This is a genomic window from Paenibacillus sp. GYB004 (assembly GCF_036577605.1).
GTDB classification, from domain to species: Bacteria; Bacillota; Bacilli; order Paenibacillales; family NBRC-103111; genus Paenibacillus_AB; species Paenibacillus_AB oceani.
Genome location: NZ_JARBDB010000004.1, coordinates 346,030 through 403,700 on the forward strand (window position 1 = coordinate 346,030; position 57,671 = coordinate 403,700).

Sequence of the window (57,671 nt, forward strand, 5' to 3'; positions counted from 1 at the left end):
CTGCTTGGTCGTATACGAGTAGGCGACCAGGGTAGCGTTAACCGCAAGCAGCCCTGCAAGAGCCCAGCCGCAAACCCGTGTCAGCTGCTCCCGCTTGGACAGCGGGTTTATTTGCGTATGTCCGCGAATCGGGCGGAGCTGCAAGGTGCCCGGGTTCGGACGGGCCCGGACTACGAAGGCGAGCCAGGCGCAAGCGACGGGCACGACCCATACTTGCGGAACGTACCGGGCCCACCAGGCGGCCGGGTTGATGAAGGCCGAAGCGAGCAAAATGGCAATCACCCCGGAAACGGCGATGGTAGCGCCGGCGCTTAGGCCATATGCGAGCATGAGCGCAACCGCGGCGATCAGCAGAATGCCGCCGAACAAAGGGCCGAAGCCGCCTACCGCCACGTCCGGCTCGCTAAAGACGGCTAGTTCTTTGGGCGAGACCGTAAACGGCACCTTGGTCGAGGTCGGCATTTTGTCGGTGCCGTTCTCGCGGGATACGGCAAAATACGACACGGCGGCCTGCTCGAACCGGTTCAGCCTCTCCAGATTGCGCGGCGTGAAGTTTTCCATAATATCGACGGAATCCTTGCCTGCCAGCGGGTAGAACGGATGCCCTTTGCTCAACGTGTTCGTGACGTAAGGATTGTAGCCAACAGCAAGGACGGCGATCAATCCGGCGGCGGCCATCGTGACGAACATCCGTTTCATCGTCGTGAATCTTTCGGTCATGTACAGCGCGATCAGCAGTCCGATGCATAGGACGCCTGCATAACCGAGCGCGGTAAACTTTAAATTGACAGCAAACAGCAGAGACGCGGCAAATACCGTTGGAACGATCCATCCCGGACGTTCCTTTGTTATATCGCTGATCCCCTCTTCGCCGCTGTCCCGATTGCTGCGGGTTTTGCCGCTGAATAGAAGCGCGCCCAAGGCGAGCATAATCATCAGCGAGGACGACAGCATACCGTCCACGTAATAGCTGAACGCCTGAGTGACGCTGATCGGATTGAACGCTACCACGGCTGCGAGTACGACCGCTGCCGCGGGGCGGAGGCGGCCGGCGCCGAGGGAGAGCAGGGCAGGGACCGCCAGCAGGAACGATGCGAAGATCAGCAGCAGGTTAATCAGCTTGCCGTGTTCGATGAGTCCGGTCGCTTTATAAAAAGCGGCGGCGGCGATCTCGGCAGCCTTGGCGTAGTGATTGATCCATTTCTCGTGCGCCGTAGGCAGATCCAGCGGAGCGTCGTAGACCGGATTCCAGCCGTTGGCCAGATGGATGATCGCCTCCTGGTGGTAGGCTTGTCCATCGTAAGACAGATCGAAAAAGGCACCCGCCACCGCAAAAGACACGGCGAACGGAATGACAGCCGCCGCAAGGGAAGACAAAAACAGCGGGATCGGGCGATCGGGATCGTAGTGTCTGGCGGCGAACCACCCGAAGGCGATCGTTCCTGCCGCACTGATCCACAATAGAAGCGGCGATACGGGCAGCTTCACGAGAAAGCCCGCCGCCGGCAGTACGAACAAGAGGGAAGTGAACAACACAAGCATCATTCCGGAAATTAAGCTAAGGGTCAAGAGTCGGGTCTTCATCGTCATCTCCTTCTCCGCATGTTGTTAATTTGCAGTTTCGGTCTCACGGTCTCACCGCTGCAGGCGGGAGGCGGCAAGAGCGGAAAGCCGTCGCCGTCGCCGTTGCCGTAGGTGTAGGCGGACAGCTCTACATCCATAGCGATATGCACCAGGCTATCAGCGTACCTACCGCCAAGCCGCCCAGTACTTCGGTGCGCGTATGGCCCTGTTTCTCTCGGAGCGGCCGGTTGGGCCGCTCGCCGCCAAGGCTATGGCCCGGGCCGTTGCCGGTGCCGGTTTCATCGGCGGCAACGGAGTGCGGCCGGTGCCGGCCCGCCGCGGATAAAGCGTTGATCCGGACGGCGGCTTCTCCGACGGCGCGCCGGACTCCGGTAGCGTCGATGACGACGATCATCGTCACGGCTACCGCGAGCCCGAACATGGGCGAGCCGAACCCCGCTTCGAAGCCGGCGAGTACAGCCGCCGAGGAGATCACCGCCGTATGCGTGCTCGGAAAGCCGCCGTTGCCGATATGGCTCCGGGCTTCGGCTCCGTATCGTAGCCGGTTGACCGCGTATTTGATGCAGCCGGATGCCACCCAGGCGGCGACCGGCGTTATAGCGAATAACCATTCGTTGCCGTAAGCGTTCAGGGGCAACGCCTCCTTTTTTCCGTGATGTCTGTCTGGAGTGGGCTTGTCCGGTTACGAGCGGGCGATAAAGATGACGCCGCACGAGATGAGTCCGACGCCGACCCATTTTTGAACCGATACCGTCTCCTGAAAAAATATCGCTCCCGCCGCCATCACGACGATATAGCCGAGGCTGACCATCGGATAAGCGGTGCTGAGCGGAAACTTTTTCAAGGCGAAGAGCCACAGCAGCAAACTGAATCCGTAAGCGGCAAGCCCGGCCCACAGCGGCCATGACGACAGAGCCCGCAGTAATCCCGCCACTGCCCCGGTCCCGCCTGCAGGTTCGTCCGCCGGGGAGACGCCCCATTTCAGAAACACCTGCCCGAGCGCACCCAGCAAAACGGACGTGATCAGTACGGCTACGTTCATCTTTCTTCCCCCCTTATAGCGAGCCGTTTGGTTTATTCCATATACACCAGGATAAACGCGACCGAGAACGCGTACAGCACGACGGTCAGCAGGATCGGTTTGTCCTCGAGCAGCACCTTCTCCGGACGTCCCCCTTTACCTTCCATATGGATCAAATACAAATAACGGAATATGCCGTACAGGACGAATATGATCGTCCACATCAGATGGATCGTATGCCCGGACGTAAACGTAAATAAGGCATAGCTGATCAAAGTGGCCGTCGTAACGATGCCGACGAGCTGGTTCAGCAGCTCTTGAGAGTAATAAGCGAGCACTTTGCGATGGGCGGCTCCGTTCGTCTTCAATAGGTTGAGCTCGTGCTTTCGTTTGCCGATCGCCAAAAATAAAGCGAGCAGCAGCGTACAGACGAGAAACCACGGGGTAAGCGGCACGCCGATCGCCAGGCCGCCGCCGATCGCCCGCAGCACGAAGCCGGAAGCGATGAGCAGCAGGTCGAAGATGACGACGTGTTTCAGCTTAACCGAGTACAGCACATTGACCGCAAAGTATACGATAACCGTAAAGCCGAAGCTGACTCCCAATGCGAAAGCCGTTCCGATGCAGGCAATAAGCAGCACGCAGCCGAAAAACAGCGCGGCATGTGGGTTGATCGCCCCGGAAGCCATCGGGCGGTGACGTTTCTCCGGATGCAGCCGGTCGGACTCGCGGTCGGTGTAATCGTTCATGATGTAGACGCAGCTCGAGACGAGACAGAAGAGGACGAACGCAACGACGGCTTGTCCGAGCATGGCGACGGAGGCGCTTTTCACGGAAAAGATGAGCGCCGCGAAGACGAGCAGATTTTTCGTCCACTGGCGCGGACGCAGCTGGCGAATATAAGCAATAACCGGGTTAAAGGCCGGTGTCGGCTTTTCTTCCTCCCATTTGGCGTTAGCGTTGAAAGGGGCCATGTTCTTCGTTCTCCTTTGCTGGTGATGACGTATCGTGCAGGTTCTCCGGCGCTGCCGGGCGCGTTGCGTTACGGTGCGGCAAGACGCAAGCTCCCGGGATGCAGCGGCCGTGCAGCTTAGTTAGCGGTGAAGCGCCGCGCTTGACGCTGGTTAGCCGCATGGCCCGGAGCCTAGGGAGCGCTTGGCGATCAACTGGCACGGGGACCGGGCAGAAGGAGCGGGGGGCGCCGCCGGGCCGGCAGCTCGGCAGCTTGCAGCGCGTCGGCTTGGCTTGCGGTGCAGCACAGCAGGCAGAGCGTAGGTACGGGTACGGCGTGGAGCGCCCGCTGAGCGATACGAGCAGCAATGAATAAAGTAACCTATGTCTCGGCATGAGCCGCCCAATTCGCACACTCCGCGCGCGATAAGAGAATGAGAGCAGCTCTTATTTAGCTGAAAAGCGTCGATTTTGTCGAAATAAGAGTTACTAGCAGCTCTAATATCAGCATGACCCGCCCATTTTACGCTTTCCCGGCAACAATAAGACGTCCAAAACCGCTCTTATTTAGTTGAAAAGCGTTGATTTCGCAGAAATAAGAGTTGCTAGAAGCTCTTATCCAGCTCGGGGACGCCGAATGTACTCGGAAACGCCGGATGCTTCTGGAAACGTCGAGTTGTTTCGGAGCACCGAATGTACCCGGGAACGCCGAAGTTACTCGGAAGCACCGGCTGTGCTCCGGAACACCGGGTTGTCCAGAAACGTCGTAGCCGGCGGCACGAGCAATTCCCACTCATCCGCCTCCCCGGCCCGGTCCCCAAATGCCCAGCAGCTCTCCAACAACGAAAGAGAGTCGGATCACGCTGCTCTTCCAGGGGCTTCCTTTCTTTCGTCATTCATTATAACGAACATGTAATTCATTATAAAGAACGAAAAACGTTAGAATAACGAAGGAAACGATGAGATACTAGCGAAAATGTTCACTATATGAAACAATAACGCGATTTTCGAATTTTTTATCGAACGATAATTTAGGTATACTAGTATCGTCGTTCTCAATAAAGAACGAATAACCCTACAAACAAATAAACCTTAAGCCGACGGAAGGTGATGGAGAAGGAGTGTTGCTGGGATGCCACTAAATGCTGTATCAGCAGTTTTACCGTTCGTGTACGCACTGTGCGGACTGACCGCAGTCGGATTCGCCGCCCTTTACGGCTTACGGTTGCGAAACCGGCGGCGCGGGAAGTTAAGCACCGCTTATAGGGAGAAACACCGCGAATATTTCAATTACGTAGGCGCAAATCTGGACGGCGAGGAGGCGCTTCGCCCGCCTGCCGGTTCCCTCGAGCCGCTCGAGCTTAGGGTGATCGGCCGGAAGTTAGAGGAATGGATGGAAGGGATCGAAGGGCGGCACCGCGACCGGCTCGCCGAGCTGTGCCTTACGCTCGGCCTGGTCGGCCTCGAGCGTGGCCGGCTCCGCAGCCGGCTGCCGTGGGTGCGCATCGACGCCGCCCACCGGCTCGGCGCCATGCGGGCCCGCGAAGCGGCGCCGGAGCTGCTGACGCTGCTCGCGCTAGAGCCGCCCGGCCCTGCCGGCTTCGTCATCGCCCGCGCCGCCGCCAAATGCACGCGCTCTGCCGACGACTTGCGGCAGCTCGCGGAGCTGCTGGCGGCGCGGGCTCCCGGCTCCCGCGAGCTCGCCGCAGACATTCTCGCCTCGTCGCCGCTTGATCCGCAGCCGCTGTACGCGGAGCTGCTGGAGTCGGACGACGAGCCGCTCATCCTGTTGGCGCTCGCCGGTCTCGCCGGCGGCGGCCGGCTCGCCGCTCCCGCGGCGCTGGCACGGCTCGCAGATGACGCGCGCAAGGAAGTGCGCGTCAAAGCGGCCAAGCTGCTGCTCGCGTATCCCCATCTGTTGCCGAACGGGAGGCTTGACGCCTTCCTGCGGCACGACGATTGGGAGATTCGCGCGGCAGCGGCCAAGGCGGCCGGCGAGCTCGGCAATCCGGCGAACGCCGTAAGGCTCCGCCGTTCGCTGCGCGACGGGCAATGGTGGGTGCGCCACCATGGGGCGGTCGCGCTGACGCAGCTCGGGGACACAGGTTTCCGGGTGCTGTGCGAGACGGCCGGCGCCCCCGACGAAAGCCCCGAGACACGCAAGGCGGCGTACGACGCGATCCATGAAGCGCTGAACCGGGCCTCGTCCCCTTGGACGGACAGCGAGTCGCTGCAGCTGGCGGTCCGGTGGAAGCGGATGGCCGCTGCGATGACCGCCGGAGGGTACCCTTCCGGGGCACAGCAACAGCAGCCGGCATTCGCCTCAGGCGCGTCCGTCTCGCTAGCCGCCGCTTCTTCCGGCGGACCGGCTCCGGTGCCGGCAGCAACGGCTACAGGCAGCCGGCCGGCAGAAAGGAGAATTCGATGAGATCGCTTTTGCTCGGATACGGATTATTCGCTTCCGCTCTGATTATAGGCTCATGTCTGCTTTACTTCATAATCATGCTGCTTTCCCGGAGGACCGTGCTCGCTACGATCCAGAGCGCGGCGTACTCCCGGTTCCGGGAGCTAGGACATTCGGCTTACACGCCGCCCGTGTCCGTGCTCGTTCCCGCTTATAATGAAGAATTAACCGTACTGGAGAGCGTCAGATCACTGCTGTCGCTCGATTACCCCGGCTATGAGGTCATCGTCGTCAACGACGGCTCGAAGGACGGGACGCTCCAGGTGCTGATCGAAGCGTTCGGCTTGCAGCCCAGCTCGGTGAGCGGCTACCGGCGTACGCTGCGCTCCCGGACGATCCGGCAGGCGTATCGCAGCCCGCTGCATCCGCGGCTCCTCGTCATCGACAAAGACAACGGGGGCAAGGCGGACGCGCTTAATGCGGGAATTAACGTATCCCGCTATCCGCTCATTGCGACCGTAGATGCAGATTCGATGCTGGAGAAAGACGCGCTGCTCCGGCTCGTCCGCACCTATATGGAAAATCCCGAGGAGCATATCGCGGTCGGCGGCAACGTACGAATCGCCAACGGCAGCACGATCGAGCACGGAATGGTCCGCAAGTCGAGGATGCCGAGACGATGGTTGCCGGCGATCCAATCGGTCGAATACGCGAGATCGTTTTTGGGAGGCCGGATCGGCTGGAGCGCGTTGAACGGGCTGACGATCATTTCCGGGGCGTTCGGCCTGTTCCGCAAAGACCGGCTGATCGAGGTCGGCGGATACGAGCCGGGTTGCCCCGGCGAGGATATGAACGTCGTTCTTAAGCTTCACAAACGGATGCTCGATTTGGGATTGCCTTATTCGATCGTTTTTTGCCCCGACGCGGTATGCTGGACGCAAGCTCCCGATACGCTCGAGGTGCTGGCCAGCCAGCGTAGGCGGTGGATGCGCGGAAGCTTGTGGAATTTGGCCGCGTTCCGTTCCATGCTGTTTATCCCGAAATACAAAACGATCGGGTTCTTGTCGCTGCCCTACACGATCATCTATGAAACGCTCGGCCCTTACTTGCGGCTGACCGGTTTTCTGGCCTTGGTCGGCTACTGCTTGTTCGATATGACGAACTGGCCGATACTGGCTATGTTTATTGCGGTAAACGCGCTGGTCGGTCTCGTCTTTACATGCGGCGCGCTGCTGATCGACGAGATGGCGTTCCGGCGTTCGCCGGCCGGCAAAGATTTGGCCAAGACGATCGTTTGCTCGCTGCTCATGGCGGTCGGCTACGATCAGCTGCAAGCGCTCTGGAAGCTCACCGGACAATGGGAGTACGTACGCAAATCCGATGCATGGGGGAATATGGTGCGGACAAGCTGGCAGGAGGGAGCAGACAGCTCGGCAACCTCTCCGGCGGCGGCCGCGAAATCGGGCAAGCAATCGCAGACGGCGAAAGCACCTGCCGTATAACGAATGATACGATAAATAAGGAGGACATATACGATGAATACACCACCTGCGGCATTACGAACATGGACGGAGAAAGGGCAGGGGCTGCCGGCCCCCGCCGGGCAAGTTGTAGGACTGGCCTTTCCCGGACAATGGCTGGAGCGGCTGCACGAGCTGCAAAGATCCGAAAGCGAAGCCTGCGGGCTGATCGCGGCGAGAATCGGCCGGCTCTCCGGCGAGAGAGCGGAGGCGCTGGCGGCATCGATGGACCCTCTGACCGAAGGGGCGGCGCCGATCGTCGACTACTCTGCGGCTGACGGCTTGCTTGCGGTCTGGCTGCCCGGGGCGCTGCTGGCTTCCGCTCATTATTCGGCGATGGCGATCAAGCCGGTACTGGAGCAGCTGTCGCCGGAAGTCGCCGCGCTTGTCGTCACCAGCTTTCCGGAAAGCGCCGATCCAGCGGCCGAAGCGTTGTCGGAGATTGCAGCCATGCTGGACATCAGGCCGGCCCGGACGAAGGGCGAGGAGGCCGACATCGAGCTGTATGTCAAACCGACCGAACCGGATGCGGACAGCTCGATTGTCGTAGTCGATCATAACGAAGAACTGGCCGATCTGGTCCGGCTGCGCCTCGAGCTGCAAGGCTACGACGTTCATGTCGCGGCCGACGGCGTGAATGGGCTCCGGCTCGTCGAGGACAAGCAGCCGGATCTGGTGCTCACCGAGCTTTCCTTGCCCGGGATGGACGGCTACGAACTGATCCGGCGCATCCGGCGGACGGGAGACGGAACCCGCCGGTCGAAAGTAATGGTGCTGACAGGCAAAGGGTTCGATATGGACGTGCAGGCCTGCTTCGATATGGGGGTAGCCGATTACGTGCGCAAGCCGTTCTCGCCGATCGAGCTGGAGGCGCGAATCCGGCGGCTGCTCGGATAACACAGTCAGGAAATCAGGAAGGGGGGCTTTCCGTCGATGAATGCGAACAAGGGCTGGCTGTACCGGCTGCCCAAATGGATACTGCCGATTGTCGTGGCGCTCGCCGTCTGGCATTACTGGCCGGTTAAGCAGGTCGAGAGCGTAGAGCATGCCGACGGCTCGCGAATGAAGTTCCGGACGAACGGCGATTCGCTGGAGCAGTATAAGGACGGTCAGTGGTCGCCCTTTTTCGTTAAAGGGGTGAACGTCGGCGCCGCTATGCCCGGGCACGATCCGGGCGACTTGCCGATCTCCAAAGAGACGTACCGGAAATGGTTCGCGCAGATCGCCGATCTCGGCTCGAACGTGATCCGCGTATACACGATCCTGAAGCCGCAATTTTATGAGGCGCTGGTCGAATACAACGAAGAACATCGCGATCATCCGCTTTATTTCATCCAAGGAGTATGGGCGCCGGAGGAAGATTTGGCCGAGAAACGGGATGCGTTCGATCCGGACATCTACGACCAGTTTCAGAGCGAGATCGTCGAGGCGGTTAATGTAGTGTACGGCAATGCCGACATTCCCGAGAAGTTCGGCAAAGCGAGCGGCGTGTACCGGGTCAATGCGAGCCCTTACTTAATGGCTTGGCATATCGGTACCGAATGGGACCCGATCGCGGTCCGGGATACGAACGACAAACATGCGGAGAAATGGACGGAGCCGTTTGTCGGGGACCGTGTATCGGCCAAGCCGGGAGCGAGTCCGTTTGAGAACTGGCTGGCCGTTATGCTGGACGGCTTGGCCGTACGGGAGGCGCAATACGGCTGGCAGCATCCGCTGACGTTCACCAACTGGGTGACGACCGATCCGCTTACCCATCCCGGGGAAGTGCTGATCGAAGAAGATTTGGTCGGAATCGACGCGAACCATGTGGGACCGGTCGATTGGGCGGCCGGCTATTTCGCTTCGTTTCACGCTTATCCGTATTATCCGGACTTTTTCCGGTTCGATGAAACGCTCCGGGACATTCCGGACGAGTCCGGCAATCCGAATACGTACCGTTCGTACCTTCGTCAGTTGAAAGCCCATTTTCCGGATATGCCGGTTATGATTACCGAATTCGGAGTGCCTTCCTCGCTGGGCATCGCCCATGTCGGCACACTCGGACGCGACCAGGGCGGGCATAACGAAACGGAGCAGGGCCGGATCAACGCTTCGCTGATGAAAGATATTTTCGATGAAGGGATGGCCGGAGCGATCGTGTTCAGCTGGCAGGACGAATGGTTCAAGCGGACGTGGAACACGATGGATTACGAGCTGCCGGCAAGCCGCCGCAAGCTGTGGACGAACGTGCTGACGAACGAGCAAAAGTTCGGGCTGCTCGGTATGTTCTCCAGCAAGGACGGCCCGCTTATCATCGACGGAGACGACAAAGATTGGGAGAAGCTGAAGAGCGGCGACAAGCAGAAGCTGAATGCAGGAGCGCCCGGCTACAAGGAGCTGTGGATGACCCACGACGAAGCTTACGTGTACCTGCTCGCCAAGCTCGACCAGCCGTTCGACCCGCAGCAGCGGACGCTGTATATGGGAGTCGATACGATCGCAGGGGGCAATAAGCACGGCAAGGAGCTGGCCGGGCGCCAGCTCGACGAAGGGCTCGAAGCGCTTATCTCTTTGGGCGCGGCGGAGGAGAGCGAAGTGAGGCTGGCCGCCAACTACGATTTCCACACCCGTCTGTACGGGAAAAAGTACGGCATGTTCGAGGTCGGGCCGGAAGCTTCGCAGGACGATTCGGGTGTTTTTGCCCCGTGGAAACTTTCCGTCAGCCTGGAGCTGATCCCGCCGGATACGCGCAAGTACCATCCGTTCGAGGAAGTCCCGGTAGGGCAGTTGAAGCGCGGCACGAACAACCCGGATCTGCCATCGGCCGACTCGCTGGTCATGTGGGAAGCCAAAGGCAATACGGTGGAGCTGCGCATTCCGTGGATGCTGCTCGGCTTCACCGATCCGAGCTCGCTGCAGGTGATGAGTTATGCCGACAAGGACGGCAAATTCGCTTCGACCGATACGAAAGGCATCCGGCTTGTGCCCTGGATTGCGGATAAGGCGACAGGAGAAGCTGTTGGACTGGAGGATACTTCTTCGGGCGGACTGTTTCCGGTATCGCGTCTGCCGGTCTACAGCTGGAACGCGTGGGACGAGGTCGGCTACGTCGAAAGGCTCAAAGCGAGCTACGGCATGATGAAGCAGGCGTTCGGAGAAATGGGCGGGAACGTCCCGGCCCCCGATCAGCGCTAGCGCAAGGCTGGAGAACGACGGAGGGGCAAGGGTGGTAAAGGCTTGGATCGTCGCCGGAACTCCTTGCTGACACGTCAAAGAAGGCTCGAGCATCGCGCGAGGTTCTGGTAGAGGAGCAGCAGTGCTTTCCGTTTGTTCAAGTCGGGAAGCAGGGCTGCTTCTTTTTTTGAAGAGCCAAGAAAGTATAAGTTTTCAGCAGAGCTGAATACTTTCTGCTCGCAAAAAAAGCTACTTCTTACACAGGGTCATTCGTCGTGGAAAAGGCTTCGTTTTGAAGATTTTTTTTATTACCAGACCGTTTAAGTTCTCCACCGTGTTAAAGCGAAGGTGAACCTGGAATTAAGCTAAGCCATGTTCTAAAGGACATGGCTGATGCTATATTGCTATAAAACAAGCTTTTTAAAATGTAACGGTCACCACAGCGCTTATTTGCTCGAACCCCCTCCAAAAGTGACGCTTCTCCTCATGTAGTTGCAGCTATGTCCATTAAAAATCAAATGGATCGAAATTCACCACAAAAACGGCCGCTGTGACCGTTACAGTTTCTCTACCCAGAAAAAGCTACCACTTACGCAGGGTCATTCACCGTGGAAATGGCTTCGTTTAGTCGTTTAGAAGCTTTTCTTAAATTTATCAGAAAGTATATCGTGGGAGTGGCTCTAACTCTCGGTAAACGCCAGCGTCAGAAGACGCTGGTAGGGGTTTATCCTTATGCCCCTGCGGTTTGGCCTGGGGAGAGGCGGCGTGTGAGAGCAAACAAAAAGCGGCTGCCTGTACCGGAGCCGCCTCATCCCAGCTAACTTTCTGTATTCAGCTGTCAGCCGTTCACAAGCTCTGCTTTTTGTTGCGCCACTTGTTGTACTCGAGAAATTCCAGAAACTGTTCCTTGCTGATGCCCGACGCCATCGCTTCGCGGACGAGCTCCATCCACTCAGGGTCCAATCCGTCTGCCGGACTCTGCTTGTCGTGCAAAAACGTTTCAACCGGCACGTTCAAAACGGCGCATATTTTCTCGAGAAATTGTATGGAGGGATTGGACTGAATGTCCCGCTCGATCGAGCTCAGATATGACTTCGCCACGCCCGCTTTCTCGGCCAGTTCGCTGATCGTGAGCCCTTTCTCCAGACGAAGTTCTTTCACGCGTTTGCCTATCATGCGACTATCCCCTTTTTTCGCGTGCCCATCGCCGCTGTTGTCAAGTACCATCATACCAAAAACCGCGTCTGGTTGCATGTGCAAAACGGACGAGATCGGTTGGAAAAGAACATTCGCAGACCGCTTGTAAGCGTTGCCACAAATAAACCCGGAAAAGCCGGCCTTAATCAGGCTCGTCTCCTCCGGGCGTACACTCTTGAAGAAATTGACGTACTTCTTCTATGGATATACCGATTTCTTTTGCCGCGATCATTAAATGAATCCAATTCGGGTCCAGCCTGGTGTCGTGCTCGTGTTGCTCTAGTTGGCGAAAGCCTTGCATGCCGCACTCCCTCCTGTATCCTATGGATTGGTCGGTTGTCGCTTGTATGCAAGTGACGTCGTTCCATAACAGTTCGCGAACGTTCGCTGTTTTACGGGGGGTGGCGCCATGAATCGACATAAATTGGTATAGAAGCACCGGGTAAACGGGAGGTTAGGCGGACCTGAAATCCAGGGTCGAGGCGAGACCGGACTGCTATGCCAAAAAACCTCCAATCCCGCTCAGGGGGCGGGGTTGGAGGTTCAGGCGCGGGGTACGGGGGACACGGTTTCCCATGAGCCGGACCCAGAACATGCTGTTTGCTGCCGTTCGTCTGCCGTTCGTACGGTGCGCAGCTCCCGGCTCGGCATTTTCGCTGCAAGACGCGGACCGGCGGACTGCGGACGGTCGATCGGGCAGGTCGATCGGACATATTGCGGCAGTCTGCGCGGCCGGGAAGCCGTCTTAGCCGCCGAACGCATCCCGGAAGGCGCGGGCGAGTTCCGCCGGCTCGACCTCCCAAAGCTTGGCGATGTCCGGGCACACATTGTCGTCCCACCAGTCGGACAGCAATTTGCGGTTGCTGCCGTTTTCCGCTATGAAGGACAGGTTCAGCACCACTTTTTTTAAATAAAGCTCTTCCGCTTCCGCGAGCTTGGCCGGGGGAACCCATATTTTCAGCCGTTTGATGGTACGGTATAACTCTTTGTTGCAGGCCCGGCGTATTTTACGCAAGTTCGGCAAATTCTGGTCATGTTTTTCATTTTTTTGGTTCATCATGCCGATCCATCCGCTCCTCTCTGCTACTAACCTATGCAGGGAAGGGCGAATGGGCTACTGCCGCGGCAGCGTCCGGATGAACCCGCTCAATCGACGATAATGTAACCGATCATCGGCCCGTTATGCGCGATATCGGGATGGGTGAGGCAGATGATCCGGTAAGTGCCTTCTTTGTCGGCTTTGAATGTGACGACGGTTTCCTCGCCTTTTTTCACTTCGCCTTTAATGCCGAGTCCTTCGATGATAAAAGGATGGCTGGCTCCGTTCACTCCGTAAATGCTCAGCTTGACTTTATCGCCCTTGTCCACGACCACGGTGCCCGGGTCCCAGCGGTACGCTTCGATTTCTTTGCCGTCGGGAGTCGTCGATTTGAATTCCCCGGTTACCAGGTGAATCGTGCGTTCCACCGCAGCCGCGCCTGCTACGGGCGCGCTTTCCCTCTGGCTCGCGTACAGGATGAAGGACGACAACAACACAAGCGCGCCGACGGCCAGCAGCAGATGTTTCCGTTTAAGCACATACAGATTGGCGGAAGCCCGGCGGCGTTTCGGCTGGCCCGGCACGGTGAAGCTGACCGGTTGTACCGGTTTACGGCGACGATTCGAATCGGTCTTCAACTGCATTCCCTCCTTAAGGAACCGCATGCTTGTTTATCTCCACTACTAACGTATGTGGGAGCTTGTATCAGCATGACTCCGGGAAGCCGAATCCGGCCTGAAGGAGGTGCGGTTCGTCACCGCCATTGCTTCGGGTAGTTCACGCCCGACAGCCGGTGGACGGCCCAGGCGAGCATGTGGCTCCGAACGGAGCTGTAACCAATGGAAGGCCGGTAACGTCTCCAAAGGAGATGACGAGCCAGATGGCCAAAAATCCGCCCAATCCGGGGACGGTTACGGACAGCAGCTGCCGGGTACGGTTCATAAGGGGTTCCTCCTGGACTAAGGTGCAGCAATCGCGGTTGCAGATCGGTAATGCCGATGATACCATAGGAATATCGATTTGAGTTGCGAATGATTGTGATACGACCGATTTGGTTTTCGAATGGGTTGAACATGGAGGGAAGGGAGGACTTGGATGATCGAGATGCTCGAAGGACGTTTTTTCAAAACGTTCGTGACTGTCGTACAGGAACGCAGCTTCAGCCGGGCTGCGGAGAAGCTAGGCTATGTGCAGTCGACGGTTACAGCGCATATCCGGCAGCTCGAGCAGGCATGCGGCAAGAAGCTGTTCAACCGGCTGGCGCGCGGGGTCGAGCCGACCGAAGCCGGGGAGGAGATGGCGAAGTTCGCGAGCCAGTTCGTGCAGCTCGGCGCTTCGCTGGCGGAAGCGATGAACCGGCTGGAGGAACCCCGGGGCACCGTCTGTCTGCGCGCGCTGGAATCGTTTTGCGTCACGCGGCTTCCGCTTTTTTTCGGCAGTTTCTTCGAAACGTATCCGAATATCCGGCTTCAGCTGGAGACCGGCTTTTTCCGCGACGTCGTCGAGAGCGTGGCGCATCACCGCGCCGACCTGGGCATCGTCTCGCAGCATCCGGAGCGCGCCGATCTCGTCTTTTATCCGCTGCAGGAGGAACGTCTGGTCGTGGTCGCTTCCCCGGAGCTCGGCGATCTGTACGATTCGGCCGGATGGGAAGGGCTGAGCGGTGCGAGAGTCGTCGGCTTCGGTAGCCGGTGCGTCTATCAGACGGCTGCGGGCGAACTGTTCTCCGCCAAAGGACTGATGGCCAAGGATGCGCTCGAATTCGCCAGCCTAGAGATGATCAAGCAGACGGTGAGCTGCGGGCTTGGCGTCGCCCTGCTTCCCGAGATCGGCGTGCTGGAGGAGGTCCGGACGGGTGTGCTTCGCGTGCTGCCGGCGGAACCGGTCGTTCTGACCCACGGGCTGATCGAGCGCAGCGGGCGGGAGCCGAATGCGGCGGCCAGGCGGCTGCGGCAGTCTTTGCTGGAGTTTTTCGGGAAAGTGTAGGCGTGGCGGACCCTGTTATCCGGCAGGCGAGCCTCGATCTCATATTCGCGTCCGTCCGTATGCGGAATGATCGCCGCGGCGCCCGAATAAGATAGACAAGACCCTTTCGGCTTGTACGGACAATGGGATGGCGGATTGGATGGAAACGATGGAAGCGGGAAATGGATCCCGCACATTTTTGGGGAAAGTAGGGTAAGTATGAGCGCGTGGATTCATGGAGTGATCGATTCGGTTATGGCTTGGCTGACCGATCTCGGGTATTGGGGCATCATGTTCGGACTGATGATCGAAATTATACCGAGCGAGATCGTTCTCGCCTTCGGCGGCTATCTGGTATCGGCGGGGCAAATCAATTATTGGCTGGCGGTGCTGTTCGGCACGGTAGGAGGCGTTCTGGCGCAAATCTTCGTCTATTGGATCGGCTTGTACGGCGGCAGGCCGGTGCTGGAGCGGTTCGGCAAATATATTTTTATCAACAAGCACCATATCGAAGTTTCGGAGAACTGGTTTAATAAATACGGCTCCGGTGTTATTTTCACCGCCCGGTTCATCCCTGTCGTGCGTCACGCGATATCGGTGCCGGCCGGGATGGCGCGTATGCCGTTTTCCCGGTTTACGCTGCTGACGACGCTGGCCGTCATCCCTTGGTCGATGCTATTCGTTTATTTGGGCATGACGCTGGGGGAGAACTGGAGCCATATCGACGAGACCGCCGCCGCTTATACGGGCGAGCTGATGTGGGGAGCGCTCGGTTTGACGGTGCTGTATGCGATCTATGTTTTCGTGAAACGCAGAAGACGCAAGGCGAAGGAGAGCAGTAGCGCGGACGTTCCGGGCAAGCTTGTCGGGAGCGGCCGATCCGGCGAAGACAGATCCGCCCCTGCCCGTGTTCCCGCTATTGCGGCACATTCCCGCGCCGACGCTGAAGCGAACGGCGTGCTGGCGGGACTTCCGGGCGAATACCGAACGCTTGGTGCTCGGATCGTCCGTTCCGGCGATTCGTCCCAGACGGTCGATCAGATCGTTATCGGACCGAACGGCATTTTCCATGTGGAATTCAATGACAGGAGCGGCGATATCCGTTTTCGGGCGCCGGGGCACGAAGCGGCCGATGTAGCTGCGGCGGCTGGCGACCTGACCGCGAACGCATACCGGAGCGAATACGTCCTGAAAGATTTGCTGCGGCGGCGGGGGCTGACGGCCGACGTTGTGGGGATTTTGTGTTTTACCGATCCGGAAGCGGCGCTGACCGGGACATGCGCGGCATTCGAGGCGTTGAAGCCGGAGCGGCTCGTCCCGTTTATCGTTTCCTATAGGGCGAAGCATCCGCTTGACGAGGAACGGGTCCGCACCGCGGCTGCCTGGATTGAAGACCATAGCGGCCGCGCGGGCCGGGAGAAGTAAGCTTTAGGCAAGGCGAGCGGTTCAGGGTGCCGGCCGGCTGATTCCGCTAATCGGGGGCGGCCGATCGGGTGCATGGTGCAACGAATCGTTTTTTGTTAAGATAAGGATGGTACCCTATTGAAGGAGGAAAAGGCGATGAGCAAAAATGTAGCCGACAAGCTGGGCAAAGGACTGGCCCCGCAGTCGTTTATCGATGGCATGACGAAAAATCAGGATAAGTTTCTGGATTGGTACAACCGCTTCGAATGGGGCTCGGACGACGACCGCGACTTTTTCGAATCGTTATCGAACCGCGACGACTTGCGCTGCCTGATTTTGGCGGCCGACTGGTGCGGCGACGTGATCCGCAACGTGCCGGTTGTGTTCCGCGCGCTTGAGAACTCGGGCATTCCGGTGGAAGTGCTCATTATGGAAGAGCATCCGGAAACGATGGACCAGTATTTGACGATGGGCGGCCGTGCGATTCCGATCGTTATTTTCGCCGATACGGGCGGCTTCGTGCTGGGCCAGTGGGGGCCGCGTCCGCAGCATGTGCAGGCGGTCATGACGAAGTTCAAGCAGGAGAACCCGGACCGTGATGCGCCGGACTATGAAGACAAGATCAAGGTGGCCCGCACCGAGATGATGGCGCAGTACGGCGAAGGCGCCGGTTACCAGCAGACGATCGTGCGCGAGCTGCGGGATTTGCTGTCTACTTTTTAATTCCGGAGGAACTGGACATTCATGCTACATATAGAAGCATTCCAACTCGGTCCCGTACAGACGAACGCTTACCTGGTGTCGAACGCCGAGCGGACGAAAGGATTCGTCATCGATCCCGGGATGAATCCGAAATCGCTGCTGAAGCGCATCGAGCATATGGAGATCGAAGCGATCGTGTTGACGCATGCGCATTTTGACCATATCGGCGGCGTCGACGAGCTGCGCAAGTTGAAAAACTGCCCGGTCTACCTGCACGATGCGGAAGCCGACTGGCTGACCGATCCGAAAAAAAACGGCTCGGCGCGGTGGCCGGAGCTCGGCGTGCACATCCAGACCGAACCGGCGGAATATGCGCTGGGTGAAGGGCAGATGCTGACGCTGCTAGGGGAGAAGTTTCGAGTGTTCCACACGCCCGGTCATTCGCCGGGGAGCATCAGCTTGCTGTATGGGGATAAGCTGTTCTGCGGCGACGTCTTGTTCAGACTGTCGGTAGGACGCACCGATCTGCCCGGAGGCAGCCAGCGGGAGCTGCTGGAGTCGATCCACGGCACGCTGTTCGACCTGCCTGACGAGGTCAAGGTGTACCCGGGCCACGGCCCGACGACGACGATCGGGTACGAGAAGCAGAACAACCCGTATGTTTGATCGAACCATGTGCTAGCTTAGTTTTAGCTTAGCTAGTCTCATCGATAAGTGGGGAAAAGAGGGACGGTTCCAATCGTGCTCGCATGACCGGGAACGTCCCCTTATCCATAAGAAAAGACCTCAGATTCCACTGGTGAAGTGGTGAGGTCTTTTTTTCTCGGGCAAAATCGGTTTGAAGCGGGCTTCAAAACAATCGCAAAATGACTTTGGAGCAGCTCCTTTTTTTGCATACTTGCGATAGTGGAGGCGGCGAGGTGCAGCCGGGACGGACGATAGGATGCTGCGGTTGGGAATCTCCTTTCAAAAGCCCGAGTAGCGATTCAATCACAAATGAGCCGGAAATAAGGGGAACCGTCGTGGTGGAGCGGAAGTGTCACTTCCGTTATTCGCCCGAGCTGCGTGATTGTAACGATATAACGGAAGTTTGGTTTCCTTTATTTTAGATTATTAGAGCGGCAGGGGCGATTATACAGGAAATAACGGAAGTTATTGTTCCGCTAAGCGCCTGTTTACTGCCGCGAACAACAAATAACGGAAGCAAAACTTCCGGAAGAAGCTCCTCAGGCTGCAAAGGAAGCCGGATGGTGCCGCCTTTTGTGGATCAGCAAGACGACTGGGGACGAAGTTACCGTTTGCTCTCACACCCCTAAATCCGACCTGTTCGCAACAAAGCTATAGGGTCATTCATCGCAGTAAGGCTTTGTTTAAAAGCTTCTCTTCTGACCTCCCCGCAACAACCCGCTCTCTCTCGATAGCGAACCGTACCGGACTCAGAACGCGGAACCGTCTCTCTCGGCCATCAGCTCGGCAGGGGTCCGGCCGGTTTGCCTTTTGAACACCCGATAAAAGTACGAAGCGTCCGAGTAGCCGACATATTCCGCGATTTCCCCTGCCGTAAGCAGCGAGTGCCGGAGCATGTATTGCGCCGTCTTGATCCGCGCGGCGTGAACGGATTCGCCGATCGTCTGGCCGGTGACGGATTTGTACAGAGTCGCAGCGTAGTTCGGGCTTTTGCCGATCGCTTGTCCGAGATGCTCCTTGGTTACCTGCCTGCGATGATGAAGCTGGATATAGCTTCGCATCGTTTCGGCGAGACGCTGCTTGTCGTCCGGCAGCCTGTGCCGGTCCAACTCCCGGTTGGCATGGACGAGCGCCTCAAGCAGAAGCGCCTGTCCCATCAGATTCCCGTACGGCAGCGACTCGGCCGTTTGCTCGAAGACGGCCTTGAACCGGTCGATCATCAGATCGTACAGGCCGGTTTTCCATTTGACATAAGGGTAACCGTTCAGGATCGGCAATTGATTGACCGACGAACCGGTCGCGGCTTCGGACAGCCGGAAGGCGATCACGTATTTCTCATGAGCAAGCGTTGGGATACTTTTGCCGTAAAAGGAAGCCCGGTCCGAAATCAGCAGCATGTCGCTTTTATCCAGTACGACCTTCTGCCCTTCGATCCAGTATACACACGAGCCGTAACTGACGAGGACGAGCGATAACGCCGGCGACGAGCTGTCATGTTCCGCAAACCAGCGGGTTCCTTTATCTTGGCGGACGGATACGATCGGAAGCATGATGTCTCTCCTGATAGTTAATATAAGACTATTTTACATATAGCGTACTATAATTCATAGCCTCGATTCGAAAGATTGGCTTACAATGAGACACAAAGCTTATTAATCCAGGGGAAGACAGAAGGAGAACCGAACCGATGCGCAAAACGAAAATTGTATGTACGATGGGACCGTCCTGCGATTCAGTCGAGATATTGAAGCAAATGATCCATGCCGGCATGAACGTCGCCCGGTTGAATATGGCTCACGGCAGTTTGGAAGATCACGCGGCGCGTATCGCACGGGTGCGCCAGGCGGCGGAAGAGACGGGCACGTATGTGGCGATTCTGATGGACATTAAAGGACCGGAGGTCCGGATCGGCATGCTCGCCGAGCCCTACTACGACCTTAGCGAGAACGGACGGCTCGTCTTGACGACCGAGCCGGTAACCGGCGACGCTTTGCGGATTCCGGTATCGTATCGCGAGCTGCCGCAGGACGTGGCGCCTGGGGCGAAAATCTTGATCGACGACGGTCTGATCGAGCTGGAAGTCGAGCGGATCGAAGGAACGGAGGTCGTCTGCCGGGTCGTGAACGGGGGACGTCTGAAGCCGCGCAAAGGAGTCAATTTGCCGGGCATCCGCACTTCGCTTCCGGGCGTCACTGAGCGGGACGTGCTGCACATCGCCTTTGGCGTGAAGCAGAGCGTAGATATTATCGCCGCATCGTTCGTCCGCAGGGGAGCGGATATCGTGCAGATCCGCGAGATTCTCGAGGGACACGGAGCCGGACATATCCGGATCATCTCGAAGATCGAGAACGAGGAAGGCGTTGACAATTTGGACGAAATTTTGGCTGCCTCCGACGGGATCATGGTTGCGCGGGGCGATCTGGGCGTCGAAATCCCGGTTGAGAACGTGCCGCTCGTCCAGAAAAAGATGATTCGGGCGTGCAACGCAGCCGGCAAGCCGGTTATTACGGCGACGCATATGCTTGAGTCGATGCAGACGAATCCCCGTCCTACGCGCGCCGAAGCGAGCGACGTCTCCAATGCGGTGCTGGACGGAACCGACGCCGTCATGTTGTCCGGTGAGAGCGCAGCCGGCAAATATCCGGTCGAATCGGTCGCTACGATGGCGGCGATCGTGGAGAAAACGGAGACGATTTTGCCGTACCGGGAATCGTTCGAGCATAAAATTACGCTGCATCCGACGAACGTAACGGAAGTGATCAGCCAGTCGGTTGTCGGCGCTTCGCTCGACCTGGAGCCGAAGGCGATTGTGACGCCGACGGAAACCGGATTTACGGCGCGTATGGTATCCAAGTACCGGCCGAAGGTGCCGATCGTTGCCGTGACGACGAATGCAAGCGTGCTGGGCGGGCTTTGCCTCGTCTGGGGAGTCGTTCCCGTTCAGGGCAAGCCGGCGCTTACGACGGACGAGATGGTCGATTCGGCGCTGCGTTGCGGCGTTACGGCGGGCGTGCTGTCGCCTGGCGATACGGTGATCGTGTCCGCAGGCGTTCCCGTCGGGCGGAGTGGTGCGACGAATCTGATGAAGATCGTCGAAGTTCCGCAGGAAGCTTGACCGGTCGGGCTAGGAAATGAGGAGCGGAGCGTAGTGAAGGCTTTTGTGTGCACCGGAAGTTCCGGCTGAATTCCATATCCGATGTCGAGCAGGCTTCCTGATCTGCTTCGTGATCAAAAGTGGACTTTTTGAACAACCTCTAAAAGGTGTTTGGACCGCGGACGTAGAATATTTAATGTCGAAGAACGAAGAAGCTATTGATCTATCGGCAAACGGAGGTTCGCTTTCATGTCTTCGGTCCGCGTACAAGTGTCGTGCATCGCAGTCCGCGATGGCAAAATCGCAATGATTCGCAAGCTGAATCCGGCGTATAAGACTTATCAGATGTTTATCCCGCCCGGAGGCCACGTGGAGCTGACGGAGACGATCGAGCAGGCGTGCGCCCGCGAGATGTTGGAGGAGACGGGGCTGGAAGTATCCGGACTGGAACCGGCGGGAGTCGTTACGTTTATCCATTATGGCAGCTCGTATCATTCGGTTTGTTTCCTCCTTACCGCGCGCGAGGTGAAAGGGACGCTCTCGACGAACGAGCCGGACAAGCAGACGTCGCACTGGATTGAGCTGGAAGGCATTGGGGACAATGAGAACGTGCCCGGCTATCACCGGGACTTCTTGAAGCATATACGGGGCCAACGCGGATTTATGAACGCCAGAGTCGAGTGGCTGCCTGACCGGGAGAAGGCGGTATGGACGATCGTAACCGGTCCGGATACGCCCGCGGCGGTTTCCCGCCCGTGACAAGGATGCTGGCGGCGGCTGCCTCATGCCGGTGGAACTCTACAGGACAGGAGCGGGAGCCAAGTGAAAGAAAGACTCGGATATAAACTGAGCTTTACCGCGAGGGTATACGCCCGCAGGCTGAACGAAATGTTTACCGCCACCGGTATGTACAGCTCCCAGTGGCCGGTCGTGCTTCTGCTGTCGGAGCGCGGCCCGTGCACGCAGGTCGAGCTGACCGAGCAGCTTGCGGTGGAGCCGCCGACGATGACGCGGACGCTGTCGCGTATGGAGAAGGCGGGATGGATTCGCCGCGTTCCAGGGCGCGACCGCCGCGAGCGCCGGGTGGAGCTGACGGAGCAGTCCGTCCGGATGGTCGACGAGTGGAAAAGTCAGTCCCGGCAGTTGGAGCAGCAGGCGCTTCAAGATGTGAGCGCCGAAGACTATGCGGCGTTCGACCGGGTGATGAAGCGGATTCGGAGCAACTTGCGGGTGGAGGATTAATAGCCGCCCGGTCCGGGATCGGGAGTATGCAGGGGCAAGAACGGGAGAACGCCTGACGGCTGCGGCTGCGTCGGCGTTTTTTTGTTGCCGCTTCAGACGCAGGCTCCATGATCGGATCGCCGAGACAGTGGCGGGCGGGGTTATTCATCGTGCTCATGCATCATGCATCGTGTGGAAAGCGTGCATCGTGTTCGGCTGCAATAACAGGTACTCCCAAGCGCTTGGCAGGAACCGGATGCTGCTTTCTCGAATATAGTTCGAGCGTATATCTCCATTTGGAAAATGGTTCTTTATAGGAGAACGGAAAAGAAACAACAACCAACAACCAACAACTTATTGCGATCAGGAGGACGCTTTCCGTGGACAAGCCATCCGTTATGCGGTCGAAATGGTTTTACCGCTATTTGTTGTCCTATATCGCTGTGCTGGCCGTACCGCTGCTGGTGATCGGGCTTCTGGTGTACAACGACTTCATGCGAACGCTGCGCGAGGAAGTGACCACCAGCAATTGGAGCCTGCTCAGCCAGGTCAAGGAAGTGATCGATGTCCGCATGGGCGAGCTGGATAAGATCGCGTACCAGATCTCAAGCAATCCCCAGTTGACCCCGTATGCGGCGACCAAGGATGTGTACCAGGGGATGAAGGTGATCCGCGAATTGAAAAACTATGCCGCGGGAAACAGCTTTATTGCCGAGCTGGTCTTGCATATGCGAGATTTTCCGATGCTGTATTCTTCGTTCAGCTCCTACCCGCTGGATACGTTTGCCGGGGGGAGTTACAAGTTCGGAGAATGGAGTCAGGAGCAGTTCGAACGCGATCTCGACGGCGCCGACGTGAGGCTTCGTCCGGCCGAAACGGCGGGGATTCGCCAGGGCGACCGGATCATTCCGTATGTGGTGCCGATTCCGTATAAGGATGAAGCGCCGTACGGCAACGTGCTGTTCATGCTGTCGGAGCAATCGATCAAGGCGGTCATTCGCCACGTGCTGGCCGATTACGGCGGCAATACGTTTATTGTTGATCCCGCCGGGCGGATCGTGACATCACTTGCAGCGGAATCGCGGTTCGATCTTGCGGACCTGCTGTCCCGCATCGGAGCGGAAGGGAACGGCTCTATCGAAGCGGAGCTGGACGGCGAGGCTTATTATGCCACCTATATCCGCTCGGCACACCCGATGGCCTGGACGTACGTAACGCTGGTGGAGAAAAGCCGGGTACTCGCTCCGGTCGTGCGCGTCCGGAAGCTGGCGCTGGCCGGTCTGGGGGTGACCCTGCTTTTCGGAGCGGCCGTCATTTGGATGCTGATGCGGCTGAATTATAATCCGCTGCGCAGCTTGAAGCAATTTGCCGAGTCGCTCTCCGGACGCCGGGCGGCGGTCCATGACGAGATGGAAGCGATTCGCCGCGCCGTAAGCGGCATATCGGAAGACAGCAGCGTACTGAGGGAACAGCTGCATCGCAGCAAGCCGGCGATGCGCGCCTTTTTGCTAAGCCAACTGATCAAAGGCCATGTCAGGGACATCGGCGATTTCAACAAAGCCGGGAAAAACTGCGGACTTGATTTCCAGGGCGGCTATTTCCGGATCGCCGTCTTCCTGTTCCGCGATTCCCCCGGCGGCGAAGAGGCTGCGCTGTCCAGAGAGCAGCTACTTCCCTTTATAGAGCGGCAACTGGCCAGCGAGACGGAGTGCGGGGCGCTGGACGCGGTAGAGCCGGACAGGGCGCTGCTGCTGCTCGCCGCTTCTTCACCGGAAGAGACGGACGTACGGGCGGCGCTGGAGCGGTGCCGTCAGGCGATCTTCGAGAGGTGGGGCGTGCAGGCAACCATCGGTCTCGGCCGAGCGGTGCGCGAGACGAGAGAGATCGGACAATCCTATATTGAGGCGACGACGGCGCTGGAGTACCGGCTCGTACAAGGCCGGAATCGGCTTATCTCGTTCCCCGACGTCGGGGAAGCAGCGGCAGGCGGTTATTCCAAAAGCGAATTGGCCGCGCTGGAAGTGGCGCTCAAGCAAGGGAACGCCGACAAAATTCGAGAGAGCGTGGACGAGGTGATGGCGCTTGTGCACCGCAGCGGCCCTTCGCTGTTTATGGCCCGATCGATATGTTACGAATTGATTCATACGGTATTGCGCCCGCTCGATGAGCTGAATGTGGGTGATGAACCGCTGCCGCTGCCCGATGCGCTGTCGCTGTTCGCGTTCGAAACGGTGGAGGAATTGGCGGAGCTAGTGCACGAGGTGAGCCAGAGCATCGGCAAGCGGATCAAGATGAGCAAGGAAAGCGGCAATTTCGCGCTCAAGGAAGAGCTGCTTGCATATATCGACCGGCATTATGCGGACTACCATTTTTCCTTGCAGACGATGGCGGAAGCGCTGGGCATGTCGTCCTCTTATTTGAGCCGTTACTTCAAGGATCAGACGGGTTATACGGTGTCGCAGGTTTTGAACCAGGTGCGGATGAATAAGGCCAAGGCGTTGCTGCGAGAGGGAGACGTCAACATTGCGGAGCTGGTTTCGCGGATCGGATACGCCAGCACGTCCAGCTTCATCCGCAAGTTTCGCGAATGCGAAGGCTTGACGCCGGGCGAGTACCGGAAGCTTGTTGTAAAGGATGGAATATCCGAATCCTGACGGACTGTGCCTGCCCGGGCGCGAATGTAACGGTTCGCATATGCGGATGCCAACGGACGCTTTACAAGGTGCCCCCTCCCGGCGGTATAGTGAGGTTGCTTCACAACACGCAACGCTCCGGGGGAGGCTGGCGACAGAAGGAAACAGGGGGCGTGGAAGCTGACGATGCGGTCTTGGTTTCGGGGAAAAGAAGTCGATCCACAACGACATGTAGGGGCAGGCTCCGGCAAGGCACAGATGAGAGACGGAGCAGAAGCGGGACAGCGTCGACGCCCCATCGGTTTGTGGATCGGCGGTTGTGTGCTGGCTGCGGCGTTCGGCGTCGCCGTCTGGATGACGGCTCCGGCAGGCGGACGCGCCACGGACGACTGGGCGACGGAGAACGAAGGGGAACCAGGAGCAGCCGGTAGTCGCGGATACGGGTTTCAGGAGAGCGGGCTGCCGATCGTATCCCAGCCGGTGACGCTGCGGGCTGTCGTGCGGAAAACGGTTACCCACGGCGATTTTGCCGATATGCAGACGCTGCGGGAGCTGGAGCGAACAACCGGTGTCCGCTTGCAGTGGGAAGCGATTGCGGCGGATCAGTACAACGAGCGGAAAAAGTGGATGTTTCTGAACGGCGAACTGCCGGATGTATTTTTCTCCGGGCTGACCTCCAGCGATGTGGTGCGGTATGGAAGCCAAGGGACGCTCATTCCGCTGGAAGGGCTGATCGACCGCTACGCGCCGAACATCAAGCGGGTATTCGACTTGTACCCGGAAGCCCGGAAAGCGGCGACCACGCCGGACGGCCATATTTACGCGCTGGGCTTCATGGAGGCTAACGATTATATGACCTACCGGAACCAGCTGGCGATCAACCGGGAATGGCTCGACAAGCTCGGGCTCGAACTGCCGCAGACGACCGACGAGCTGCTGCATGTGCTGAGGGCGTTTAAGGATGGCGATCCGAACGGCAACGGGCTGGCGGACGAGATTCCGCTTGCGTCGCTGTACAGCGGTATCAATCAGAACTTTCATGCGCTGTTCAATGCGTTCGGGGTGCTTAATCCGGACGGCAGCAAGCTGACGGTGAAGAACGGCCAGGTCCATTACGAGCCGATTCAGCCGGCCTACAAGGAAGCGATTCGGTATATGCGTCAATTGTACGAGGAACAATTGCTCGACCCGGAGACGTTTACCCAGGACGGCCGCCGCTTTATGGCCAAGGGCAGCGGACCCGAGATCGTGTACGGCGCTTTTACCGCGTTTCTGGGCAATGTGGAGCTGGGCTCGCTGGAGCGGCTGAAACGTTACGCCTTCGTGCCGCCGCTGGCCGGGCCGAACGGCGACCGCACCTGGCGGCGTCAGGACAACCGGATCACGCCGAATACGTTTTCGATCACATCGGCCAACCGCTACCCGGAGGCGACGATGCGGCTGATCGACGCGATGAATGAGGAGGACACCGCCTTTCAACTGTGGCGAGGTCCGTTCGACAGCCATATCCGTCGTACCGGGGACGGCAAGATCGCGCAAAATCCGCTGCCTGCCGGAGAGCAGGTGCTGGAGGCGTGGATCGGCAAAGCTGCGCCGTACAATTCGCTCCCCCTGTACTTTACGAAAACGATGATCGGGCGGTATGTGCCGGACGAGACGAGCAGTCTTCGTCAGGCGGCGTATCAGATGTACAAGCCGTTTATCGTCAGCGAGGAAGAAACGTTTCCCCAGTACGTGTACTACACCGTCGACCAACTGCTCCAGCTGAGCAAGCTGGACGCGGATATCCAGTCGTACCAGAGCGAGATGGAAGCAAAATGGATCATAGTCGGCGGTATAAACGAGGAATGGGAAGAGTACATGGAGGAATTGCGCCGGATGGGACTTGCGCGCAAGCTGCGTATCCATCAGGATGCCTATGACGCTTACATGTCGCTGTAACAGCTGGGCGGCCGAGGCCGCCGGCTGCAACCGGCTGGCGGCTGCGAACGGTCAACGATTGCGGAGCAATAACTTCGGCCGCAAGCCGTAAGTGGTAAGTATCGATTCAAACTTAGGGGGAAAAACGATGGCAATCTCGACAAAAATGAAAACGTTTACAATTGGTTTGTGCACCGCTGCTTTGCTTGCCGGATGCAGCGCAGGGCAAAGCGAAAGCGCAAAGCCGCCGGAGCCGGCCGTTTCGGCAGCGCCGGAACCGGTTACGTTGTCGGTTCTTCTGCGCTGCTACAAAGTATCCCCGGAGGAATTCGAGCGCAATTTTGCCGCGCCGGTCAAGAAGAAATATCCGCATATTACGCTCGTCAATCTGGAGTGCCGGGACAGCAAGCATCTGGATGAGCTGATTGTCTCGAAGGAATTGCCGGATATTATCGACGACGGGCTGCTTGGTTTGCACGATATGCTCTCCAGGGACATACCCGCCGATTTGCAGCCGCTCGTTCGTTCCGAACAATTCGATCTGAACCGGATCGATCCGAAGGCGATCGAGTTTGTCCGCAGCATCGGGCAAAACGGCGAGCTGTACAGCATGCCCCGGGTGCGGAGCGCCTCGGCCGTCTATTACAACCGCGATCTGTTCGACAAATTCGGAGCGCCCTATCCGAAGGACGGCATGACATGGGACGATTATATCGCGCTATCCCGTAAACTGAGCGTGCAGGATAGCAATATCCAGTACCAGGGCCTGCTGATCGGGGCGCCTCGGCCGATGCAGACCCAATTGTCGCTCCCCTATGTGGATCGGGCGACGGACAAGGCCGCGATTCAGAGCGACGGATGGAAGAAGATGTTCGAGACGTGGAAGGCGATCTACGATATTCCCGGCAATCGCGCCGCAGAGTCCAAAGACTTGTTCAACACCCGTGACCGGTTCATCAAGGACAAAACGGCGGCGATGTACGCGGACATCAACATTCTCGAAGTGCTGCTGACGGAGCTGGAGAACAGCGGCACTAAATGGGATGTCGCGTCCTATCCCGTATTTGCCGGACAGGGGCGCGGAGTGATGGGCGCTTACGGCAACGGTCTGATCATCACGAAGACGAGCAAGCACAAGGAAGAGGCGTTCCGCGTCATCGCCCATCTGCTGTCCGACGAAGTGCAGCTCGAAAACCACAAAAACGGACAAATGACCGTGCTCGTCAACCCGGAAATCCAGAAGCGGCTGTGGGAAAATTCCCCCATCTTCAAGGGGAAAAACGTCGCTGCCTTTTACCATAACGACGGCGCCGATCCTTATGTGGCTTCCCGTTACGACCAGATCGCGTATTCGCAATATTCGACAGCATTGCGCAACTACGTGTACGGCGTCAAGGACATCAACACGGTGCTGAGGGAAGCCGAGGAGGCGACCAATAAGGCGATCGAAGCGGAGAAGAGAAAGTGACTTAATCCCGGCAAGCCGAGGCAGGAATCCGCAACGGCTGCGGATCGATCCCCAAAAACGGCGGCGCGTCGCGATTTTCGTCGGGGCGCGCCGCACAAGGAGGAATAACGGATGACAGAAAGCGCGAAGATGACCAGACGCGGGCTGCTGGCCGGAATGGGAGCAACCGCTACGGTACTGGCGGCAGGCGTGTTATGGAAAGGCGAGATACCGGGGGCGAGGGCGGACGGGCGTTCCACCGTATCCATGCACACTTATGGAGGAGAGGCGGGCAAAGCTTGCGCGGCCGGGTGCGGCTCGGAAGGCTATGTCAACGTTATGGATTTTATTCCCGCAGCCGAACGGGCGGGAATCGTGGACGGCACGTCGACTTATGATTGCACGTCGGCGATCAATGCCGCACTGGCGCTAGGCTGCCCGGTTCTGCTGCCGTGCGGCGTATTCGAAATATCTGCGCCGCTTGTGCTGGGAACGGGCAACTACGTGCGAGGCTCCGGCAAGGGCGTAACCGTGATCCGGCTGAAGGCCGGGTCCGACTGCAATGTGTTTGAAACCCGGGACTTCGCCGTTCTGAGGGGCAATACGAACGGAGCCGCGCTTGCGCCGAGATATTTCGGCGTCGAGCAACTGACGATCGACGGCAATTATTTGGCCAAAAGCTGGCGCGAGGAAGACAACAGCGTCAACAATGCCCGCGGCTCCGCGCTGGCGCTGTACGGATGGGCTTACCGGATGAATGTCGAGGTGTACAATATTGCCGAGCATGCCTTGTACAGCGAGTGCATGGGCGATCCCGGGCAGGAGTACGAGCGGTATTCGACGGTCGAGCTGCACGGCAGAGCTTCGGGAGAGGAAGCGGTCGTTTTTCGCGGTCCCGGGGACATTTTGCTCGATAAAATCGTATTCGGCGTCGTTGGCGTGAAGCCCCGCCCCGACTATTACGCGATCGCCAACCGCAGCTCCTCGCTGTTCCCGGGCGACACGCTGGACGGGATCGTGCTGGATGAGACTAGCCCTTACGACGGCCATTGCGAGCTTGGGTTTGTGCATATTTATGGCGTGTACTACGGATACGGACTGCGGACGCGCGGGGTATGCCGGATCAAGGCCGAGCACATTGTCAGCGAAAATAACCGGGGCGGCGCGCGCTTTCAGGACGGCGCCTGGGGCGTCGTCTCGATATTGGAAGTACACGCCAATGGCCGTCGTCCGCCGGAGTACAACGCGACCCTGGCCGGAGCAGCGGCGCAGCCTCCGCTGGAGGGCTGTCTTTGCGAGTCGACATGGGGCATGCAAATTTCCGGACTGCACGTGCAGCGCAATGCGCCCAGTCAGGACGGCTGGCCGTCGCTTCATGTCAAAGGCGCGTACAATACGATCCGGCTCACCAGCAAAGGATACGCCAACACGTCCACCGGCAGCTACTACGCCGGCAGCGCAGCCATAATCGAAGGAGTCAGCCAGTCGATTGGGGTCAATGCCCACCGGGTACACGGAGATGCGGTCGTCGTTCGTGCCGTCACATCGACGGTCGAACTGAGCGTGCGGGATGTGACGGGCGGCTCCGGACTGCTGCGGGATGCCGGTGCGGGAAATGTGAACCGGGGCAACTATGTCACCGGTACGATCAACGAAGCCGCGACGGCGTTCACCTCTGCCGGCACGCCGACATGCGAGCAGATTCGCCTCGTCATCAACAACAGCACGACCCGGCCGCTGTTCGCCGGCAGCCGCCCGGACCTGAACAACCGCGCGCAGCTGTGGGACATTAGCGCCGCATGGAGCAATGTCCCCTACAGTACGCAGACGCGGGTATCGTTCGGGTTCGACATGTCCGATCCGGCGGAGCAGACGATTACGGTGCCGCATCGAATGGTGTACCAGCCGGACTTTCGGGAAGTGAACTGGAGCGTCGAAGATCGGGACGATACGTGGGACGGGGAGCTTGAATACATCCGGCTGCATGCGGCTGACGCGACCAACCTCATCTTCAAGTTGAAGCTGGCCCGCGCCGGCAGCTTCGGCGCCGATGTGAGGATCGGCGTCCAGGTCGGGTAGGGCGGGGGATGAGACAAAACGGAATAGATCAGAACAGACTGCGTTTCGTTGCAGGCACTGGCTATCTTGCTCCAGCCTTTGTTGCTGTCCTAAGCATGGAGAGCGTACACCGGACGTGCGGGTGCCGGACAGGCGGCGCTGTTAGGTGGTTATATACAACGGTTCCGCTACTTGTATCTCCATAAATCACTTAGTATGATATAGGAGAAGTCCTTCACGTTGCCGAAGGGCTTCTTTTGCGTTTCGGAGTGTCTGATCCCCATGGATGGATGATGGACCGGACAAAATCTCTCCCGTTGACATCTTCCATTTCTGCTGGTATTGTATTAAACAAACGTTTAATTCAAACGAATGTTTAAATGGAATTTCTGAAATTCCGGAAGGAGCACACAAGGATGGGAAACGCCTTAAAAGCTTTTCTGCACAAAACGCCGACCAAAATCGGTATCGCCACCGCGATTATGTTTCAACTTATTTTTAGCATCGTATGGATGACGGGATATGACGGCGTAACGGACAATACGGCCAACTTGACGATCGCCGTAGTGAACGAGGACGCCGGGGTTGGCCGGCAGCTGGCCGAGCAGCTCGGGCAGCAGCTTCCGTTTCAGATCGTGACGGAGAGCAGTCTCGATGCCGCCAAGCAGAAGCTGGAGGAGCGGAGCGTTCAGATGGTGCTGCATCTGCCTCCTGCTTTATCCGCCCAGTTGCAAACGCCGGGTCAGAAAACGGAACTGCAATATTGGATCAACGAATCGAATCCCGCGCTGATCAAAAGTATGATGTCCAGCGTCGCCGCCGGCGTAACGGCAACCGTCAACAAGAAGGCGATCGCGGCCGGAGCGCAGGCCGTGCTGACACAGATGAACGTTCCGGCGGCTCAGGCGCAGAGCACGGCCCAAGCTTTGTCGGAGCGTGTGACCTCCAGCATTCAATTTACGAACCCCGTGTCCGGCATGAGCAATCAGATGGTGCCGATGATGCTCGTGCTTGCGTCGTATGTAGGCTCGATGATTATGGGAATGAACCTGCAGCAGTCTTCGAATCTGATCGGAGCGCAGGCGGGCAAGTGGAGCAAATTTGCCGCCAGGGCGGTGCTGAACGGCATCGCAGCGGTCGTCACCGCGCTTGTAGGCACCTCCTTGGTCCTGCTGCTCGGCGGACAATCGGTCCACGGGTTTATGGCGTTATGGGGATTTTTGACGCTGTGTCTGCTCGCGTTTTTATTTTTCTCCCAGCTGTTTTTGCTGCTGCTCGGCAATGCAGGCATGCTGCTGAATATTATCGCGCTGTCCGCTCAGCTCGTCTCCTCGGGGGCGATGGTGCCGCGCGAGCTGCTGAACGGGTTTTACCGCGGGCTGGGCGATTACTTGCCGGCCACCTATGCCGTCGAAGGCAATATGAACCTGCTGTTTGGCGGTCCCGGCGCGGCGGGAGCGTCCTGGAGCCTGCTGCTGATCGTGCTGGTCACTGCGGTGCTCGGGCTGCTGGTTACGGCATTGCGTAAAGAGACGGCTTCGGCTCACGGCACGGTTGCCGCGGCGAAGCTTGCACATTCGGAGTAGATTCGCCATAATGATTTCAAACGGTATCGGATAGGAGAATCGGATGGCTACCACGGAACTCGATATCAAGATGAAAATATTGCTGGCAGCCAGAACCCTGTTCGCGAGGCAAGGATTCGACGGCACATCCGTCAGGCAAATATGCGAGGAGGCGGGGGCCAATGTGGCGCTCGTCTCTTATCATTTCGGCGGGAAGGATAATGTGTTCGGCGCCCTGTTCGCCCAGTTTTTCCCCGGCAACCGGCTGGAAGCGTACGAACCGTTCTTCCATGACCCGATCGTCGGTCTTAAAAAGCTGGTGGAGGAAGTGACGCGGTTCCGGTTAAGCGATCCCGAGCTCGTCATCATCATCCAGCAGGAGATTTTCAAGCAGTCGCCGCGGGTGGCGATTATTCAGCAGAACATTTTTCCCGTATGGAAAAAAGTTAGAGAGCTTCTGGAGAAGGGACGGCAATCCGGCGTGTTTCAGTTCCGCTCGCTCGACAATACGATGTTTTTTATTATGGGTACGCTGCTGTTTCACAAAAATACGGATTATTTTCTGCCGCTGTTAAGCGACGGCGTGCCGACATTCGACAATATGTACCGCGACGCCGCCGTGTTTGTCCTCAGAGGACTCGGCGTTCCGGGAAAGGCGGAGGATTATTTATGAACCCGGTCATCGAACTGCTGCAGTCTCATCGTTCCGTACGCAAATACAAACCCGACAAGGTGGCCGACGAGCTCGTCGAATCGATCGTCAGCTCCGCCCAGATGGCGTCCACTTCCAGCAACGTTCAGGCGTACAGCGTGATCGCCGTTACCAATCCGGAGACGAAACGGGCGATATCGGCCATAGCCGGCAATCAGCAGCATGTCGAGTCGTGCCCGGTGCTGCTCATTTGGTGTGCGGATTTGCGGAGAGCCCGGCTTGCGTGCGAGCAACATAACGTACAGATGGTATCCGGTACGATGGAAAACTTCGTCGTCGCGGCTGTCGATGTCGCGCTCGCCGCCCAAAACGCCGCCATTGCCGCGGAATCGCTCGGACTCGGCATCGTGTATATCGGCGGAATCCGGAACGACCTGCGAGCGATCACCCCGCTGCTTCATATTCCCGAGCTCGTCTTCCCGGTGTTCGGCATGTGCCTCGGCTATCCGGATCAGGAGCCGTCCTTGCGGCCGCGGCTGCCGTTGCGCGCCGTGCTTCACCGCGAGACGTACGAGGACGACGAGAAGAAGGCGGAATCGGTTGAGGAGTACGACCGCACGACGCGGGAATATTACATCGAACGGACGAACGGCAAGCGCGATACGACCTGGTCGCGCGAGATGGCGGACAAGTTCAAGCGGCCGGTCCGGGCGTATTTGCGGGACTATTTGGAGGAGCAAGGGTTCCGGTTCGATACGTAAGCGGCGGGAACGATGCCGGCGCCCTCCGTTCCGCCCTGTCTGGCCCACAGAAAACAAAAGAGCTTGACTACCGCCTCTCGTTTATGGTAATTATTAGGAAGGGTAAGAGGGAGTCATGACGCGGAAGCACCGCCATTAGGCTGCGTTGGATAATAACGCGGATAATGGCTATTTTTATGTAAATAAAAGTTTACAAAAAAGAACATTAATGTTATTATATGTGTATCTTAATGAAACGTTTGCGAAGGACGCAGACGATCGGGAAACCGGCCGTCTTGCGTCCTTTTATACGTTGCGGAGGTGAAACGTTGGTAAACAAAAGACGCAACCTGCTGATCAGCTTATCGGCTGCCTTGATGGCGTCGCTGCTCGTCTACGGCGTATACAAGCTGCAGCTTAGGCAGGTGGAATTGCAGCAGACGGTGAATGTGGTCGTTCCGAAAGATTTTATACCGGCGGGTACGATGATCGACGCTTCGCTGCTCGCCTACAGGCCGGTCTTGGCCGGCTCGCTGATGGAAGGGATGTTCACCGATATTTCGCTTGTCGCAGGACAGGAGGCGGTCGTCCCGCTGGGTACGGATGAGCCCGTATTGGCCTGGAAAGTAGACAAGTTCCATCTGCTGCCTTCGCGCGGCCAGTCGACGTTCCAGATTCCGAAGGAGTACATCTTGTCGCTGTCCAACGGGATTCGAGCCGGAGACCGGGTCAAGCTGTATTTGTCCGGCAGCGAGGGAGAGTCTGCGAGGCTGTTCGCCCAGGAGATTACGGTCGCATCCGTCAAATCCTCGTCGAACGTCGAGGTGGACAATCCGAAGTCATCCAACCTCATGTCCCGGGTGAACGGAGACGTCGAGAAAATGTATGCCTCCCGGAGAGAAGCGAACGGTTCGATCGACCAGATCAATCTGAATTTGACCGAGGAAGAATGGCTCGCGATCGACCGGGCTTGCAAGACGAAGAAGACGAAGCTTGTCATTGCTTTGTCCGCTTCATCGCTTACGGAGGATTCGATCCACACTACAGGCAGGAGATGACGGAGAGTGCATATTGCTTTACTTACGCGGGACGAAGCGCTTTGCGAGGTTTGGCTGAGCTGGGAGGCGCCGGACGGTGACCGCGTCGTCTTGTTCCGCCAGCCGGAATCTTTCATAGAATCGGCCAATCTGCCCGATTTCGGCCATATCGTAATGTCGGACCGTTTTTTCGATTATGCGGCTTTTTGCGAATACGTCGAACAGATGAAGGAAGCGGCCCCCGGCGCTGAGCTGACCGTTATGTTGTCAGACCGGCACGATACCGCAGAGAACGGGAAATGGATCAAATATTGCCTGATGGGCGGTATTTCCTACATCCCTCCGCATCGCACGATCGAGACGATAACGGGTATGCTGATGCAGCGGATATACGGGGAGTCGGGAACGGCTGCCGCCGGAGGGAGCCCATGCATCACGTTCGTCGGCTCGACTCCGAATATCGGGACGACGTTCGTGTCGTTCGGCACAGCCGTACGTTTGGCCGCGAGTACCCGGCGTTCGGTCGGATATTTGTGCCTGAATTTAAAAAGCTCGAAGCTTCACCGCTACTTGGGTTTGGAGAAACCCGAAGCGAGCCTGGACCATCTGCGCGCAGAGATCCGGTCGCAAAGCCTGCGGCCCGACAGGCTTCATTTATACTGCGAGCAGGTAAAAGGACGGCCGAATTTGCGCATCCTGTTCGGCAATCAGCTTCGCGAGCAGGCGGAGTTTTTTACGGCGGAGGATATCGAGCATCTGCTCCGGACGGCCAGACGGACGTTCGACGTATGTATCGTCGAAGTGAATGCGTACTGGGACAACGCGGCTACGATATGCGCTTTGCTGCAGGCCGATACGAGGATCTTGGTGACGACTCCGGATCTCGCGCATTTTCAGGAGGATACGGACCGGTGGCTGCGAGGATTATGTCCGGTAATCGGGTTGGCGGCCGAATCGTTCGATCTTATACTGACCCAGGCGGAAGGGAGCGGCGGCTCGGGGGGCATCCGGCACCAGGACGTGCGCAAGGAAACCGGGCTCTCGCTAATCGGCAAAGTCGGCAAATATTCCGACCTGACGGAGACGGTTAATCAGGGGAAACTGCTGGAGCTGCTGACCGGCAAGCATCCGCTTAACCGCGATCTGGACGATATCGTCCGTCTGCTGTCAGCCGTATGCGGCATCGAACCGGCTGCGCCGAATAAAGCGCCGGCCGTTAAACGGATATTCGGCCGGTTAACCGGGGCGCTCGGGATACCGGCGGCCAAACCCCGGAAGGCGAGGGGGAGCGGGTGAAAGAGATGGCGGAGCGCAAATTTTCCGTGCTGGCGTATTCGATGCGCCGGGGAGAAGCGGACGGCGGGAATGCGGCGGAGGACGGAACCGGGATGGCCGTCGAACGGCTGCCGCAGGAAAGCGATAGTCCCGATTTTCATCGCTGCGTAGACGAGATCCGTTCGTATCTCGTCGCGTCCAGAGGGCGGACGGATGAGGAACGGCAGCAGTACAGCGAATCGTTGAACCGGGCCGTACTCGGCTTCGAGGAGGAACGAGTCCGGTTCGTCGCGATCATTAACGACCAGCTCGCCAAGCGGAGGATGAACCATATTGTGCCGCCGAATCGCCGGTATACGACATTGGCCGAAGCGGTATTTGCCGAGATCATCGGCATGAACGTGCTGGAACTGCTGCTCAAAAATCGCGAAGGACTTGAAGAAATCCAGGTCGTAGGGAGGGACATTTACGAAGTAAGGGCAGGCAAGGCTACCCCTTCTCCGCATAAGTTTCAGCATTTGAAAGATGTGGAGCGGATACAGCAAAATCTGGTGTTGTTTAACAATGAAGTGATCAATCCCCGGAAGCGCTGGGCGGAGGTGGCGCTGAAGGACGGTTCGCGAGTCACGCTGACCGGCTTCGGCTTTACGGCGGAGCCTACGATGACGATCCGGTTTTATACGATGCGGTATTTCAATCTGCATACGCTGTGCCATCCCGACTACGAGACGTTGAACGAATCGATCCAATCGATCTTGCTGTGCGTGCTCCGCTGCTGCTTCAACCTGATCGTCATCGGGCCTACCAATTCCGGCAAGACGAATCTGATCAAGGCATTGATCGCCGAGATGCCCGATCACGAGCGGATCGTAACGATCGAGACACGGTTTGAGCTGATGCTGAAGCGGGATTTCCCGAATAAAAACGTCATCGAATACGAGGTAAGCGAGCATGATGCGCTGCATTCCGGCAACCAGGCGTTTAAACTGGCTTTGCGCCAATCTCCGAAACGGATCTGTCATGCCGAAATTCGCGACGACGATGCGAACATTTATGTCCGTGCCTGTACGAGAGGCCATGAAGGAAGCCTGACCTCGGTGCACGTCAACGAGCTGGAGGATGCGCCCGATGCGATAGCCGATATGTGCATGCTTGACGGGAGAGGGATGAACCCGACTCGGCTGACCAAAAGAATTACGGAATACGTGACGCAGATCGGACTTGAGATGGGCATCGTCGACGGCAAGCGAAAGCTGCTTCGAATCGGGGAATATGTATATGACTCCAGCCGTGACAGTGTGACGGTGCGGGATATCGTGCGTTATGACTACGGGAAAGGTTCGTGGCGATATCCGGAAGGCTTCTCGCCGCGTGCGGCCGAGCGGATTCGGAAATATGACCCGGAAGGATACGGTCTTCTGGAACGGATGGGATGTATCGCCCGATGCTGACTGTCGTCAAAGCCGCGTTTTTGCTCCTGTTGTTTTTGCTCGCCTATTTGTTTTTGTATAGGCTGCTCCAGACGTTTACCCGCCAAGCGGTTGCACGTTACCGGTTGAATCATGTGCGTCAGGCCGCGTTTTCCAACCGGGTGGAGCTGTTTATGTCCCGGTATGCCAAGCTATACCGCCATATCGCCGATCTACTGGAGTCGGTCCAATCGCGGATGCCGATCGGGACGTTTCTGTTCGTCTCGCTGCTGCTCGTCTTGACGGGGATTGTCGCCGGATTCGTCTGTTTCCGCAATGTGAAAGGGATTGCAGCGATGGGAACGATGCTCGGCCTGCTCCCGTACGTCGTCCTCCGCATGCGGCTGCTGAATTTGCAGATGAAAGCGCGGATCGATTTTTTGCCGGCAGTGGAGTTGTTTTACCAGTACTACATCGTCTCGGGGCAAAGCAATATCCGGACTGCATTAAAAGTTACGCTCGAGGAAAACCGGATGCAGTCATCCATGAAGCCGGTCTTCGAACAGCTGTACCGCAACTTGGCGGCGAGCCGCGACGCGGAAGACAGCATGCGCTTGTTTTCGCTAAGTCTCGGCCATACATGGGCCGAGTATTTCGCCAACATTTTGCGCGTAGGGCTACTGGAAGGCAGCGACTTGTGCGACAGCATGAAGGATCTGATCACGGATATGCGGCGTGCGCAGCGGGCGGATCAGGCGGAGCGCAACCGGCTCCTTGAAATCCGGCTGGCCAACTTCTCATCGATTTTGTTTTTGATCTTATTTTTGTTTATCAATTTTAAGATGAATGCGGATAACGCCTACTTGTATTACATCCTGGACCCGGCTGGGCGCAACATGCTGCTTGATGGTCTGCTGCTCATTTTCGCTTCTTTTTTGATGGGGATTTATTTATCGATTCGGAGAATGTGAGGGAATGTCAGATGGTGATACAATCCGAGCAATTGTTCTGGATCCAGGCGGTTGCTTACGCGTTATTGCTGGCGGCCGGTTACGTGTCTTTCGTTTATTTGCTGCGTGCCATACCCCGCAGGCGCAGGCGATGGCCCGCGCTCGTTATGCAGCGATGGGCTCGCGGTTACGAAGTTCCGCCGCGGATCTTAAAGCTGTTCGGCATTGCTGCAGGTTCCCGGCCGGTAGAGGAGAAGGGCAGGCTGCTCGCCGAAGGCGGTATCCGGATCGATCCGCTGCGATACGAGCTTCTTCGCAGGTTCCTCCTGCTTGCCGGGGGCGGAAGCGTCGCTGTCGGTTATGCTGCCGCTGCGAAGTCATGGACACTGCCGTGGATCGAACCCGTGCATGTGATGGCCGCAGGGGCCGTCATCGGCGTGTTCGCCGGATTTGACCGTACGCTGCTGGTCTCGCTTGGCAAGTACCGGTCCAACAAGATCATGAGAGAGATTTATGTGCTGAGCAACCAGCTGCTTTATTACACCGGCTCCAAAATGAGTCTCCACGCGAAGCTGAACCGATGTTTGCCGTTTTGCCGGGCGATCCGGTCGGACTTGCAGCTTCTGCTCAACGAATGGTATGAGGACGCCGATCAGGCGATCAAACGTTTCAAGAAACGTCTCGGCACGGAGGAAGCCCACAGCTTCGCCGAAACGATCAACTCGCTCCGGCTGAACGAACACGGCAGCTATTACTCGCTGCTGCACGAACGCATTCAGGACTATAAGGAAAAGCTGGAGCTGGCCAAAGAAAGCCGGAAAGAAACGACATCCTATTTGCTGTTCGTACTGGCCGGCATTCCGATCCTGAATACATTTCGGATTTTCGTATATCCGTGGGTACAGGAAGGGCAGAAGCTGTTCGATGCCTTGAACTGAGCCAGGGGAGCGGGGGCACCGATTAACGATAAATGTAATTTGAATTGAGATTGTACTTGAGACGATAAGGGGAAATGAGCCAATGAGAAACATACTGATGACGGTTATGATGCTGATTGTAGTTGCCTTGCTGTTCACTTCGATTATCAATAACGGGGACACGGGAATGCGCAACAACATCAAGGTGAAGGGGGACACGGCCAATACGAATATCAACGCCTTGAATGCAGGCTCGTAAGCGGCCGGCGGAGAAGGGATGAGGCATATACTTGTTACCGTCATGCTGATTATCGTCGTGATCGCTATCTACAGCACTACGATCGGGGGCAGCGGCGGGATGCAGCATAACGTGAAGACGACCGGCGGCAGGTTAAACGGAACGATCCAGTCGATTAATCCATAAACGTTTACGGAGTGCCTTTCAAATATGAAGCAAATTCTAGTGTTTATCTTATTTGCGGCGGTATTGTGCTGGGCGATGTTCGCTCCTGTGTACAAGCATGTGCTGATCGTGCGTCAGGCTATGCTGCAGAAGGAAGTGGATTATTTGCTGGAAGTCGGAGCCAATGCGTCCCACGGTTACGTCGATGCTTCGGCGGTGGAAGCGTCCCGGGCGCGGCTGGCCGCACACGGCTTCAAGACGAACCTGCTCGAGTACGGCGTATCGTCGACTAGCGGGGCGGCCGCTACGAATCCGATGTCGCCGGTAATGCGGGGGACGGGCATCGAGCTGATCATCACGTACCCGTATGACGGAATGTTCGCGATCGACCGGCTGATCGGCATCACGCCGCCGTCCGACAGCTCCCGCCTGTCGGCATCGGGACTGAAGATGAGCGAATATGTGCCCTGACCCGATATTAGGAGGACGTATGGATGTACAAGCTGATTGCCTTCCTGCTGCTGATCGGATTCGTTATGTTGCTTCACGCGTTGCAGGCCGATGAGGAAATCGCGCTGCAGGCTTTGTTTCAAGGCAAACGTTCGGTCAATCGGGCTGCACACGCCGCGGCGCAGCAGATCGATATGCAGAAGTTGAAGGAGGGGATCGTATCCATCGATCCTGCGGAGGCGGAACAGCTCGCGTACAATTATTTGCAAAGCAACCTGCGGCTCGATACGGCGAACGAGCCTCTGCCCGGCACGTTTTGGCGCAGCCGGGCGGAAGTGCTCGTCTTCGAGGTGATCAACGAGGATCGGACGTTTCCTTATATGTACGCCAATTCCGCATACGATTACTCGGTGACTTTGCAGAAGCCCGGGGTCATTATGATCGTGCGGCTCGAATATCCGCGCACCTATACGGTGCTTGGGCCGATTACGTGGGAGATTAAAGGAGCGGCGGAGCTCATCTATTAAACTGTTGTGATACGCGTGCAGTATCGAATCATGTTCCGCGCTGCAGCATCGTCCATTCCCGTCCCGGAATGCCCACCCGGAACGATTCTACGCTTCCTGTGTCGGCTAACGTCACGTAGCACGTACAACCGTCGGGACCGCCGAACGTCAGATTCGTACAGTTCGTTCCGTTCAGTATCACTTCCGTCAGCAGTTCCCCGGCCGGAGACAGTTTGGCTACGGTGCCTTTGCCGTACCGGGTAATGTACAGGTTGCCCTCCGAATCGCAGCGCATGCCGTCCATGCCAAAGTCGGGGAATTCGATCAGCAGCCGTTTGCCGGAAACTTGCTTATCCGCAGAGAGGTCGTAGGCCCACACCCGGCGCTGTACCGATTCATTGACGTACAAGGTACGGTTGTCCGGACTGACTTCAATCCCGTTCGTCGTTCCCATTCCGCTTTCCAGCAGCGTAACGGTTCCAAGCGGGTCGATCCGCCACAGATTGCCGGTCGATTCGTTCCAATTCGGATCACTGGCAAATAACGTGTCGTCATCGGCGATCGCGATGTCGTTCGGCTGATTCATCTCCGGCTCGTGGGCGAACACGGTCAACTCCTTGGTCTGCATATGCACCTTCAAAATGTTATGGTTCGGATAATCGGCGATGAACATGTCTCCCGCGCGGCTGAAGCGGATTCCGTTCCCGACACTTCCGTTCGGCAGTTCGAGAAAAACGCAACATTCGCCGTCCGGTGTCACTCGGCCGATCGTATGCTGGCGCTCATAGTTGACGGCGTACAGGTTGCCGGCGCGATCGCAGGCCGGCCCTTCGATGCCCGGCGTAAACCCTCCGGACTTGGTGAACGTCCGGCTTTCGTACAGCGAAATTTTCATGGTATCGATTCCTCCTCCACGTTAATAGGCACCGCTAAGAACGCGAATGACGGTTTCCTTTCCTACACGCGTTCGCAACTGTGTCTGACCCTACTTATTTCGGTTGAGCGGCGGCCGTTCCTCTTTTCACTCCAAAACATTGTATAATGAAGGAATGCGAAAGGAAGAAGAGGAGTGGAGTGGAACTATGAACGAATGTTCGTCCCGCCGTCAAAGGCTCCAGCACAAAATGAAACAATCGGGTATCGACGGCTGTATCGTGACTCAGAATGTCGATTTGTACTATTTATTAGGCTCTATGCAGACCGGGTATTTTTTCCTGCCGACTGAGGGAGAAGGGATCTTTTTCGTCCGCCGCAGCTTCGTTCGCGCCGGGGAGGAGGCCGACGTCGCCGTTCAGGAGCTTGGCTCGATGCGCAATCTCGGCTCCCGGCTTGCCGAGAACTACCCCCAGCTGTTCCGTAAACCGGACGGCCAGCCGCCGATACTTGCGGCCGAATACGACGTGCTGCCCGTGCAGCAGTTTCAGCGGCTGGAGGGGGCGTTCCCCGGGGCGCGCTGGGTCGACGGCTCGATGCTGATCCGAGAAACCCGGATGATCAAGTCGGCAGCGGAAGTCGCTCTTATTCGCGAGTCGGCTAGAGTGATCGATACGGCTTATGAAGCGGCGATAGCGGCTTTGAAGCCGGGCATGCGCGAGTTCGAGCTGATGGCGGTCGTGGAGTCCGTGATCCGCAACAACGGTCATATGGGACTGATGCGCGTCAGAGGCTACAATCAGGAGATTATTACAGGCATGATCGGAGCGGGCGACGCAGCGGCGATGCCGAGCTACTTCGACGGCCCGGCGGGCGGGCAAGGGCTCGGCCCGGCCAGTCCGCAAAGTGCGGGGAGAAGGCCGATCGGAACGGACGAGCCGGTTCTTATCGATATCGGCTGCTGTATCGACGGGTACGTCATCGATCAGACGCGAACGGCGGTTATCGGCCGTTTGCCGGACGATTTGATGCATGCCTACAAGCTGTCCGAGGCGGTCCTGAGAAGAACGGAAGCGATGCTGAAGCCCGGGACCGTGTGCGAGGAGCTGTATACGTCGGCGCTGGAGCAAGTCCGCGAAGCCGGCCTAAGCGAACATTTCATGGGCTTTGGGTCGGATCAGGTGAAATTTCTGGGACACGGGATCGGGCTGGAGATCGACGAGCTGCCGGTGCTGGCCCGAGGATTCCGTTACGAGCTGGAGCCGGGCATGGTTATCGCGATCGAGCCCAAATTCACGTTTCCCGGCAGAGGGGTTGTCGGTATCGAGAATTCGTACGTAATTTCTGAAAACGGGTTTGAGAAATTAACGGTATCGCGAGAAGGAGTAGCGAGCGTTTAAACGGCCAAAGAGTGAGAAAGCCCTGTGTTCCCCGTTAGCGGTGGAACCGGGGCTTTTTTTGAGATTGTTTACGTTCCCCATAGCAAAACACTGCACACCTGCAGCTGCACACGGTGCGCCAGTCACCGGCCTTCCATCGTGTAGCGGAAGAATGACTTCCTTTATTCCCGCAAGGTACGTAACTTTCAGGCTATAGCGGAAGTTTGGTTTCCTTTATATTGAATTTTAGAAGGGAATAGAGAGGATTCTACTTGAATAACGGAACAAAAAGTTCCGCTAAACGTCGATTTCCTACTGTGAATAACAGATAACGGAAGTCAAACTGCCGGAAGCGAAGTTTGCAGGTTCGGTTGGAGGCGGTTATTTCCACAAGGGCACAAAAAAATTTATCCCCCAATGAACTTTTCATGAATCCCGGGCGTACTATTACCGAACAATGAGAAGAGAGGCACACCACGGCTCCCAAGGAGAAGATCCGATGGATGAAAGAGAATGGATCGAGCGCGCGCAGCGGGGGGATTCGGCAGCGCTGGCCGGACTGCTGAAGGGAAACTACGGATTTCTTCTGAACTATATGACGAAGATTACGTTCCAACCGGCCCTGGCGGAAGACTTAACCCAGGAAACGATGATGCGCTGCATCGAGAAGATCCGGCTGTACAATTTTACTTCGAAGTTTTCGTCGTGGCTGATTACGATCGGCACCAACCTGTATATGGATCATTTAAGAAGAAAAAAGCGAGAACGCGACTGGCACGATCAGGAACAGGCGCTCCGGCAAATCAAGTGGCATGCGCAGCAATCCGGCGAGGAATGGTCGGAGCTGCTCGATCTGCTTGGTCGAATGCCCGACGATGTCCGGATTCCGATCATTTTGAAGCATTACTACGGCTACGCCTACGAGGAGATCGCCGACATGATGAATGTGGCGACCGGCACGGTCAAGTCCCGCATTCACAACGGCATTAAGAGCTTGCGAAAGGAGCTGGGGCCTCATGAATGAACGCGACCATGACAAACAAAAGGGTAACCAACATGTCACCGGGGATTCGGGTCCGGAATTCAAAGCAGCGCGAGAGCGGACGGACGATTCGGTGGGCCGGACGGACAGAAAAGCCAAAAACGCCGAACGGGCGGATACGCTGCCGGGCGAAGACGAAGAGTCGTTTGAACTTTCGTCGATGATCAAGCGCGAGCTCGATAAAATGGAACGATGGACGGACCCGAATACGCCGAATACGATCTGGTTTGAGCGGCTTGTCGTTGCCGGGAAACGCGAGGCGCGGCGCAAGCTGATCCGCGATCTGATTCTGTTCTGGCTGGCCGGATTAGGCGTATTGGCCGTATATGGAGCGATTTCGTTCGGGAGGCCTGCCGTATTTATCGCGATCCAGCTGCTGGCCATAGCGGCCGTTCCGTTCGTCGTCGCCGTCATGAGACGAAAAGCGGGTGACCGGACATGACCGAGGTGACGAAACAGCTTCCGCCGTGGGCGCTCGTCCTCCTTACGCTCGTCTTGTTAAGCCAGAGCACGTTTATCTTTCTGGACGCCCGAAAGCGCGCCAAATATCCGTGGTTATGGGGGATGTGGGGGCTCATCCAGGCGCCGATGCCGCTGATCGTATATTGGATCGTGTACCGAACGAAATGGTTTCGCAGCAATAAAAAGCAGGGAGGAACGTGAAATGGATTCCATGGATTCCATGTTGTCTAGCGTAAACTGGTTGCTGGTGATGCCGATTATCGTTATCCAGCTTATCTTGATGGCGGTCGCCTTGATCGATTGCATTCGCGCCGAACGTACGCGCGGACCGAAAGGACTATGGATTCCCGTCATCGTCTTGATTCAGGTCATTGGGCCGATCGTTTATTTTGTTGTCGGAAAGGAGAAAGCATCATGAACTTGCTTGAGGTGCAAGGACTCGTTAAAAGGTTTGGCTCCGCGATAGCTGTGAACGAGATCAGCTTCACTATAAAGGAAGGACACTGCGTCGCCTTGCTCGGACCGAACGGAGCCGGGAAGACCACGGCGTTAAAGATGATGGCCGGCCTGCTTCAGCCGAGCTCGGGCACGATCCGTTTCGGCGCCGGCCCGGCTGTATCTGACGCTCCGGCGAACGAAACGCCGGCCGCGCTGCGGCCCGTGACCGGCAGCACGGCGGACATCCGCAGCATTATCGGCTTTCTACCGCAGTATCCGTCGTTTTACAACTGGATGAGCGGCCGGGAGTATTTGATTTTTTCCGGCAGATTGGCCTGGATGAGCAAGCTGGAGGCGGCCAGCCGGGCGGATCGGATGCTGGAGACGGTCGGTCTGAAGGACGCCGCGAAGAAACGGATCGGCGGATACTCCGGCGGCATGAAGCAGCGTTTGGGCATCGCGCAGGCGCTTATTCACCGGCCCAGGCTGCTGCTGCTGGACGAGCCCGTATCGGCGCTCGATCCGATCGGCAGAAGGGAAGTGCTCGATATGATCCGGTCGATACAGAAAGAGACGACCGTTTTGTTTTCCACCCACGTGCTGCACGATGCGGAGGAAGTGTGCAGCGATATTATGATTATGAACAAAGGGCGGATCGTCGTATCCGGCACCTTGGACGAGGTGCGGCGCGAATACAGCGATCCGGTCATCCGGGTGCAATCCGAGCTTCCGGTGAACGACCATGTGGAACGGTGGAGCCGGCTGGAATGCGTGCGGGACATCGAATCAACCCGTTATGAGGCGAAGGTTACGGTTTCCGGGCTCACGGAAGCGAGAGCTGTGTTGTGGGAAGACCTGCTGACGAACCAGGTGCCGGTCATCCGGTTTGAAGCGGGCAGAACGACGCTGGAGGAACTGTTTATGAAGGCGGTGAGAGAATGAATCAGTGGCTCGTATTATTTAGCAAAGAAATGACCGAGATGTGGCGCAGCCGCAAATGGATCTGGGTGCCGCTCGTCTTCGTTCTGCTCGGCATCTCCCAGCCGGTTACAACGTATTACTTGCCCGATCTGCTGCAGGCCGCAGGCAGTCTGCCGGAGGGAGCGGTGATCGAGATTCCGGTGCCGACCGGGGCGGAGGTGCTGGCTCAGACGTTGTCGCAGTTCGGGATGATTGGCGTGCTTGTCCTGGTCTTATCCATAATGGGCATCGTTTCCAGCGAAAGACAGAGCGGCGCGGCCGGGCTCGTCCTCGTCAAGCCGGTTTCGTTCGTTTCCTATATCACCGCGAAATGGGCGGGTGCCGTTACGTTGACGGCAGTCTCGTTTATGGCCGGATTTGCGGCAAGCTGGTATTACACGCACATTTTGATCGGTTCCGTAGCGCCGTCCCTTTTTGGGGGCAGCTTGCTGCTGTTCGGTCTGTGGCTCGTGTTCGTTGTGACGGTGGCGGTCATGCTGAGCGCTTGGATGAACGGAAACAGCGGCGTCGCTTTTCTGACGATCGGCTCGGTTTTGCTGCTCTCCGTCCTTACCGGACTGTTTAACCGCGCGATGAATTGGAGTCCCGGCTCGCTGTCCGGACGGGCAAGCCTTGTTTTGGCGGACGGCGGTCCAGGCACGCAGCTTCCGCTTGCACTCGCCGTTACCTTTGCAGCTATAGCGGCTTTGCTATTTGCCGCAGTTCGGTTGTTCCGCCGCAAGGAACTGCTTCCGTAGGTTCCGACGATTGTGGTCTAGGCGATTGTACGGCGGATTATAATAGAGCTAAGAAGCGTTCGCGCAGCGGCCTTGATCCCGCCATAAGCCATCCTCCGACGAAGAGCCGGAACCGTTCGTCTCTCGAATCTATGAATATGTGCAGGCCCTGGACCTGAATCATGAACCTTCCGGTCAAACGTGACTTCCCTTTACGGTTCGAATTTGATACCATATATAACACATACGAAACTTTGAAAAGTCGAGGGGCTGCGAACGTTTTCGTAGAATAGTTTTGCCTGGTCGGGCAAAGCGCGGGGGAGGAATCGACCATCATGCTGCGTTTAGGACAAAAGGTATGTATCGTAGCCGATAGTTTCGAGCAAAATCTTTCAATCGGAGATTACGGATATATAATCGCATACGATCGGAATGCGGATAACGCGTTCGATTATGTCGTGCGGATCCCTAAGATGAACAAGCACGTGTTCGTGCCTGCCGCGGATATCGAGCTGGAGGAGACGCTGCTGCAGCAGGAGGCGGACCGGATCGAACGGGAGGCGCTGATCGATTATGCGCTTGCGACGAAGAACGAGCTACTGTTCCGCCGGATTATGAACGGAGACGCCGCCGAAGAGACGGCTGCCGACAATAAAGAGGTTCAGTCCCAGCAGGACTTTATCCGTCAAATTAATTTGAAGGCATGGATCTAGTTTTTGCCGCCTATCCGATTGTTATGAATGTCAGGACGCCTTAGTTCCATCTAAAGGCGTCTTTTCTGCATGTTCCGGGAGATAACGCGTGTTTCCGTCAAATATTGACACGTTCTTTGCCGATAAGCTATGATAAGCATTAAACGGTTTTCGGGAGGAACAGGACAAGATGAACGACAATCATGCCAAAATACTGGACTGCACGATCCGCGACGGCGGACTCGTTAATAATTGGGACTTCAGCGTCGAATTCGTTCGCGACCTGTATTATTCGTTGAACGCGGCCGGCGTCGAATATATGGAAATCGGCTATAAAAACTCCGCCAAGCTGCTGAAAGGGGCCGATTCCGGTCCATGGCGGTTTTTGGACGAAGCGTTTTTGCGCGAAGTCATTCCTCAAAAGGGCGATACGAAGCTGTCTGCGCTCGTCGATATCGGCCGAGTGGACGAGAACGACATTTTGCCGCGTAACGAAAGCCTGCTCGACATGATCCGCGTAGCGTGCTACATCAAGGACGTGGACAAAGCGTTGGATCTCGTAAACAAGTTCCATTCCTACGGCTACGAGACGTCGATTAATATTATGGCGCTGTCTCACGTTATGGAGCACGACCTGATCGAGGCGTTCCAGGCGATCGCCAAAAGCCCGGTTGACGTCGTTTATATCGTTGACTCTTACGGCAGTCTGAACCACCGGGATATCGAATATCTGGTTACCAAATTCCAGCGCCATCTGCCGGATAAGCAGCTTGGCATTCATGCGCACAACAATATGCAGCTCGCGTTCTCGAATACGATTATGGCAGCCGAGCGCGGTTTGCAATTTTTGGACGCTTCCGTATTCGGCATGGGCCGCGCGGCAGGCAACTGCAACACCGAGCTGCTGGTCAGCTACCTGAAGAATCCGAAGTACGAGCTGCGTCCGGTTCTCGAAGTGATTGAACGCCGGATGATTCCGCTTCGCGAAAAGGTCGAGTGGGGCTACATTATCCCTTACATGATGACCGGAATATTAAACGAGCATCCGCGGATCGCTATGGCGCTGCGGGCGAGCGAGGACAAGGACAAGTACGCCGAGTTCTACGACAAGCTCACTTCTCCGGAAATTTCCATGGCCTCCAAAGGCGAGTAATCGTTCCTTCGGATGCCGAGAGGCTTAAACGTATACTCCTGCGGGGATTTCAATCCTGCGGGAGTTTTTGATTTTACTCCAAATGCACCTTCTATTAATCGCGGATGACCGGAGCTAGGCGACCTGCCCGAACCTGCCTAGCGGCTCGCTGCAGCGGCCTTTTTATTGAGTTCCAATACCCGGTAAGCTATAATAGGAAGAATGAATGCAGGTTCATATACACAGCAATTCGGGAGGTGCAAGCGATGAGCATCACGGCCAAAAATGTCGACCATGTCGCGAAGCTGGCCAGGCTTCAACTAAGCGAAGCCGACACGGAGCGGTTTACGGACCAGTTGAACGCGATCTTGAAATACGCCGAGAAGCTGAACGAGCTGGACACGGACCATGTGGAGCCGACAAGTCATCCCATGCCGCTGGTGAACGTTATGCGGGAAGATAACGTGCGTCCGTCCTGGCCGATCGAGAGCGTCCTGAAGAACGCTCCGGATGAAGAAGACGGTCAGTTCAAAGTGCCGGCCGTACTGGAATAAGGATTCGACATTAGGCGTTACAGCGCGATCGAGGGAGGTTTTATTTTGTCTTTGTTTGACCTGAAGCTGCAGGAATTACATAGCCGGCTAGCCGGCAAGGAGCTGTCCGTGACCGATCTGGTCGATCAGTCGCTCGCCAAGATCGGCGATGTCGATTCCAAGGTGCGGGCTTTTCTTCGTGTGGATGAGGAGGGAGCACGCCGTACCGCGAGAGAGCTTGACGATCAGCTCGCTTTAGGCGGCGATCGCGGTTTGTTGTTCGGCATGCCTGCGGGCATTAAGGACAACATCGTTACCGAAGGCATTACGACAACGTGCGCCAGCCGGTTTCTCGAAAATTACGATCCGATCTACGACGCTACTGTTATCAAGAAGCTGAAGCAGGCGCAATCCGTAACGATCGGCAAGCTGAACATGGACGAGTTCGCCATGGGCGGTTCCAACGAAAATTCGGCGTACCACGTGACGACGAATCCATGGAACCCCGAATACGTTCCGGGAGGGTCCAGCGGCGGTTCGGCCGCATCGGTGGCCGCCGGGGAAGTATATTTCTCGCTTGGCTCCGATACGGGAGGCTCGATCCGCCAGCCTGCGTCGTACTGCGGCGTTGTCGGATTGAAGCCGACCTACGGGCTCGTATCGCGGTTCGGGCTCGTTGCTTTCGCGTCTTCGCTCGACCAGATCGGACCGCTCACCAAAAACGTCGAAGATGCGGCTTACGTGCTCCAGGCGATTGCCGGACACGATCCGCAGGACTCCACTTCCGCGAACGTCAGCATACCCGACTATATCGGGGCGCTTAGCGGCGACGTGAAGGGGCTGCGCATCGCGGTTCCCAAAGAATATATGGGACAAGGCGTCGACCCGGCCGTGAAAGATTCGGTGCTGTCCGCCCTTAAAGTGCTGGAAGGGCTCGGAGCGGTGTGGGAAGAAGTGTCCATGCCTCATACCGAATATGCGGTAGCGACCTATTACCTGATCGCTTCCTCGGAGGCTTCCTCCAATCTGGCCCGTTTCGACGGCGTCCGTTACGGCGTCCGCGCCTCCGATCCGGACAATCTGCTTGACCTGTACGTCAAATCGCGCAGTCAAGGGTTCGGCCCGGAAGTGAAGCGGCGTATTATGCTCGGAACGTATGCGCTCAGCTCGGGTTATTATGACGCTTATTATTTGAAAGCCCAGAAGGTCCGCACCTTGATCAAGCAGGACTTCGACAACGTCTTCCAGAACTACGATGTGATCATCGGACCTACGGCGCCTACGACGGCGTTCAAAATCGGCGAGCAGGTCGGCGATCCGCTCACGATGTATTTGAACGATATTTTGACCATACCGGTCAACCTTGCGGGAGTCCCGGCGATCAGCGTACCGTGCGGGCTTGTCGGAGGAATGCCGGTCGGTCTGCAAGTCATCGGCAAAACGCTGGACGAAGCGACGGTGCTAAGGGTCGCCCACGCCTTCGAACAGCATACCGAACACCATAAGCAGCGCCCGGCGCTATAGAGAAGGAGGAGCGAACATCCCGTGACGGACAAACAATTCGAAACCGTAGTCGGCCTCGAGGTTCACGTCGAGCTGCACACGAACACGAAAATCTTTTGCGGCTGCTCCACCGAATTCGGAGCGCCGCCGAATACCCATACGTGCCCGGTATGCCTGGGCCATCCGGGAGTGCTGCCGGTTGTGAACCGGCAGGCGGTTGAATATGCGATGAAAGCCGCGATGGCGATCAATTGCGAAGTAGCCACACACAGCAAGTTCGACCGGAAAAACTACTTTTATCCCGATTCGCCGAAAGCGTACCAGATCTCCCAATACGATCAGCCGATCGGCCAGAACGGCTGGATCGACATCGAAGTGAACGGCGTGACCAAGCGGATCGGCATTACGCGTCTTCACCTGGAGGAGGATGCCGGCAAGCTGACCCACGTCGATGGCGGCTACGCGTCGCTCGTTGACTTCAACCGTGTCGGTACTCCGCTGCTCGAGATCGTATCTGAGCCAGATATCCGCTCTCCCGAAGAAGCCCGGGCTTATTTGGAGAAGCTGAAGGCGATCATCCAGTACTGCGACGTATCCGACGTCAAGATGGAAGAGGGCTCGCTGCGCTGCGATGCGAACATCAGTCTCCGTCCGTTTGGACAGGAGAAATTCGGCACGCGGGCGGAGCTCAAAAACATGAACTCGTTCCGGGGCGTTCAGCGCGGTCTGGAATACGAGGAGATCCGTCAGGCCGAGATTTTGTCCTCCGGAGGCGAAGTCGTTCAGGAAACCCGCCGCTGGGACGAAGCCCAAGGCAAGACGCTGACGATGCGCGGCAAGGAAGAAGCCCACGATTACCGCTACTTCCCTGACCCCGACCTCGTCCGGCTGTATATCGACGACGAATGGAAGGACCGCGTGCGTGCGACGATTCCCGAGCTTCCGGACGCCCGCAAGGCGCGCTATACGGAGCAGCTTGGTCTGCCTGCCTACGACGCGGAAGTCATTACGTCCTCGAAGAAGCTGGCTGACCTGTTTGAGGAAAGCCTCAGCCATACGTCCGACTCGAAGGCGGTCTCGAACTGGATCATGGGCGATTTGCTCGGTTATTTGAATACGAACAATCTCGAGATCGATGCGGTTCCAATAACCGGGCAAGGGCTCGGCGAAATGATCGGTCTGATCGAGAAAGGGACGATCAGCGGCAAAATCGCCAAAACCGTCTTTAAGGAAATGCTCGTATCCGGTAAAAATCCGGGTCAAATCGTCGAAGAGCAAGGGCTCGTCCAGATCAGCGACGAAGGCGCGATCCAGGCGATCGTCGACAAGGTTGTCGAAGCGAACCCGCAGTCGGTTGCCGATTACAAGGCCGGCAAAGAAAAGGCCGTCGGTTTCCTGGTCGGGCAAGTAATGAAGGAGTCCAAAGGCAAGGCGAACCCCGGCCTTGTTAATCAGCTGATCGTGGAACGGCTGAAACGAGAATAGAAGCGGATTTAATTAATCAACGAGAGGAGCGGAGGAGATTTCTTCCGCTTTTTCCCTTGCTTCCGGAAAAATATATTTTTCCAATGAACTTTTTTGCTAGCTGCCCGTATTAGTAATAGAAAATCAAGGAGGAATCGACGATGAAAAAACCTTTAAATACGATTCGCCGCGTAGCTGCCGCTTCACTGGCGCTCGCTCTTACGATCCCGGCGGCGGTTGCCGGCGCATCGGAGCCGCTGCCGTCACCGGCTGTGGGGCAGCCGGCCTCTCAAGTTCAGCCGGCTCAACCTGCAGCTTCCGTGAAAGCGGACAAGCTGGTTCCTCTCCGCGACTATAGCGAATCGGCAGGCGCAGCCGTTCTGTGGCACGACGAAGACCGTGCCGTAACCGTCAAGCGCGGTCAAACCGAGATCAAGGTGAAGATCGGGGAAGCTGCGATTACCGTGAACGGGAAGGCGGTTACGCTGGACAAACCTGTAGAGATCGTAAACGAGAAAACCGTCTTGCCGCTTGGCGTTCTCGCCGATGCGCTGGGGGTTCGCGCAGGATGGAATGAGGAAACCCATACTATCGTAATCGCCCAAGACGATTATGCGCTGCTCGCGAGCGCGTTTATGTCCGCATTACAGGCGGGCGAGCTCCAGAAGGCCCAGAGCTTCTTTACCGACAAGCTGCCTCCGCAAGCGCTGGAGCTGATGCTACCGCAAATTAAAGCAAGCATAGCTGGCATGTATGGCCCTCTCGGAGCGCTGCTTGCCGTGGAAGAAAGTTCGAATGCCGTCCATCACAACGCAACAATCGCTTATGCGACCCAAGCAATTCCGTTTGAGATTACAATACGGTTCGATCAAACCGGGAAAATTGACGATTTCTTCGTTCCTTATGTTTCTGTCAAGGGGAGTTATGTAGAGCCTTCGTACGACGATCCTTCCAAGTATGTTGAAAAGGAAGTAGTGGTTGGTGAAGGGACGTTTGCTTTGCCGGGGACCTTAACGATGCCGGTCGGCAAGGGCCCGTTCCCCGCCGTCGTTCTCGTGCACGGTTCCGGGCCGAACGATCGGGACGAAACGGCTGGATCGGTGAAGACGTTCCGTGATATGGCCGTAGGACTGGCCGCCCAAGGGGTTGCCGTACTTCGGTACGAGAAGATTACCCGCGAACATGTGATGAAGATGCAGTTGGGACAGTTGGGCCAAGCATATACCGTTAACGAAGAAACGGTCAAAGATGCCGTCAGCGCCGTCAAGCTTTTGAAGCAGACGGAAGGCATAAACCCGTCGCAAATCTATGTAGCCGGCCATAGCCAGGGAGGCATGGTTATGCCGCGCATTATTGACGCGGCCCAAGATACGGGTCTTGCCGGGACGATCTTGCTCGCCGCACCGACGGAGCCGCTGGAAACACTGCTGGTGAAGCAAACCAAGTATCAGTTGGACCTGCTCAAAAAGGCGGGACAACCGACCGAAACGGCCGAGCAGCAGCTTATATTCCTCGAGCAGCAAGTAAAACTGCTGCAGGACCCGCAATATTCTGTCTCTAATATCCCGCAGGCGTTCGCCATGGGCAGCCCGGTATGGTGGTTCGATATCCGCAACACGTATGCCGCTGAGCAGGCCAAAGATCAAACCGGCCGTATGCTCGTGCTGCAGGGAGGCAACGACATCCAGGTGTTCCCGGACAGTCTGGATACGTGGAAAAAGACGCTTTCCGCCCGCACCGATGTGGAATTCAAGCTGTATCCGAAGGTCAACCATACGATGGTGGAATTTGAAGGCCAGTCGACAGGCGCCGAGTATGCCATTCCGGCGAACGTGCCCGACTACCTCATTACCGATATCGCCAAATGGATTTTGCGCTAATCGATCTTATCCGGGGCACCCGACACAGGGTGCCTCTATTCCTATTTTCGCCCTACGTACCGCCCTGCAGCTTCTCCCCGGCATGATCCCCTTTACGCATTCATGTTTTCTATCATTCCGTGTTACAATAGAACTTGCCAGCGTTTACTAATCGATATGAAATAAGAAACCGGAGGGGCCGCTTGGAAAATCCGTGGATACTTGAACCTCTGTATATAACAGTAAGGCTAGTGCTTGCTCTGGTGCTCGGCGGATTAATCGGTCTGGAGCGGGAGCAAAGCAATCACCCGGCCGGATTTCGCACACACATTCTCGTCTGCCTGGGCTCCGCGCTTATTATGCTGCTGTCTTTGTACGGCTTCGGACAGTTTGCCGATGAGCCGAACGTGCGGGTCGATCCGGCGCGTCTGGCCGCTCAGGTTATAACCGGCATCGGTTTTTTGGGAGCGGGCACTATTATTTTTAACGGCAGCTCGATATCCGGGCTTACGACAGCCGCGTCCCTCTGGGTGGTGGCCGCGATCGGACTGGCGACGGGAGCCGGGTATTATTATGCCGCCGTCGTAACTACGGTGTTCGTGCTGATCAGCCTGTGGATTCTCAATAAGGTTGAGAAAAAGTGGATAGGCGGCAAGCAGACAAAAGCGGTTCAAATCGAGCTGCTCGACCGGCCCGGCAGTCTGGCTGTCATCTCTGCGGTGCTAAAGGAAAAGGGGATGGAAATCCGCAAGCTGACTATCCATCATATGCCCCCTTCCGATACCGGGGAGGAACGGATTCAAATCCGGATGTTTCTGCGTCTGTCCAAGCCGGAGCAGATGGTGCTGGCTGCGGACGAGCTGCAGAAAGTCGCAGGCGTTATGAACGTTTCGATGGAATAAGGAATGACCGGTACCTGCGTTCATACATATCCTTGTATACACGATAATTGAATTTCATTTATTGGATGCCCCCGAAGGAGGATTCACAACTACGATGAACGATCCGCACAAAGACAACGGCGATTCGTCCGCGGAAGGCGGACGGTCCCATACCGGGCGCGGTCCGGGTTACTCGGAAAGCGCATCCGGAGATCGAGATCATCCGTCGTGGCAGCCGTTTGATCCTTACATGCTGGCGCCCGCGAAACGGAAATGGATCGCCGGCCTGCTCTCGTGCTGCATTCCCGGCACCGGCCACTTTTATCTCGGTCTTATGCAAAAAGGGCTGCTGATTATGCTGCTCATCATTATGGATATTTTCGCGATCGTCCATTTTTCGCTTAATATGTCGAGCATCCCGCTTATTACGCTGCTGGCGCTTTTTTTGCCGATTATTTATTTCTACAGTTTATTCGATGCGCTTCAGTCTACGGACAGATTGAACGCTTACCGGTATACCGCCGCCGCTAAGCCGGGGGAGCCTGCAGTTTTGGACGGACAACCGCAGCCTCCCGGCTCGCGCCCCTATATCGGCTGGCTTCTGGTGGGGGCGGGTGCGCTGTTTTTCGTAGTCAGCGCCAAGCCGGCCTGGATGAACGCGGTCATGGACAAGATGGGTACGCTGATCGGAGGACTCGTTCTGATCGGCATCGGCATCGTCCTGTTTTTGCGTAATGCGAGATCGAAATAGCCAAGCCGGTGTATACATAAAGAAGGGGGACGATCTATGATCCGGGTGGGAAAGGTAACCGCAGGGCTCGTATTGCTCGCCGCCGGCGGGGGACTGCTGGCCGACCGTGTGTGGGATACGAATTATTTGGGCTATGCGTTCGATGCCTGGCCGCTTGTATTCATCCTGCTGGGGCTTGAATACTTATGGGTCAACTTCCGGCATCGCCGGGCCGAACGGGGGCCCCGCCTCGATGTCGGCGGCGTGCTGTTTTCCGTGATCATTGCGGCTGCTATCGCCTTATATTCCCAGCACGGCTGGCCGCCAAGCCAATGGTTCCAAGGCTTTTCCTGGAAATTCGGGTCGGTGATGTCAGGGGAGTTCGGGCACAAGTTCGAGAAAGAGCTGGTTCAGGTGCCTGTAGGCGAACGGACGGAGAAGATTATCATTGAAAATCCGAACGGCAGCGTCATCCTGAAATCGGCGGATACGGATGCGATCCGGATCGATACGACGATATGGGTCGACAAGCTGAACGAAGAAGAGGCTCGCCTCATCGCGGAGGGCTCCAAGCTGGTCGTTAGCGACGGTCCAAGCGTTCGTATCGTGGCGGAAGGCGAGTCGTATTCGGGCTACCGGAAGCCCCGGATGAATCTGGTCGTAACCGTTCCGGCAGACAGGCAAGTCGATATGGAGCTTCAACTGCGCAACGGGAAAGTGCAAGCGGAGAAGCTGCCGATCCGAAGCGAGCTTGTCATCCGCACGACGAACGGTTCGATTCAAGTGGCGGACATCGGAGGAAAGCTAATCGCCGATACGACGAACGGCTCGATTCATGTAAGCGGAATCCGGGGGATGGCGGACCTGGGCACGACAAACGGGGCGGTGACCGCTTTGGATATTTCGGAGGCCGCTGTAATCCGAACGTCCAATTCCGCCGTGACTCTGGAGCGCGTTCGGGGGAAAGCCGAGGTTACGACGACGAACGGTGCGGTCACTGTCGCGGAGCCGGAGCGGGATGTGCGCATCAAGACGACGAACGGCGCTATATCGGTTACCAGCCATACGCTGGGCGGAGATTGGGATTTGAATACGACGAACGGCCGAATCGAGCTGCTCGTGCCGGAGCAGGGGAATTTCGAGGTGGACGGCCAAGGCGGCAAAGCGTCGTCGAATTTGCCGTTAACGATTTCCGACAAAACCGTTCGCGGCCAAGTGGGGTCCGGACAGCATAAAATCCGGCTCGATACGAGCAACGGTACGATTGTTGTGAATCGCGTCGATTGACAAAACAGCTTGTACGAACGTACAATAAGTAGAAAGTCGCACATTTCTATAAATTTTAGAAAAGTCAATGACTTTGTATACATTTGCAATTCCATTTCAACTTCCATGGTGGTGAGGAACATGACGTCCCGATTCGAGCAAGCACTGGACAAATTAAAGACAACCGGAGTTCGGATGACGCCTCAACGTCATGCGATTTTGGCTTACTTGCTGGATACGATGGAGCATCCGACTGCCGACGACATCTACCGTTCGCTGGAAGACCGTTTTCCGAGCATGAGCGTTGCGACCGTATACAATAACCTTAAAGTGTTTATCGAGGCCGGACTCGTACGCGAGCTTACGTATGGCGACGATTCGAGCCGTTTCGACTCCGATATGTCCGACCATTATCACGCGATCTGCGAAGACTGCGGTAAAATCGTCGATTTTGAATATCCGCCGCTGCATGAAGTGGAGTGGAATGCCGCGAAGCAGACGGGTTTTCAAGTAAAAGGGCACCGGATGGAAGTACACGGCATATGTCCGGAGTGCGCGCTCTCTGTCAAACATTAATGAACCCGGAAGCGGTTCGATTCGTCGGTATTTGTAGTATAATGGACGTGTCTGTCGGACACGTCTTTTTTGTTGCAGAGAAAATCGCTCAGCACCATACACATCTCGGGAATTAAAGGAGTGGAACTATGGAATCGTTGACCCCGCCGCCCGCAAAGCGGAAACGTTCGAAACGATGGGGGCGGCTGTTTGGGTTTATCGTTATGGCCGGTATTGCCGGGTTAGCCGGCTATTATTGGTTTCAGACTTATTACCCGAGCAGCGAGCATGTACAGCCGGATTACGGCGGATTGCAGAAGCCGGTGTTTTACCGGGGAGAGATGCTGGAACAGGAGGCGCTTGGCCAGCAGGACGGGCTGAAGCTGCCGTTGTCGTTTATTAAAGATAAAGCTGACCCTTCGATCTTGTACGAAGCCGCCAGCGAGTCGGTCATCATTACGACTAAGGACAAAGTCGTTCGGCTGAAAACGAATGCGTTAACCGCTACGGTGAACGAGAAACCCCAGACGCTGAAGTTTCCGATCGTCAAAAAAGGGGAGGATGTGTACCTACCGATCGACCCGGTTAAACAATATTACGGGCTGGACATCCGGGAATCGGCGGATACGGGTATCGTTTTGGTACATCTTCAGGGAGACAACGTACAGTGGGGCAAGGCGGAGAGCGCTTCGTCCGGCAAAAGTGTTGCGATGCGCAGGGAACCGAACGTCAAATCGCCGATCGTGGCCGAGGTGCAGCAGGGCGAAGAAGTGATGATCTGGTACGAGAAGGACCAGTGGTATTATGTGCAGCGCAAGGACGGAACGGTAGGACATGCCCGCAAAAAAGAGATCGCGCTCGATCGGGTGGAGACGATACCCGCACAGCCGGCTGCTCAAGCGTATATCCCTTGGAAGCCGACGGGGGGCAAAGTGAATATGACCTGGGAACAGGTCGTTACGAAAAATCCCGATACGTCAAAAATCGGACCGATGCCCGGTCTCAACGTAGTCAGCCCCACCTGGTTTCACCTCACGGACGGGGAAGGCAATCTGAAAAACTTGGCGGATGCGTCCTATGTCACTTGGGCGCAGTCGAATAACTATCAGGTTTGGGCGCTGTTCAGCAACGGCTTTGATCCGAAAATTACGACACAAGCGCTGTCCACCTACGACAAGCGGATGAAAATGATCAAGCAGCTGCTGGCGTTCGCTCAGGTGTATAAGATCCAAGGGATTAACATCGACTTTGAAGACGT

General features: G+C 57.0%; 57 protein-coding genes and 1 pseudogene (2 of these 58 only partly in view). 47 read left to right on the forward strand and 11 right to left on the reverse strand.

Annotation, left to right across the window (positions count from 1 at the left end; genetic code table 11):
• The 4 genes from PV433_RS03445 to PV433_RS03460 form a co-directional block, all read right to left on the reverse strand.
• Positions 1 to 1,584, reverse strand: the 5' portion of a protein-coding gene (locus PV433_RS03445) for a hypothetical protein (RefSeq protein WP_332070790.1). Its footprint begins 225 nt before the window's first position; the window shows 1,584 of its 1,809 coding nt (coding positions 1-1,584); it begins with the start codon at positions 1,582 to 1,584; its stop codon lies off the left edge, out of view.
• Between the two features lie 127 nt (positions 1,585 to 1,711).
• A complete protein-coding gene (locus PV433_RS03450; RefSeq protein ID WP_442951469.1) occupies positions 1,712 to 2,221 on the reverse strand; it encodes a divergent PAP2 family protein in 510 nt (169 codons plus the stop codon).
• 45 nt (positions 2,222 to 2,266) lie between these two features.
• A complete protein-coding gene (locus PV433_RS03455) occupies positions 2,267 to 2,626 on the reverse strand; it encodes an SMR family transporter (RefSeq protein ID WP_332070791.1) in 360 nt (119 codons plus the stop codon).
• Between the two features lie 32 nt (positions 2,627 to 2,658).
• Positions 2,659 to 3,579, reverse strand: coding sequence for a decaprenyl-phosphate phosphoribosyltransferase (locus PV433_RS03460; protein ID WP_332070792.1), 921 nt, complete (start codon positions 3,577 to 3,579; stop codon positions 2,659 to 2,661).
• 140 nt (positions 3,580 to 3,719) lie between these two features.
• Here PV433_RS03460 and PV433_RS03465 point away from each other — a divergent pair, with 140 nt between their 5' ends.
• From PV433_RS03465 to PV433_RS03485, 5 genes are all read left to right on the forward strand, one after another.
• Positions 3,720 to 3,932 (forward strand): hypothetical protein, encoded by a 213-nt coding sequence (locus tag PV433_RS03465; protein WP_332070793.1) that lies wholly within the window; start codon positions 3,720 to 3,722, stop codon positions 3,930 to 3,932.
• Positions 3,933 to 4,688: 756 nt separating this feature from the next.
• Positions 4,689 to 5,984: a HEAT repeat domain-containing protein gene (locus PV433_RS03470; protein ID WP_332070794.1), complete on the forward strand. Its 1,296-nt coding sequence runs from the start codon at positions 4,689 to 4,691 to the stop codon at positions 5,982 to 5,984.
• A complete protein-coding gene (locus tag PV433_RS03475; RefSeq protein WP_332070795.1) occupies positions 5,981 to 7,462 on the forward strand; it encodes a glycosyltransferase family 2 protein in 1,482 nt (493 codons plus the stop codon). The genes PV433_RS03470 and PV433_RS03475 overlap by 4 nt, the downstream gene beginning before the upstream one ends.
• 33 nt (positions 7,463 to 7,495) lie before the next feature.
• Positions 7,496 to 8,377: a response regulator transcription factor gene (locus PV433_RS03480; protein ID WP_332070796.1), complete on the forward strand. Its 882-nt coding sequence runs from the start codon at positions 7,496 to 7,498 to the stop codon at positions 8,375 to 8,377.
• 36 nt (positions 8,378 to 8,413) lie between these two features.
• Complete coding sequence (locus PV433_RS03485) at positions 8,414 to 10,657, forward strand: hypothetical protein (protein WP_332070797.1); 2,244 nt, start codon at positions 8,414 to 8,416, stop codon at positions 10,655 to 10,657.
• 825 nt (positions 10,658 to 11,482) lie between these two features.
• On the opposite strand, the gene PV433_RS03490 is transcribed toward PV433_RS03485, so the two are convergent.
• Positions 11,483 to 11,812 (reverse strand): helix-turn-helix domain-containing protein, encoded by a 330-nt coding sequence (locus tag PV433_RS03490; RefSeq protein ID WP_190929924.1) that lies wholly within the window; start codon positions 11,810 to 11,812, stop codon positions 11,483 to 11,485.
• A 163-nt stretch (positions 11,813 to 11,975) separates the two neighbouring features.
• The gene (locus PV433_RS03495) at positions 11,976 to 12,134 is read right to left on the reverse strand and encodes an anti-repressor SinI family protein (protein ID WP_190929925.1); all 159 of its coding nucleotides are present in this window, start codon (positions 12,132 to 12,134) and stop codon (positions 11,976 to 11,978) included.
• Between the two features lie 274 nt (positions 12,135 to 12,408).
• Between PV433_RS03495 and PV433_RS03500 the strand changes: the two genes are divergently transcribed.
• Positions 12,409 to 12,582: a hypothetical protein gene (locus tag PV433_RS03500; RefSeq protein ID WP_332070798.1), complete on the forward strand. Its 174-nt coding sequence runs from the start codon at positions 12,409 to 12,411 to the stop codon at positions 12,580 to 12,582.
• Here the strand turns inward: PV433_RS03500 and PV433_RS03505 are convergent.
• The 3 genes from PV433_RS03505 to PV433_RS03515 form a co-directional block, all read right to left on the reverse strand.
• Entirely contained in the window at positions 12,579 to 12,893 is a 315-nt protein-coding gene (locus PV433_RS03505) for a dehydrogenase (RefSeq protein ID WP_442951470.1), read from the reverse strand. The two genes, PV433_RS03500 and PV433_RS03505, sit on opposite strands and share 4 nt — an antisense overlap.
• An 86-nt stretch (positions 12,894 to 12,979) precedes the next feature.
• A complete protein-coding gene (locus PV433_RS03510; protein WP_442951471.1) occupies positions 12,980 to 13,417 on the reverse strand; it encodes a cupredoxin domain-containing protein in 438 nt (145 codons plus the stop codon).
• A gap of 232 nt (positions 13,418 to 13,649) precedes the next feature.
• Entirely contained in the window at positions 13,650 to 13,814 is a 165-nt protein-coding gene (locus PV433_RS03515) for a hypothetical protein (RefSeq protein WP_332070799.1), read from the reverse strand.
• 153 nt (positions 13,815 to 13,967) lie between these two features.
• On the opposite strand from PV433_RS03515, the gene PV433_RS03520 reads away from it, so the two are divergent.
• The 4 genes and pseudogenes from PV433_RS03520 to PV433_RS03535 all read left to right on the forward strand — a co-directional run bounded on the left by PV433_RS03520 (position 13,968) and on the right by PV433_RS03535 (position 17,609).
• Positions 13,968 to 14,858 carry a LysR family transcriptional regulator gene (locus PV433_RS03520; RefSeq protein ID WP_332070800.1) on the forward strand — a complete coding sequence of 297 codons (891 nt, stop codon included), beginning with the start codon at positions 13,968 to 13,970 and terminating at the stop codon, positions 14,856 to 14,858.
• 198 nt (positions 14,859 to 15,056) lie between these two features.
• A pseudogene (locus tag PV433_RS03525) lies at positions 15,057 to 15,659 on the forward strand (DedA family protein); the annotation flags it as partial.
• A gap of 738 nt (positions 15,660 to 16,397) precedes the next feature.
• A complete protein-coding gene (locus PV433_RS03530; protein ID WP_332070801.1) occupies positions 16,398 to 16,964 on the forward strand; it encodes a thioredoxin family protein in 567 nt (188 codons plus the stop codon).
• 21 nt (positions 16,965 to 16,985) lie between these two features.
• Positions 16,986 to 17,609, forward strand: coding sequence for an MBL fold metallo-hydrolase (locus PV433_RS03535; protein ID WP_332070802.1), 624 nt, complete (start codon positions 16,986 to 16,988; stop codon positions 17,607 to 17,609).
• A gap of 770 nt (positions 17,610 to 18,379) precedes the next feature.
• On the opposite strand, the gene PV433_RS03540 is transcribed toward PV433_RS03535, so the two are convergent.
• Complete coding sequence (locus PV433_RS03540) at positions 18,380 to 19,180, reverse strand: helix-turn-helix domain-containing protein (protein WP_332070803.1); 801 nt, start codon at positions 19,178 to 19,180, stop codon at positions 18,380 to 18,382.
• 137 nt (positions 19,181 to 19,317) lie between these two features.
• Here PV433_RS03540 and pyk point away from each other — a divergent pair, with 137 nt between their 5' ends.
• The 19 genes from pyk (at position 19,318) to PV433_RS03635 (ending at position 39,928) form a co-directional block, all read left to right on the forward strand.
• Complete coding sequence (pyk, locus tag PV433_RS03545) at positions 19,318 to 20,745, forward strand: pyruvate kinase (RefSeq protein WP_332070804.1); 1,428 nt, start codon at positions 19,318 to 19,320, stop codon at positions 20,743 to 20,745.
• A gap of 228 nt (positions 20,746 to 20,973) precedes the next feature.
• A complete protein-coding gene (locus tag PV433_RS03550) occupies positions 20,974 to 21,483 on the forward strand; it encodes an NUDIX domain-containing protein (protein WP_332070805.1) in 510 nt (169 codons plus the stop codon).
• Between the two features lie 63 nt (positions 21,484 to 21,546).
• Positions 21,547 to 21,966: a MarR family winged helix-turn-helix transcriptional regulator gene (locus tag PV433_RS03555; RefSeq protein ID WP_190929935.1), complete on the forward strand. Its 420-nt coding sequence runs from the start codon at positions 21,547 to 21,549 to the stop codon at positions 21,964 to 21,966.
• A 359-nt stretch (positions 21,967 to 22,325) separates the two neighbouring features.
• Positions 22,326 to 24,599, forward strand: coding sequence for a helix-turn-helix domain-containing protein (locus PV433_RS03560; protein ID WP_332070806.1), 2,274 nt, complete (start codon positions 22,326 to 22,328; stop codon positions 24,597 to 24,599).
• Positions 24,600 to 24,836: 237 nt separating this feature from the next.
• Entirely contained in the window at positions 24,837 to 26,519 is a 1,683-nt protein-coding gene (locus PV433_RS03565) for an extracellular solute-binding protein (RefSeq protein WP_332070807.1), read from the forward strand.
• Between the two features lie 127 nt (positions 26,520 to 26,646).
• The gene (locus tag PV433_RS03570; protein WP_332070808.1) at positions 26,647 to 27,966 is read left to right on the forward strand and encodes an ABC transporter substrate-binding protein; all 1,320 of its coding nucleotides are present in this window, start codon (positions 26,647 to 26,649) and stop codon (positions 27,964 to 27,966) included.
• A 111-nt stretch (positions 27,967 to 28,077) separates the two neighbouring features.
• A complete protein-coding gene (locus tag PV433_RS03575; protein ID WP_332070809.1) occupies positions 28,078 to 30,024 on the forward strand; it encodes a hypothetical protein in 1,947 nt (648 codons plus the stop codon).
• Between the two features lie 395 nt (positions 30,025 to 30,419).
• Positions 30,420 to 31,589: a YhgE/Pip domain-containing protein gene (locus tag PV433_RS03580; RefSeq protein ID WP_332070810.1), complete on the forward strand. Its 1,170-nt coding sequence runs from the start codon at positions 30,420 to 30,422 to the stop codon at positions 31,587 to 31,589.
• Positions 31,590 to 31,632: 43 nt separating this feature from the next.
• On the forward strand, positions 31,633 to 32,241 hold the full coding sequence (locus tag PV433_RS03585; RefSeq protein WP_332070811.1) for a TetR family transcriptional regulator: 609 nt from the start codon (positions 31,633 to 31,635) through the stop codon (positions 32,239 to 32,241).
• A complete protein-coding gene (gene nfsA / locus PV433_RS03590; RefSeq protein ID WP_332070812.1) occupies positions 32,238 to 32,981 on the forward strand; it encodes an oxygen-insensitive NADPH nitroreductase in 744 nt (247 codons plus the stop codon). The genes PV433_RS03585 and nfsA overlap by 4 nt, the downstream gene beginning before the upstream one ends.
• A gap of 308 nt (positions 32,982 to 33,289) precedes the next feature.
• Positions 33,290 to 34,018, forward strand: a complete 729-nt coding sequence (locus PV433_RS03595; RefSeq protein WP_332070813.1) for an SAF domain-containing protein — start codon at positions 33,290 to 33,292, stop codon at positions 34,016 to 34,018.
• 6 nt (positions 34,019 to 34,024) lie between these two features.
• Complete coding sequence (locus tag PV433_RS03600) at positions 34,025 to 35,293, forward strand: AAA family ATPase (protein WP_332070814.1); 1,269 nt, start codon at positions 34,025 to 34,027, stop codon at positions 35,291 to 35,293.
• Positions 35,294 to 35,298: 5 nt separating this feature from the next.
• Positions 35,299 to 36,723: an ATPase, T2SS/T4P/T4SS family gene (locus PV433_RS03605; protein ID WP_332070855.1), complete on the forward strand. Its 1,425-nt coding sequence runs from the start codon at positions 35,299 to 35,301 to the stop codon at positions 36,721 to 36,723.
• Entirely contained in the window at positions 36,717 to 37,652 is a 936-nt protein-coding gene (locus tag PV433_RS03610; RefSeq protein WP_332070815.1) for a hypothetical protein, read from the forward strand. The genes PV433_RS03605 and PV433_RS03610 overlap by 7 nt, the downstream gene beginning before the upstream one ends.
• A gap of 11 nt (positions 37,653 to 37,663) precedes the next feature.
• Positions 37,664 to 38,569, forward strand: coding sequence for a hypothetical protein (locus PV433_RS03615; RefSeq protein ID WP_332070816.1), 906 nt, complete (start codon positions 37,664 to 37,666; stop codon positions 38,567 to 38,569).
• 82 nt (positions 38,570 to 38,651) lie between these two features.
• The gene (locus PV433_RS03620; protein ID WP_190929954.1) at positions 38,652 to 38,807 is read left to right on the forward strand and encodes a hypothetical protein; all 156 of its coding nucleotides are present in this window, start codon (positions 38,652 to 38,654) and stop codon (positions 38,805 to 38,807) included.
• 18 nt (positions 38,808 to 38,825) lie between these two features.
• Positions 38,826 to 38,972: a hypothetical protein gene (locus PV433_RS03625; protein ID WP_332070817.1), complete on the forward strand. Its 147-nt coding sequence runs from the start codon at positions 38,826 to 38,828 to the stop codon at positions 38,970 to 38,972.
• Between the two features lie 24 nt (positions 38,973 to 38,996).
• Positions 38,997 to 39,422 (forward strand): hypothetical protein, encoded by a 426-nt coding sequence (locus PV433_RS03630; protein WP_190929956.1) that lies wholly within the window; start codon positions 38,997 to 38,999, stop codon positions 39,420 to 39,422.
• A 23-nt stretch (positions 39,423 to 39,445) separates the two neighbouring features.
• Complete coding sequence (locus PV433_RS03635) at positions 39,446 to 39,928, forward strand: hypothetical protein (protein WP_332070818.1); 483 nt, start codon at positions 39,446 to 39,448, stop codon at positions 39,926 to 39,928.
• A gap of 28 nt (positions 39,929 to 39,956) precedes the next feature.
• Here the strand turns inward: PV433_RS03635 and PV433_RS03640 are convergent, their stop codons facing one another.
• Positions 39,957 to 40,802, reverse strand: a complete 846-nt coding sequence (locus tag PV433_RS03640) for an SMP-30/gluconolactonase/LRE family protein (RefSeq protein ID WP_332070819.1) — start codon at positions 40,800 to 40,802, stop codon at positions 39,957 to 39,959.
• Between the two features lie 187 nt (positions 40,803 to 40,989).
• Here PV433_RS03640 and PV433_RS03645 point away from each other — a divergent pair, with 187 nt between their 5' ends.
• The 18 genes from PV433_RS03645 to PV433_RS03730 form a co-directional block, all read left to right on the forward strand.
• Positions 40,990 to 42,180 (forward strand): M24 family metallopeptidase, encoded by a 1,191-nt coding sequence (locus PV433_RS03645; RefSeq protein WP_332070820.1) that lies wholly within the window; start codon positions 40,990 to 40,992, stop codon positions 42,178 to 42,180.
• A gap of 478 nt (positions 42,181 to 42,658) precedes the next feature.
• Positions 42,659 to 43,183, forward strand: a complete 525-nt coding sequence (gene sigY / locus PV433_RS03650; RefSeq protein ID WP_332070821.1) for an RNA polymerase sigma factor SigY — start codon at positions 42,659 to 42,661, stop codon at positions 43,181 to 43,183.
• The gene (locus PV433_RS03655) at positions 43,176 to 43,643 is read left to right on the forward strand and encodes a YxlC family protein (RefSeq protein WP_332070822.1); all 468 of its coding nucleotides are present in this window, start codon (positions 43,176 to 43,178) and stop codon (positions 43,641 to 43,643) included. Before sigY ends, PV433_RS03655 begins: the two co-directional genes overlap by 8 nt.
• Positions 43,640 to 43,864: a sigmaY antisigma factor component gene (locus tag PV433_RS03660; protein WP_332070823.1), complete on the forward strand. Its 225-nt coding sequence runs from the start codon at positions 43,640 to 43,642 to the stop codon at positions 43,862 to 43,864. Before PV433_RS03655 ends, PV433_RS03660 begins: the two co-directional genes overlap by 4 nt.
• Position 43,865: 1 nt before the next feature.
• Positions 43,866 to 44,081, forward strand: coding sequence for a PLD nuclease N-terminal domain-containing protein (locus PV433_RS03665; protein WP_332070824.1), 216 nt, complete (start codon positions 43,866 to 43,868; stop codon positions 44,079 to 44,081).
• Positions 44,078 to 45,043, forward strand: coding sequence for an ABC transporter ATP-binding protein (locus PV433_RS03670; RefSeq protein ID WP_332070825.1), 966 nt, complete (start codon positions 44,078 to 44,080; stop codon positions 45,041 to 45,043). Before PV433_RS03665 ends, PV433_RS03670 begins: the two co-directional genes overlap by 4 nt.
• Entirely contained in the window at positions 45,040 to 45,819 is a 780-nt protein-coding gene (locus PV433_RS03675; protein WP_332070826.1) for an ABC transporter permease, read from the forward strand. Before PV433_RS03670 ends, PV433_RS03675 begins: the two co-directional genes overlap by 4 nt.
• A gap of 314 nt (positions 45,820 to 46,133) precedes the next feature.
• On the forward strand, positions 46,134 to 46,511 hold the full coding sequence (locus PV433_RS03680; protein WP_332070827.1) for an ATPase: 378 nt from the start codon (positions 46,134 to 46,136) through the stop codon (positions 46,509 to 46,511).
• Between the two features lie 169 nt (positions 46,512 to 46,680).
• Positions 46,681 to 47,643: an aldolase catalytic domain-containing protein gene (locus PV433_RS03685; protein WP_332070828.1), complete on the forward strand. Its 963-nt coding sequence runs from the start codon at positions 46,681 to 46,683 to the stop codon at positions 47,641 to 47,643.
• Positions 47,644 to 47,888: 245 nt separating this feature from the next.
• Positions 47,889 to 48,176, forward strand: a complete 288-nt coding sequence (gatC, locus tag PV433_RS03690; protein WP_190929967.1) for an Asp-tRNA(Asn)/Glu-tRNA(Gln) amidotransferase subunit GatC — start codon at positions 47,889 to 47,891, stop codon at positions 48,174 to 48,176.
• Positions 48,177 to 48,221: 45 nt separating this feature from the next.
• Complete coding sequence (gene gatA / locus PV433_RS03695; RefSeq protein WP_332070829.1) at positions 48,222 to 49,679, forward strand: Asp-tRNA(Asn)/Glu-tRNA(Gln) amidotransferase subunit GatA; 1,458 nt, start codon at positions 48,222 to 48,224, stop codon at positions 49,677 to 49,679.
• 21 nt (positions 49,680 to 49,700) lie between these two features.
• Positions 49,701 to 51,143 carry an Asp-tRNA(Asn)/Glu-tRNA(Gln) amidotransferase subunit GatB gene (gatB, locus tag PV433_RS03700; RefSeq protein WP_332070830.1) on the forward strand — a complete coding sequence of 481 codons (1,443 nt, stop codon included), beginning with the start codon at positions 49,701 to 49,703 and terminating at the stop codon, positions 51,141 to 51,143.
• 140 nt (positions 51,144 to 51,283) lie between these two features.
• Complete coding sequence (locus PV433_RS03705; protein ID WP_332070831.1) at positions 51,284 to 53,002, forward strand: alpha/beta hydrolase family protein; 1,719 nt, start codon at positions 51,284 to 51,286, stop codon at positions 53,000 to 53,002.
• Between the two features lie 182 nt (positions 53,003 to 53,184).
• A complete protein-coding gene (locus tag PV433_RS03710) occupies positions 53,185 to 53,883 on the forward strand; it encodes an MgtC/SapB family protein (RefSeq protein ID WP_332070832.1) in 699 nt (232 codons plus the stop codon).
• A gap of 94 nt (positions 53,884 to 53,977) precedes the next feature.
• Positions 53,978 to 54,613: a hypothetical protein gene (locus PV433_RS03715; RefSeq protein WP_332070833.1), complete on the forward strand. Its 636-nt coding sequence runs from the start codon at positions 53,978 to 53,980 to the stop codon at positions 54,611 to 54,613.
• Between the two features lie 36 nt (positions 54,614 to 54,649).
• Entirely contained in the window at positions 54,650 to 55,879 is a 1,230-nt protein-coding gene (locus PV433_RS03720) for a DUF4097 family beta strand repeat-containing protein (RefSeq protein ID WP_332070834.1), read from the forward strand.
• Positions 55,880 to 55,999: 120 nt separating this feature from the next.
• A complete protein-coding gene (gene perR, locus PV433_RS03725) occupies positions 56,000 to 56,434 on the forward strand; it encodes a peroxide-responsive transcriptional repressor PerR (protein WP_190929974.1) in 435 nt (144 codons plus the stop codon).
• A 128-nt stretch (positions 56,435 to 56,562) separates the two neighbouring features.
• Positions 56,563 to 57,671 carry the 5' portion of a glycosyl hydrolase family 18 protein gene (locus PV433_RS03730; protein WP_332070835.1) on the forward strand. 631 nt of this gene lie beyond the right edge of the window, so only the first 1,109 of its 1,740 coding nucleotides appear in the window; the start codon lies at positions 56,563 to 56,565; the stop codon falls past the right edge of the window.

Coding starts and splice junctions, on each gene's coding strand:
- PV433_RS03455 (WP_332070791.1), bottom strand. CDS start 2,626: ATGAACGTAGCCGTACTGATCACGTCCGTTTTGCTGGGTGCGCTCGGG.
- PV433_RS03460 (WP_332070792.1), bottom strand. CDS start 3,579: ATGGCCCCTTTCAACGCTAACGCCAAATGGGAGGAAGAAAAGCCGACA.
- PV433_RS03470 (WP_332070794.1), top strand. CDS start 4,689: ATGCCACTAAATGCTGTATCAGCAGTTTTACCGTTCGTGTACGCACTG.
- PV433_RS03475 (WP_332070795.1), top strand. CDS start 5,981: ATGAGATCGCTTTTGCTCGGATACGGATTATTCGCTTCCGCTCTGATT.
- PV433_RS03480 (WP_332070796.1), top strand. CDS start 7,496: ATGAATACACCACCTGCGGCATTACGAACATGGACGGAGAAAGGGCAG.
- PV433_RS03485 (WP_332070797.1), top strand. CDS start 8,414: ATGAATGCGAACAAGGGCTGGCTGTACCGGCTGCCCAAATGGATACTG.
- PV433_RS03490 (WP_190929924.1), bottom strand. CDS start 11,812: ATGATAGGCAAACGCGTGAAAGAACTTCGTCTGGAGAAAGGGCTCACG.
- PV433_RS03495 (WP_190929925.1), bottom strand. CDS start 12,134: ATGCAAGGCTTTCGCCAACTAGAGCAACACGAGCACGACACCAGGCTG.
- PV433_RS03500 (WP_332070798.1), top strand. CDS start 12,409: ATGAGCCGGACCCAGAACATGCTGTTTGCTGCCGTTCGTCTGCCGTTC.
- PV433_RS03505 (WP_442951470.1), bottom strand. CDS start 12,893: ATGATGAACCAAAAAAATGAAAAACATGACCAGAATTTGCCGAACTTG.
- PV433_RS03515 (WP_332070799.1), bottom strand. CDS start 13,814: ATGAACCGTACCCGGCAGCTGCTGTCCGTAACCGTCCCCGGATTGGGC.
- PV433_RS03520 (WP_332070800.1), top strand. CDS start 13,968: ATGATCGAGATGCTCGAAGGACGTTTTTTCAAAACGTTCGTGACTGTC.
- PV433_RS03530 (WP_332070801.1), top strand. CDS start 16,398: ATGAGCAAAAATGTAGCCGACAAGCTGGGCAAAGGACTGGCCCCGCAG.
- PV433_RS03535 (WP_332070802.1), top strand. CDS start 16,986: ATGCTACATATAGAAGCATTCCAACTCGGTCCCGTACAGACGAACGCT.
- PV433_RS03540 (WP_332070803.1), bottom strand. CDS start 19,180: ATGCTTCCGATCGTATCCGTCCGCCAAGATAAAGGAACCCGCTGGTTT.
- pyk (WP_332070804.1), top strand. CDS start 19,318: ATGCGCAAAACGAAAATTGTATGTACGATGGGACCGTCCTGCGATTCA.
- PV433_RS03550 (WP_332070805.1), top strand. CDS start 20,974: ATGTCTTCGGTCCGCGTACAAGTGTCGTGCATCGCAGTCCGCGATGGC.
- PV433_RS03565 (WP_332070807.1), top strand. CDS start 24,837: ATGAGAGACGGAGCAGAAGCGGGACAGCGTCGACGCCCCATCGGTTTG.
- PV433_RS03570 (WP_332070808.1), top strand. CDS start 26,647: ATGGCAATCTCGACAAAAATGAAAACGTTTACAATTGGTTTGTGCACC.
- PV433_RS03575 (WP_332070809.1), top strand. CDS start 28,078: ATGACAGAAAGCGCGAAGATGACCAGACGCGGGCTGCTGGCCGGAATG.
- PV433_RS03580 (WP_332070810.1), top strand. CDS start 30,420: ATGGGAAACGCCTTAAAAGCTTTTCTGCACAAAACGCCGACCAAAATC.
- PV433_RS03585 (WP_332070811.1), top strand. CDS start 31,633: ATGGCTACCACGGAACTCGATATCAAGATGAAAATATTGCTGGCAGCC.
- nfsA (WP_332070812.1), top strand. CDS start 32,238: ATGAACCCGGTCATCGAACTGCTGCAGTCTCATCGTTCCGTACGCAAA.
- PV433_RS03605 (WP_332070855.1), top strand. CDS start 35,299: ATGGCGGAGCGCAAATTTTCCGTGCTGGCGTATTCGATGCGCCGGGGA.
- PV433_RS03610 (WP_332070815.1), top strand. CDS start 36,717: ATGCTGACTGTCGTCAAAGCCGCGTTTTTGCTCCTGTTGTTTTTGCTC.
- PV433_RS03615 (WP_332070816.1), top strand. CDS start 37,664: ATGGTGATACAATCCGAGCAATTGTTCTGGATCCAGGCGGTTGCTTAC.
- PV433_RS03620 (WP_190929954.1), top strand. CDS start 38,652: ATGAGAAACATACTGATGACGGTTATGATGCTGATTGTAGTTGCCTTG.
- PV433_RS03625 (WP_332070817.1), top strand. CDS start 38,826: ATGAGGCATATACTTGTTACCGTCATGCTGATTATCGTCGTGATCGCT.
- PV433_RS03630 (WP_190929956.1), top strand. CDS start 38,997: ATGAAGCAAATTCTAGTGTTTATCTTATTTGCGGCGGTATTGTGCTGG.
- PV433_RS03635 (WP_332070818.1), top strand. CDS start 39,446: ATGTACAAGCTGATTGCCTTCCTGCTGCTGATCGGATTCGTTATGTTG.
- PV433_RS03640 (WP_332070819.1), bottom strand. CDS start 40,802: ATGAAAATTTCGCTGTACGAAAGCCGGACGTTCACCAAGTCCGGAGGG.
- PV433_RS03645 (WP_332070820.1), top strand. CDS start 40,990: ATGAACGAATGTTCGTCCCGCCGTCAAAGGCTCCAGCACAAAATGAAA.
- sigY (WP_332070821.1), top strand. CDS start 42,659: ATGGATGAAAGAGAATGGATCGAGCGCGCGCAGCGGGGGGATTCGGCA.
- PV433_RS03655 (WP_332070822.1), top strand. CDS start 43,176: ATGAATGAACGCGACCATGACAAACAAAAGGGTAACCAACATGTCACC.
- PV433_RS03660 (WP_332070823.1), top strand. CDS start 43,640: ATGACCGAGGTGACGAAACAGCTTCCGCCGTGGGCGCTCGTCCTCCTT.
- PV433_RS03665 (WP_332070824.1), top strand. CDS start 43,866: ATGGATTCCATGGATTCCATGTTGTCTAGCGTAAACTGGTTGCTGGTG.
- PV433_RS03670 (WP_332070825.1), top strand. CDS start 44,078: ATGAACTTGCTTGAGGTGCAAGGACTCGTTAAAAGGTTTGGCTCCGCG.
- PV433_RS03675 (WP_332070826.1), top strand. CDS start 45,040: ATGAATCAGTGGCTCGTATTATTTAGCAAAGAAATGACCGAGATGTGG.
- PV433_RS03680 (WP_332070827.1), top strand. CDS start 46,134: ATGCTGCGTTTAGGACAAAAGGTATGTATCGTAGCCGATAGTTTCGAG.
- PV433_RS03685 (WP_332070828.1), top strand. CDS start 46,681: ATGAACGACAATCATGCCAAAATACTGGACTGCACGATCCGCGACGGC.
- gatC (WP_190929967.1), top strand. CDS start 47,889: ATGAGCATCACGGCCAAAAATGTCGACCATGTCGCGAAGCTGGCCAGG.
- PV433_RS03705 (WP_332070831.1), top strand. CDS start 51,284: ATGAAAAAACCTTTAAATACGATTCGCCGCGTAGCTGCCGCTTCACTG.
- PV433_RS03715 (WP_332070833.1), top strand. CDS start 53,978: ATGAACGATCCGCACAAAGACAACGGCGATTCGTCCGCGGAAGGCGGA.
- PV433_RS03720 (WP_332070834.1), top strand. CDS start 54,650: ATGATCCGGGTGGGAAAGGTAACCGCAGGGCTCGTATTGCTCGCCGCC.
- perR (WP_190929974.1), top strand. CDS start 56,000: ATGACGTCCCGATTCGAGCAAGCACTGGACAAATTAAAGACAACCGGA.